This is a genomic window from Rhizobium sp. 05N430 (assembly GCF_056396985.1).
On the sequence record NZ_JBFTMO010000009.1, the window covers coordinates 113,314 to 170,984 of the forward strand.

Below are 57,671 nucleotides of genomic sequence, written 5' to 3' on the forward strand. Positions count from 1 at the left end.
CGACTTCGCGTTTCGGCATGCCTGAGATCATCGAGCGCAGCTTGCGGAAGAGAAGCCAGCCGCCGAAGGCAATCACCATGACGAAGCTGGCGATCTCCATGGCGTGCGTTGCCTGCGTCAGCGTGATCCCGCTACCGCGCAACACCAGCCACGCGCCGCCGACGAGGGCAACGGCGACGATGCCCTGGATGAAGGCCGAGATGAAGGAGATCACGACGCCGCGGCGAAGCTCGACTTCGTTGGCGATCATATAGGACGAGATGACCGCCTTGCCGTGACCGGGGCCGGCGGCGTGAAAGACGCCATAGGCAAAGGACAGGCCTATCAGCGATGTCAGCTGCCAGGGATCCTGACGCATCGCCTTCAGGGCGCCGGTCAGCGCCCGGTAGAAGGCCTGCTGTTCATAGTTCACATAGGCAAGAAGAGGTGCAAGCGGGCCGCCGATAGGCTGGAAGCTCGGCTCTGCGGTTCCAATCCCGAGTGGAGACTGCGCGTGCGCGGCGCTGACGGCCACGGCCATCATCAGGGCCGCCGCGGGCATGAGGAACGGGATGGATCGTTTCAGCATGAGATCTCAAGCCTGGTGGCAAAGAGTTTCGACATGTTGGTGCCGGTCGGGTCGTTAAAGAAGGCGTCGGTCAGGGATTGCTTGTTTTCTGAAATGACCTGGTCGGGGTCGGGGCGCAGAACGTCATGCTTGCAGCCCTTGAAGCCATCGCCGACCAGCACGAGTTCGTTGTCGGACGGAAAGTCGATCGAGGTGTAGAGCGTTGGATCGTAGACGCCGAAGGTCAACTTGCTTTTCAGCGGCATTGGCTGCGAAGGCTTGACTGCAAAGAACATCAGCAGCTGGCCCTCCTTGTAATCGACATGGATGATGTCGGGCTTCTCGACCGTGACGTTTTTCCCATCGACGGTCATGTTCATGTAGTAGTCGTAGTCGGCCAGCGAATCCCGCACCGTCTTGCCGACTTCGGCAAGTTCGTTTGGCTCAAGCTTCAGGTCGGTGTTCTTGTCGAAATCCATGACGACGGACGATGAGAAGACCTCGTCGAAGCGCCAGATGTTTCTCAGCTCCTGGATCGTGCCATCCGGTGCCGCCACCACTTCGAGCCGGGCCTCCACGAAGATGTGCGGATGCGCCATGGCTGCGACGGGCGCGAGTGCCAGCAGGCCGGCGATCGGAAGCGTGGATTTTTTCATGCGTCGGCTTATCGCTCTGCCCAAATCGGTTGCAGTTTTCTTGCCTGACAATGGGACGGAATTGGGACCGGTCTCAAGGTGGCAAAGTGAATCAGCCGTGGCTCAGCTATGCTTCTTGAACCAGCCGTGCAGGTAATCCACGAAGATGCGGACCTTGGCCGGCAGATAGCGCCGGTGCGGATAGACGGCGTAAATGCCGCGATCGGTGGGGATATAGTCGTTGAACAGCGTCACCAGACGGCCGTCCTCGATCGGCTTGCGGGCGATGAAATCAGGGATCAGCGCGATGCCGAGGCCTGACAGCGCTGCGCGTAATGTCGCATGCGGGCTGTTCACCTCCATCGGCCCGGAAACGGCGACGGTAAACGTCGTGCTGTCCGGATTGTAGAAGTGGATGCTCGCCTGCGTGCGTGAGTTCCGGTCGACGATGAAGGGCACATTGGCGAGATCCGACGGATGCTCGATATCAGGATAGCGCTCCAGAAATTCCGGCGTCGCGCAGATATGGACGCGGAAATCCGAAATCTTGCGGGCGATCATGCCGGAGTCTTCAAGCTTGGTGACGCGGATCGCCAGGTCGAAGCCCTCCTCGATCAGATCGACGAAGCGGTCGTCAGCGGCGATCTCCAGCTGCAGGTCCGGATTTTCCTTGGCGAAATCGATGAGGCACTGGCCGACATCGGCATCGACGAAGGTGCGCGGAACCGAGATCTTCAGGCGGCCCTTCAGCTGTGCATTATTCTCGCGGACGAGATCGGCGAGATTGTCGATCTCCTTCAGGATGTCTGATGCCGTCCGGTAATAGGTATGACCGGCCTCGGTCATCGAGAACTGGCGGGTGGTGCGGTTCAGTAGCAGAGCGCCGAGCTCGTCTTCCAGTTCCCGGACATATTTGGAAAGCAGCGCCTTGGAGCGGCCAGTGCGGCGCGCAGCGGCGGAAAAGCCCTCGGCTTCGACGACATCGATGAAAGCGCGTATGCGGGTGAGCGTGTCCATATGTCTTTTTATCCAGGTTCTAGGAGGTCAATCTACGAGACCGAGAAGGAATGCAAGCGCGGCATCGAGCTGGCGAAGTTCGGTTTCGGTCATGTGTCCGATGATCTTTCCGACTTTCTCTCGCGGCACGCCGATAATCTTGTCGGTCATGATCTGAGAACGAATTCGCAAACCCGTTCCTTCGGCGGCATCCAGAATCGGCCGAAAATCAGATTCCACGATTGTTGAACTGATCGGACAGACGACGACAGAGGCATGTTCCTGGGAAATGGCGTTGGTTTGTACAACGACCGCGGGCCTAGGCTTTCCATAATCGCCGGATATCGCGATCGTGACGATGTCGCCACGTTTCATTCCGGCCATGTCCAGCCACGGAGGTCGGCAGCTGCCTCAATCCACTCCAGAACTTCCCGCTCATCATCCTTGTTAAGAGCGGCGACCTGCTTTGCAATGCGCCTTCTCACTTCGGGAGAGCGGGCATCGAGCGCAACGATGCGCACTTCGCGAAGGTGGTTGGCCTTCCGCCGCTCTCTCATCGCCTTCATGCGCTCTGCGGCGGCCGACATTGGCACTTCCTCCGATTTTTCCAAGGATAAGTGTAACGCGTGACGCCTCGGCACGCAATTCGGCGCATTTTTCGCGGCTTTGATTTTTTGCGGCAGGGGTCAAAAAAATTCTTGATTATGACGACGAATATTCTTATCTCGTCCTCAGCCCAAAGTCGCACGTGCCCATGGGTGTCCGCCGAACCCTCGAATTGGTGAGGAAATCGGTAAGGTACCTGGAATTAACCCCTCCAGTCGCTATTCCGGCCAACCGGAAAATGCGAGGACGCCTGAAGCAACGACGGTGCGGGCCTTTTTGTTCTCTCCCTGCTTTCCATCAGCGGGGGTTACTGAAGAGGCACACCTTCATTGCCGGAAGTGCGGTAGGGAACCCCCTCCAATCCATGGCAGACAAAGCCGAATCCATGTCGCGTATGCGGCGGCGATTCATCATTTGCGCATCGAGCGCTTGCTATGGTTCCGGGGTCTCCACCGGCTGGTTCCAATGCGAGTTCCCGTATGCCCTTTGTCCTCCGGTTTTTGCCGGAGCTCTGGAATTGAAAAGGGATTGACATGACCACTCAGCGCATCCGCGACTTTCTCGCAACCCGACGTCCCGACGGTCCCTGCCTCGTGGTCGACCTCGACGTCGTGCGCGACAACTTCTCCGCTTTCCGTCACGCCATGCCGGACAGCGCCATCTACTACGCCGTCAAGGCAAACCCGGCTCCGGAAGTCCTGAAGCTGCTCGCCGACATGGGCTCCAACTTCGATTGCGCGTCCGTCGCTGAAATCGAAATGGCGCTGAACGCCGGTGCGACCGCTGCCCGTATTTCCTACGGCAACACGATCAAGAAGGAACGTGACGTTGCCCGCGCGCATGCGCTCGGCGTCAGCCTCTTCGCCGTCGACAGCCACGAGGAAGTCGAGAAGATCTCGCGCGCGGCTCCCGGCGCCCGCGTATTCTGCCGCGTTCTGACGGATGGCGAAGGCGCCGAATGGCCGCTGTCGCGCAAGTTCGGCTGCGTTCCGCAGATGGCCGTCGACGTTCTCGTCTACGCTCACCAGCTCGGTCTCGAATCCTATGGCGTTTCGTTCCACGTCGGCTCGCAGATGACCAAGGTCGATGCCTGGGATTCGGCTCTCGCCGATGCCAAGCGCGTCTTCGTTCAGCTGGCCAAGCAGGGTATCCACCTGCAGATGGTCAACATGGGCGGCGGCTTCCCGACCAAGTACCTGCGTGACGTTCCGACGGCGGAAGCCTATGGACGTGCCATCTACCAGAGCCTTCGTGACCACTTCGGCAACAACCTGCCGAAGACGATCATCGAGCCGGGCCGCGGCATGGTCGGCAATGCCGGCGTCATCAAAACGGAAGTCGTGCTGATCTCGAAGAAGTCGGACAACGACGCTGCCCGCTGGGTGTTCCTCGACATCGGCAAGTTCGGCGGTCTGGCCGAAACGATGGACGAAGCCATTCGCTACCCGATCCGCACCGAGCGCGACGGCGACGAAATGGAGCCTTGCGTGATCGCCGGCCCGACCTGCGATTCCGCTGACGTGCTGTACGAAAAGAATCTCTACCCGCTGCCGCTCACTCTTTCGATCGGCGACGAGATCCTGATCGAAGGCACCGGCGCCTACACGACGACCTACTCGGCGGTCGCGTTCAACGGCTTCGAGCCGCTGAAGGCCTATATTATCTGATCTAGCTCGCCCCGTAGCCAGCCGGGGCGGCAAACTCACAATTCCTTTTCATCGCCGCTAACTACGGTATTGGGTACGGGAGGCCACGATGGCCGCTGTTCTTGATTCTGTCCGCGCATTCTTTGCGCCCTCTGTTTTCACCATCGACGCCGAAAATCCCTCGGATGTCGTAGCCCGCGAGAATTTGCTCGACCGCGCCATGGGTCCGAACCGCCGCAAGAAGTCGTCGGAAAAGATCCGCCGCGGCCGTATTCCGGCCGAAGGTCTGGCTTTGGTCGCCCGCGATGGCGACGGCCATGTCATCGGCACTGTCCGTCTCTGGAATGTCGAAGCCGGCGTCAACAGCGAAGGCACGCCGATCAATGCGCTGCTGCTCGGCCCGCTCGCCGTCGATGCCGCCTATGAAGGCAAGGGCATTGGTGCGGCGCTGATGCGCGCTGCAATTCTCGAAGCCAAGAACCGTCAGCACGGCGCGATCCTGCTGGTCGGCGATGCGGCCTATTACGAGCGCTTCGGCTTCTTTGCCGAGGGCGCCCGCCATCTCGTCATGCCCGGCCCGTTCGAACGTTCGCGCTTTCTGGCGCTTGAACTCGTCGAAGGCTGGCTTGACGGCGCAGCCGGCATGATCGTTCCCACGGGGCGCATGCTGACGAGCGCGCCGGTCCGGAAGGCGGCCTGACCGGTAACAAGCCTCTCTCCCGAAAGGAGAGGGGCTTCTTTTGTTTCAGCCCTTGATCTTGCCCTTGTCGATCAGCCAACCGACTGACTCCTGGACGGCTTCAAGCGAGCTGTAGCGCGGCCGGAAATCCAGAGTATGCCGGGCCTTTGCCATCGAGCAGTTCGGGCTGCGGGCGATATGTTCCCATGTCGCCTTGGCATCCTCGGGCGTCTCATCTGCCTTCCACGCATCATACGGTTTGTAGGCCAGGTTCGGCTCATGGCCGAACCAGCGATACATCGCTTCGGCATAGCCGCGCAGTGTCAGCGCCTGTTCGGAAACGGCATGGAAAGCCTCGCCGGTCGAAGCGCGCCAATTGCCGATCGCCGCCATGAAGAGTGCCGCGATGTCATCGGCGTGAACATGGTGCACCGTTTCCAGGCCGAAATTGGCGAGCGTCAGCTGCTCGCCGCGGGCGATGGTCTGGAAGGCTGCGAGGTTGAAATGCCCGGCCGGATTAAGTGGCGCCCAGCCGCGGCCGACGATATGGCCGGGATGGATGAGCGTCACCGGTAGACCGCGGAGCTTCGCGGCTTCCAACAGATAGTCTTCGATCGCCTTCTTCTGGATGCCGTATTCGCCGAAGGGAGCTTTCGGCGCGTCTTCGCGTGTCGGCACGGCAAGCGAATGGCCATGCGTCCAGATCGTGCCGGTGTGCAGCAGGTGGCCGATATGGCCATTCAGCGCTTCGCCGAGTTCGCGGGCGCTATCAAGGGTGAAGCAAATCTTGTCGATGACGATATCCGCCTTCAGCGCACGGATTGCCCGGCCGAAGCTGCCGTCGCGCTCAAGAGCGGCGCGGTCCATCTGCCTGGTCTCTACACTCTTCCAGGCCGCGTGCGGCAGATAGGGCTCTGAAGTGCCGCGGCTGACGGCGATGACCTCGTGGCCCGCCTCGACAAGCCGCGGCACCAGATAGGTACCGACGTGACCTGTTGCTCCGATAACGACGACTCGTGCCATGACCTTCTCCTCCATCCATCCGGCCGGGACTATGTCGCGCCGGACATGCCAGGGGCAAGGGGCTTCATAACGTTTCACGTCCACGTGAGACGGCCCGGCTCGGTGGTGATTTTCTATCCTGATGGCCCTAGGTGAGGGGCATGCTCAAAATTCTCGCCGCCGTGCTCATTGTCATCGCCATTCCACTTGCCGCTTTAGCGGAGGACAAGCCGCTCGCGGGACTGCTCGATAATCTCGGTAACAGACAGGAACTGGCACCGCTGAAGACGGTCATGATTGCCAGGAATGGTGAGATCGTTGCCGAGCAGGGGTATCGTGGCCACACGACCTCTGAGTCCGCGAATATCAAATCGGCTTCGAAGTCGATCATCTCGGCTCTGGTGGGTATCGCCATTTCGAAGGGCCTGCTGGAAGGACCCGATCAGAAGATCGCGCCGATCCTCAAGACTGATCTCCCTGATAATCCCGATCCGCGACTCAATGACATCACCATCGGCAATCTCCTCTCGATGCAGGCGGGGCTCGGGCGGATGTCGGGGCCGAACTATGGGCGCTGGGTCTCCAGCCGCAACTGGGTTCGCTTCGCGCTGGCCCAGCCTTTCGATGACGAGCCGGGCGGCCAGATGCTCTATTCAACGGCATCGACGCACCTGCTCTCGGCAATCCTCACGAAAGTCGGCGGCAAGTCCACTTTGGCATTGGCGCGCGAATGGCTGGAGCCCGTTCAAGGTTTCCGCATCGGCGCATGGGAGCGGGATCCGCAGGGCATCTATCTCGGCGGCAATCAGATGGCGATGAGTGCCCTATCGCTGCTGGCCTTCGGCGACCTGTACCGCAATGGCGGCAAGACGGCTGATGGTGTGCAGGTCGTGCCCGCAGACTGGATCGTCCAGTCTTGGCAGCATCGAACCAATTCGCGCTTCTCGGGAGACGGTTACGGCTATGGCTGGTTCGAGCGGCAGATCGGCGGCGAAACCGTGCATTTCGCCTGGGGCTATGGCGGCCAGATGCTTTACATTGTTCCGTCGTTAAACCTGACGGTCGCCATGACTTCGGCGGAAAGCGGCCCTTCAGCGCGTAACGGCTATCGTGACGCGCTACATGACCTGCTGGCGGACATCATCGAGGCGGCAAAGACGTCGTGAAGGCGGCTGACGCCGCCGTCAACTCACGCCGAGATGTCGACCACGCCGCAATCGCCGGCTTCGGATGCAAAGGCCAGCAGCTTGCCGTTCTTGCTCCAGCTCATGGCGGTGATCGCACCCTTGCCGGGGCGGCGGATCAGGGCTTCCTTGTTGTCGGCGAGGCGAACGGCCAGGATCATGCCGTCGATGAAGCCGATCGCCAGGATATCCTCGGCCGGGTGAAACTTGACTGCAGTCGCCATGATGTTGGCGCGCGTGCCGAGTTCCAGCGGCGACTTGCCCATCGGGCCGTCCTTACCCTGGAAGGGCCAGACGATGGCAGCGGGGGCGCCAGATGAGGCGAGCCACTTGCCCTTGGCGGACCAAGACAGCGACTTCACCTTGGCCGGATAGCCGGTCATGCGCATGTGGCGTGCCTCGGTGCCCGGCTTGATATCCAGCTTCCAGCCGTGCAGGGCGTTTTCCTGCATGGAGGTGACAAGGAAGTTGCCATCGGGCGAGAAGGTGACGCCTGTGTGGGCACCCTTCCATTCGAGATCAACAGGCTTGGCTACTGTCGAAACCCAGTGCATCGACACGCCGTTGTATCGGGCAGCGGCAATGCGCAGACCTTTCGGCGCGAAGGCCAGGCCTTCGACGGTGCGCTCTTCGGTGAATTCCTTGGTCTCGCCATTGGCGAGGCGCACGAATGCACTCTTGCCATAGGAATAGGCGATTGCGCCCTGGGGGCCTGCGGCAAGCTGCGAAATCCACTTGCGCGGCGCGCTGGCAATTTCGGTCACGGAGGCATCGGCGCCGATGCGTAGTACCTTGCCGTCTTCGCCGCCCGAAATCAGGCTTTCGCTATAGGGATCGCGGATGCAGGTGAGCATGCCCTGGTGGGCTTCGGAAACCTTCTCGGCGCCATCCAGCCGGTGGAACGTCCCGTTGGCATTGGCGAAGAAGGGGGTGTCACCTAAAAATTCGACGGCCAGGATATGGCCGTCGAGATCAAGCGGAGCAACTGTTGGCATCAGGCCGCAGCCTCGCATGCCTTGAAGGAGGCTTCGAGCTTTTCGCGGTCGAGTTCGCGACCGATGAAGACGAGACGGGTCTCGTGCTTCTCGCCATCCTTCCACGGACGCTGGTGGTCGCCTTCGACGATCATGTGCACGCCCTGAACGACATAGCGCTCGGCATCGTCCTTGAAGGCGATGATGCCCTTCAAGCGCAGGATATTCGGGCCCTGCGTCTGGGTGATTTTCTGGATCCACGGGAAGAAGCGCTCTGCAATCATCTCGCCGCCGCGCAGCGACACCGACTGGACCGTCACGTCATGGATCGGCGATACGGCGCCATGGTGATGATGGTCGCGTCCGTGATCGTGGTGGTGATGATCGTGGTCATGGTCATGACCATGCGTGTGGTGGTGGTGATCGTGATCGCAGTCCGGGCCGCAGACGTGGTCGTCATGGCCGTGCTCGAGGAAATGCGGGTCGTTTTCCAGCGCACGCTCGAGATTGAAGGCGCCCTGATCGAGCACGCGGGCAAGATCGACGCCGGAGCGGTTGGTCTTGTAGACGCGGGCCGACGGGTTGATGGCGCGAACGATATCCTCGATCTGCGCCAGTTCCTCGGCGGTCACGAGGTCTGTCTTGTTGATGAGGACCACGTCGGCGAAAGCAATCTGGTCTTCGGCTTCGCGGCTGTCCTTCAGGCGCAGCGGCAGATGCTTGGCATCGACGAGGGCGACCACGGCATCGAGTTCGGTCTTGGCGCGGACGTCGTCATCCATGAAGAAGGTCTGGGCGACGGGAACCGGATCGGCGAGGCCGGTGGTTTCGACGATGATGCCGTCGAAGCGGCCGGGACGGCGCATCAGGCCCTCGACGACGCGGATCAGGTCACCGCGCACCGTGCAACAGACACAGCCGTTGTTCATCTCGTAGATCTCTTCGTCGGACTCGACGATCAGGTCATTGTCGATGCCGATCTCGCCGAATTCATTGACGATGACAGCATATTTCTTGCCATGATTTTCGGACAGGATGCGGTTCAGCAGCGTCGTCTTGCCGGCACCGAGATAACCGGTGAGCACGGTAACGGGAATGGGCTTCTGCTGGGTGGAGATTGCGTCGGTCATGAGAACCTCGAAGAAATGGGCGTGCGGCCGCAGGGGCTAAAAACGGTCGGTTTCATATAAGGAGTTGGGAGCGGCAGTTCAAAGGGTTTTATAATGTTATAAGATCACATTCTGCCGCTGCTGCGCCTCAGCCGAGTTCGGATGCGTCGAAGGCATCGATATCCTGCAGCAGATCGATCAGGCCTTCGACGGAATGGGCGATCAGCGCCTCGCCTTTTTCTGCCGTCGCGGCCGAAGCATTGCCCGCCACGCCTGCTGCGCTGAGATCGGACATCTTCCAGCCGAAAGCGTGCGGGCCATAGGCGCGCAGATGCTTGAAGCGCTCTGCGAATTCGCTTTGGCGCGACGGGAAATCGGCGGCTTTCTGCATTTTCACCTTGCCTGGGTGCAGAGCCAGCATCACCGATGTCTCGATATCGCCGCCATGGATGTCGATTGCCTTCGCCTCCGGCGCAATCACGCCATCGGGCACGCCGAAGCGTGTCCAGCTGGTTGCCACCGCCAACATGTTGAAGTGGACACGGGCCTCGGTCGAAACGATTGCCGTCAGCGGCGAGTTGCCGCCATGGGCGTTGAGCAGAACCAGCTTGCGGATGCCGAGATCATGCAGCATCCCCGATATGCCCAGCCAGCGATGGATCGCCTCGCCATAGGTCAGTGTCTTGGTGCCCTCGACATCCATATGCTCGATCGAATAGCCGATCAGCTCGGCGGGAAGGAAGGTCACCGGCAGGCCCGCCGGCAGCGCCGCTTTCACGCGTTCGACAATGCCTTCGGCGATCAGGGTATCGGTGTCGAAAGGCAGATGCGGCCCGTGCTGCTCATGGGCGCCGAGCGGCAGCACGGCAATCCAGCCCTTTCTTTCGTCAGGCGTGAGCGACGGATCGTTTTCCGCGAAGTTTAGAGAGGGGACTGTCATGCGGTTTCAATGCCCCTTGTTTATGACGTGAAGCTGCGCAATGTCATAATGCAGAAGATCAAAGGGATGGCGATGGGCAAGAAGCACAAAGACGGTAAGAAAAACAAGTCCAAGAAGAAGGACCAGACCGAATATACGCTTGCCGATCTCTCGCCCGCCCTGACACAGGCGGCGCGCTCGATGCGCACCGTGCTGTCCCGCAATCTGCTGGAGAGCGGTCTCTATGCCGGGCAGGACGGCGTCATTCTTTCGCTTTCGGAAACGGATGGCATGACCGCCGGCGGGCTCGCCCAGCGCCTCGGCGTCAAGGCGCCGACGATGACGCGGACGATCGGACGCATGGAGGCGCAGGGTTTCGTCGAGCGCAAGCCGGATGCTGAGGACGCGCGTCTGACCAAGGTTTATCTGACGGAGCTCGGCCGCGGCAGCGTCCAGTCGATCGAGACCGCCGCATCGCGTTGCGATGGGATGGCGACACAGGCCTTTTCCGACAAGGAGATCCGCAATCTCGTACGGCTGCTGAAGGCGATCGACAGTAATCTGCAGGCCGAAGCCGCGCATTTCGAAGAGCCGGACGAAAACTGAGATCCATTGAAATTTAGGTTTGCCTCCCTGCGTTTAATCTTTTAATTAAATATTTTAAGGAGCGCGCCTACCCGTTCGCACAAGCGCTCCATATCTAGCGCGTTGCCTGGGGAGGATGCGTGGCTCAGAAGATCAAGCTTTCGACGATTGCCGAGACACTCGGTATTTCAACGGCAACCGTCTCTCTCGCCTTACGCGATAGCCCGCTTGTTGCGGGCAGCACCCGGGACAAGATCAAGGAACAGGCGCGAGCGCTCGGCTATATCTACAACCGCCGCGCCGCCAGCCTTCGCACCTCGCGATCGGGCATCATCGGTGTTGTCGTCCACGACATCATGAACCCGTTCTACGGGGAAATCCTGAAGGCGATCGAAAGCGAGCTCGACCGCAGCCGCCACACCTTCATTCTCTCCAATCACTATGACTCGGTAGAGAAGCAGCGCACCTTCATCGAGACGCTGCTGCAGCTTGGCGGCGATGGCGTCATCATGTCGCCGGCGATCGGCACGCCGCCCGAAGACCTGCAACTGACCGAGGACAACGGCATGCCGGCGATCCTCGTCGCCCGTTCGATGGACGTGATGGATCTGCCGACCTATCGCGGCGACGACAGCTACGGCATCTCGCTTGCCACCAACCATCTGATCGGCCTTGGCCATCGTTCGATCGCGATGATCGGCGGCACGGACCAGACCTCGACTGGCCGCGACCGCTACCAGGGCTATGTCAACGCGCTGCGCAAGGCTGGCATCGAGGTCGATCCAAACCTGCGCATTCCAGGTCCGCGTTCGAAGCAGGGCGGTTTCGAGGCTGCCGTTCACTTCCTGTCGCTGCCGCAGAAGCCGACGGCTGCCGTCTGCTGGAACGACCTCGTCGCCATCGGCCTGATGAACGGCATCGCCCGCGCCGGACTCGTCCCCGGCGGCGATATCTCGGTGACCGGCTATGACGACCTCGAGGAAGCATCGATCGCAACGCCGGCGCTGACCACCGTCTGGAACGGCCAGGCCGAAGTCGGCCGGCTTGCGGCGCGCGCGCTGCTTGACCGTCTTGCCGGCAGCCACGAACCCGATGGCATCCATCTCATCAAGCCTGAGATGCGGATCCGCCAGTCGACCAGCCCCTACAGACCCCGCACGTAATCAAGAGGAAAAGCCATGTCCCGCATCGCCATTCTCGTTCCCGGGAAGATACACGAACGCGTTCCAGCCAGGCTGCGGGAGCATTTCGAGCTGATCACCGCTGAACGCGATGCGCATGGTGCGCTCGCGATCGATGCGGAGACGGCGGCGCGCACTCGCGGCGTGGCGGTATCGGGTTTGATCAAGGCTGAAGATATCGACCAGCTGCCTGCGGTCGAGGTGATCTCCAGCTTTGGCGTCGGCTATGATGGCGTCGATGTGAAGCACGCGGCCTCGAAGAACATCGTCGTGACCAACACGCCCGACGTGCTGAACGACGAAGTTGCCGATACGGCGCTGGCGCTGCTTCTCAACACCGCCCGCGAATTCCCGCGCGCCGAAAACTGGTTGCGCGACGGCAACTGGAAGCCCGGCGTGAACTATCCGCTGTCGCGCTTCTCGCTAAAGGGCCGGCATGTCGGCATGTTCGGCCTCGGCCGCATCGGCCAGGAGATTGCCGCGCGGCTGGAGCCGTTGAAGGTCAAGATCAGCTATCACACGCGTACGCGCAATCCTGACGTCGCCTATGACTATTACCCGTCGCTGAACGAGCTGGCGTCTGCCGTCGATACGCTGATCGCCATCGTTCCGAAGACGCCTTCGACGCACAAGATCATTGATGCCGACATCCTTTCAGCGCTTGGGGCGGACGGGATCTTCATCAATGTCGGCCGCGGCTGGAGTGTGGATGAGGACGCGCTGATTTCGGCGCTGAAGAGCGGCACGATCGGCGCAGCCGGTCTCGACGTCTTCTATGACGAGCCGAATGTGCCGGCAGGACTGATCGCGCTGCCGAACACCGTGCTGCTGCCGCATTTGGCCTCCGGCTCTGTGCCGACGCGCAACGCGATGGCCGATCTGGTTGCCGACAACCTGATCAACTGGTTCCAGAAGGGTGCGCCGCTGACGCCGGTGCCGGAAACGCCCGTTAAATCTTAGGCGATGGCCTTCGATGCGGTCCGCGCGGCGACATAGTCGCGCACCGCATCACCGAAGGCCGCGAAGATCTGGTTCGAGGGCTTGTCGGTTTCGGCCCAATACTCCGGATGCCACTGAACGCCGACGGCGAAGGCCTTGGCATCGATGACGGAGACGGCTTCGACCGTGCCGTCTTCGGCCAATGCCTCGACCTGCAGCCGCGGCGCCGTCTTGGCGATCGCCTGGCGGTGCAATGAATTCACCTGAACCTCGCCGGAACCGATGATCCCCGCGATGCAGGAACCCTCCTTGACGAAGACGCTCTGCCGGATCGCATACATGCCGTCGCGGTCGACGCCGTCGGGCTTGCGGTGATCCCAGATGCGCGGCTGTTCCTGGATTTCTCTGGCGAGAGAGCCGCCGAGCGCGACGTTCAGTTCCTGGATACCGCGGCAGATGGCCAGCAGCGGGATGCCGCGGTCGATGGCGCGGCGGATCAGCGGCAGGCTGGTGGCATCGCGCGCCGGGTCGAACGGACCGTCGCTGTCTTTCGCCTCGGCGCCATAGAGCGAGGGGTGGACGTTGCTCGCCGAGCCGGAAACCAGCACGCCATCGACACGGTCGAGCACGGCGTCGATATCATAGCCCTTCTCGAAGGCCGGAACGATCAGCGACATCACGCCGGCTGCGTTCAGTGCGGCGCGGACATATTGATGCTGGGCGGCGTGCCAGACGGCGCCATCGAGAGTTCGGATGTCGGCGGGAACGGCAACGATCGGCTTGGTCATGGTCTGTCCGGAAAATCTCTTGGTTATGCCTATTTGAGAGCCGAGAACGGCTTCAAAGTCAACTTCTCGGCGCAATGGCTGGCCAAATTGGGGCAGTGGCCGATATCGGCCGCGAAGAATAGGCTAAACTGCTGATTTTGATGGAAAGGCCGGTCACGCCGCATTGCTGCCGTGATGCCAAAGTCTCATAGACTAAAGCTTGAAACGCGAACGGCTGCATGCTTAGCTCGGCGCCATTGCGACGGGTAGGGAAGAGTTTAGCCGCGCATTGCCATCTATACGGGAGGTTTTTGATGGATCGTCGTTCATTTATCAAGAAGGCGGGTGCTACGGGGGCAGGCGCCGTCGCAGCTGGCGCATTGGCAGCACCGGCGATCGCGCAGGAAAATCCGAAAATCTCCTGGCGCATGACGTCTTCGTTTCCGAAGAGCCTCGATACGATCTTCGGCGGCGCCGATGACGTCGCCAAGCATGTTGCCGCTGCAACGGACGGCAATTTCCAGATCCAGACCTTTGCCGCGGCCGAAATCGTCCCGGCGCTCGAAGCGGCCGATGCCGTCAGCTCCGGAACGGTCGAAGCGGCGCACACCTGCTCCTACTATTTCGTCGGCAAGGATCCGACCTACGCCATCGGCACGGCGATCCCCTTCGGTCTCAACGGCCGCCTGACCAATGCCTGGTATTATGAAGGCAACGGCAACACGCTGATGAACGAGTTCTACGCGACGCAGGGCATCTATGCGCTGCCCGCCGGCAATACCGGTGCCCAGATGGGCGGCTGGTTCCGCAAGGAAATCAACACGCTCGACGATCTCAAGGGTATCAAGATGCGTATCGCCGGCATTGCCGGTCAGGTGATGTCGAAGGTTGGCGTCATCCCGCAGCAGATCGGCGGCGGCGACATCTATCCGGCGCTGGAAAAGGGCACGATCGATGCGGCCGAATTCGTCGGCCCCTATGACGACCTGAAGCTCGGCCTGCACAAGGTTGCCAAGTACTACTACTACCCGGGTTGGTGGGAAGGTGGCCCGACGGTCCATGCCTTCTTCAACCTCGAAAAGTGGAACAGCCTGCCGAAGCACTATCAGGCAGCACTGACCGATGCCTGCGCTTACGCCAACACCAACATGATGGCGAAGTACGACATGAAGAACCCGGGCTCGCTGAAACAGCTCGTCGCCGAAGGCGCGACGCTGCGTCCGTTCAGCCAGGAAATCATGGAAGCCTGCTTCCAGGCGTCAATGGATCTCTACAAGGACCTGTCGTCGAAGAACCAGTATTTCAAGAAGATCTATGAGGATCAGGCCGCGTTCAAGCGCGACGCCTATCTCTGGATGCAGCTCTCGGAATACACCTTCGACACGTTCATGATGATCCAGCAGCGCGCCGGCAAGCTCTGAGCTTTCAGCCGAGACAAGGAATAAGAAAAGCCCCGGATTTCTCCGGGGCTTTTTGCTTACTTGATGACCGGCGGTTGGCTGAGGTCGGGCTGCGCCGGTGCTGCCGGGGCAGGGACTGCTGGCGGTTGGCCGGGGGTGCCCAATGGCGGCAGGGTGAGGCCCGGAATTTGCGGCGATGCGCCACCGGGAGCGCCCATCGGCGGCAGGCCGAGCTGGCCGCCGAAGCCGGGCACTTCGATCTTGATGGTGTTCGGGTCGACCTGCGGACCCTTGTCCAGCCAGTAGGTGACCGACTGTGGCCAGAAGATAATGATCGCCACCAGGATCAGCTGCATGCCGACCCAAGGGATCGCGCCTATGTAGATGTCTTTGGTCTTCACGTCTCTGCTGGCGATCGAGCGCAGATAGAAGAGCGCGAAGCCGAACGGCGGGTGCATGAAGCTCGTCTGCATGTTGACGCAGATCAAGACGCCGAACCAGATCAGATCGATGCCGAGGCTGTGGGCCACCGGCGCCAGCATCGGGATGACGATGAAGGCGATCTCGAAGAAATCGAGGAAGAAGGCGAGGATGAAGATGAAGATGTTGACGAAGATCAGGAAGCCGACAGGACCGCCCGGGATGCCTGACAACATGTGCTCGATCCAGCGCGAACCGTCCATGCCCTGGAAGACGAGGCTGAAGCATGTCGAACCGATCAGGATCATCACCACCATCGAGGTGATATGCATGGTCGATGTCATGGCTTCGCGGATCAGCGGCCAGGTGAGACGGCGGTGCAGGGCGGCAAGCGCGATGGCGCCGACAACGCCGAGAGCACCTGCTTCGGTCGGGGTCGCAAGGCCCATGAAGATGGTGCCGAGCACCAGGAAGATCAGCACGATCGACGGGATCATGCCCCAAAGAACGGTGGCCAGCAGCTTCCAGTCGAAGTCGCCGCGGACTTCCTTCGGCAGCGGCGGCATCGATTTCGGATTGATGATCGACAGGATCAGAATGTAGCCGACGAAGATCGCTACCTGCAGGATCGAGGGGCCGATGGCGCCGAGATACATGTCGCCGACGGAGCGGCCGAGCTGGTCGGCGAGGACGACGAGGACCAGTGAGGGCGGAATGACCTGGGTGATCGTGCCCGAGGCGGCGATGACGCCGGTCGCAAGCCGCGGGCTGTAGCCGTAGCGCAGCATGATCGGCAGCGAGATGACGCCCATGGTGATGACGGAAGCCGCCACCGTCCCGGTGATGGCGCCAAGCACGGCGCCGACCAGAATGACGGCATAGGCAAGACCGCCCGGGATGGCGCCGAACAGCTTGCCGGTGCCTTCGAGAAGGTCTTCCGCCAGCCCGCATCGTTCGAGCACGGCGCCCATCAGCGTGAAGAACGGGATGGCAAGCAGCAGGTCATTGGAGACGATGCCGAAAAAGCGTAGCGGCAGCGCCTGCAGAAACACTTCGCTGAAATGGCCTGTGATGATGCCGATGATGCCGAAGAACAGGCCGACAGCGGCCAGCGAGAAGGCGACCGGAAAGCCATAAAGCATGAAAATGATCATGCCGACGAACATGGCGGGCGGAATGATACCGTAATCGAACACGTGCTTTCTCCCCCGGATGTCTTACTGCAGCGGCTTTTCGTATTTCGTGTCGATCTGGATGTTGCCGGCGAGTGCCGCGATCCTCTTGATCAGCTCCGAAATGCCCTGAAGGCTGAGAAGCGTGAAGCCGGCAAACAGCATGAACTTCACCGGCCAGCGGATCAGGCCGCCCGCATTGGCGGAGACTTCGCCCTGTTGGAAGGAATGCATGAAATAGGGCCAGCAGAGAATGGAAAGGAAGATGCAGGCCGGGATCAGGAAGACGATGAGGCCGATGATATCGATCCAGAGCCGCGCGCGATCCGAGACAGAGCCGTAGATCAGATCGACGCGCACATGCTCATTGTTCCGCAGCGTGTGGGCGGCGCCGAGCACGACGACATAGGCGAAGAGATACCATTGGATCTCCAGCCAGCCATTCGAGCTGTAATTGAATGTGTAGCGGACGATGGCATTGCCTGCGCTGATCAGGCAGCAGAAGAGCACCATGTAGTCTGCAATCTTGCCGATGACTTGGCTGAATCGATCGATCAGCCGGCTGACACTCAACAGAGCCGCCATCTCTTCTCCCCGTATTGCCTTTGCGGCAAGTTCTCCTCGTTGGAATTTGTGTAAACGAGGGTTCCCTAAAATGAAAGATGAAATGGCCCGTCTAGGAGTTTAGTCGTAGGCGCCATGGTTGTGGCCACTGAGGGCTCGCCGGTATGCGGCCGATGCCGACCCTAATATAAGTCAAGAATAATGCATCTCCCGGATGTGTATTCGCACTCCGTTTTTGAAATACTCCCCGGAGTTTTAGAAAAACCAGCCAAATACATAGGGTTCATGCAATCAAATTTTAAAGGGTTCTGAGTATCGTGCCCGCGCACAGGGAAAATATGGATGAAGCCACATAACCCGAACCGGGTCCCGAAGGATGTGTACCTGTCGTTCGTGAGTTCCCTCTTCGGGAACCGCATGACGCTTGTGGCCGGTGTCGTGGTTCATGCTGTCGCTTTCGCCGCAGTGGCGGCAAAAGCCGATACCCCGCTCTATTATCTGCTGGCGCTCGCATTTCTCATCATTTTCGCCGGACGCATGTTCAGCTTCCGCCAGTTCGACAAGCTGGACAAGCAATCGCTGAGCCGTGCCGATATCGAGCGCTGGGAGACGATCTACGTCGCCGGAGCGACCTCGACCGCCGCCATTCTCGGCATCGGCAGCGGTTATGCCATCTTCATCCTCAAGGAGCCCTTCGCCGAACTCGCCTGTATCGCTGTGACGATGGCGTCGATGGTATCGGTGGTTGGGCGCAACTATGGTTCGCAGCGGGCGATCGACCTGCAAACGCTTGCCTGTTGCCTGCCGATGATCGTCTGCAGCCTGATGGCGCTGGATTTCTATCGCGCTATCCTGTCGGCCTTTCTCATTCCTTTCGGCCTGACGACGCGGGCGATGGCAAACGGTGTGCGCGAGTTTCTCTACGAAAATGTCATCGCCCACCGGCAGATCTCGCTGATTGCCGACCGGTTCGATACGGCGCTCAATAACATGCCGCATGGCCTTGTGATGGTCGATCCCGGCAACCGGATCCAGGTGATCAACCGCAAGGCCTGTGAGCTCCTGAAGATCGGCGACCCTGACAGACTGAAGGATCGGGATCTCGGTGCGGTGCTGCGCTATGGCGCCCGCTACAGTTTCATGGATTCCTCGCAGCCCGATCTCATTCTGCGCCAGCTGTCGCAGGTGGCGGAAGGCAGCATGTCGCGAGTGCTGATCCACTTGCCCGAGGACCTGTCGCTGGAGTTCTCTGCCAAGCGCCGGGTCGATGGCGGCGCGGTGCTGATCTTCGAGGATGTGTCGAGCAGAGTGAAGGCGGAGCAGAAGATCCTGCACATGGTCCGCTTCGATGCGTTGAGTGGCCTGCCGAACCGCGAATATTTCGGCCAACTCGTCCAGGATTATCTTGGCCGCCATCCGCGCCGCAAAGGCCCGCTCGGCTTCATGGTCATCGATATCGACGAGTTCAAGCATGTCAACGACATGCGCGGCCACATCACTGGCGACAAGCTGCTCTGTGCCATCGCCGAACGGGTGAAGGAGAAGGCCGGGAGCGCGATCGTCGGGCGCCTGATGGGCGACCAGTTCGTGATCTTCTTCCCGCATGCCAAGAGCCGGGACGCGCTCGAAGGCGAAATGCGGGGCGTGCATGCCGCGATCCAGGGGCACTACGAGGCCGACGAGGTGACTTTCCTCATCTCGCTCAGCGCCGGCTATGCGGTGCTGGAAGGTAACGCGTTCGCAATGGATGAGTGGAGCATCAAGGCCGATCTGGCACTGTTCGAGAGCAAGTCGCGTGGACGCGGCGGTATCGCCGGCTTCGAGCACGAGATGGATGGCCGCTATGTCGAGCAGCAGAAGCTGAAGGCTGATCTTCGCGATGCCGTCGCGGCGGGCGCGTTGAACGCCGTCTACCAGCCGATGTACAAGACCGACGGAACGCGGATCGAATGCGCCGAGGCGCTGGCGCGCTGGGTGCATCCCGAACGGGGTTCGATCCCGCCCGATGTCTTCATCCGGCTTGCCGAGGAGATGGGCATCATCTCCGATATCACCCGCTTCATCCTGCTGCGCGCCTGCGCCGACTGCATGACCTGGCCGGAGCATATCGCCGTCTCCGTCAACCTTTCGGCGCGTGACCTGCGTGACAACGATATTCTCTCGCTGGTCTCCGAGGCGCTGTCGCGAACCGGTCTGCCACCCGCGCGCCTGCATCTGGAAGTGACCGAAAGCTGCCTGATCGACGAGCCGGCGGCGGTGCGCGCCATCCTTGCGGAACTGCGCTCGCGCGGCATCACCATCGCCATCGACGATTTCGGCACCGGATTCTCCAGCCTCAGCTATCTCGACACGCTGCCGCTCGATATCGTCAAGATCGACCGTTCCTTCGTGCGCAACATCGTGCAGGATACCCGCAGGCTGAAGCTGCTGCGTGGCACGGTCAATCTGGCGCGCGAGCTTGGTTTGAAGATCGTTGTCGAGGGTGTCGAGACGGCAGATCAGCTTGCCATCCTCAACAAGCAGCGCAGCGCCGATCTGATCCAGGGCTACGTCTTCTCGCAGCCTGTTCCATCGCAGAACATCGGCATTCTTTCCGCGAATCTGCGCCCCGCGTCCCGCCGCAAGACCGGCGCCGCCTGATTTCCCCTCAGAATTCAGGGGTATAGCGACCATAACCGCGGCGGCCGTTAACCTTAACGATTCAAATGTGATTAACATTGTCTGCAATCATTGCGCGAGAACGGGCGGTATGCTTAATGATCCGTTAACAAGCGGTGAGCACGATGGCAGACGGTTTTTCGACGACCAGCGATTTCAGCAGGAAGCTGATGGAAATACTCGACCATGTCGAATACCGGCGCATTGAAAGCACCGAGGACATGGAAGATGTGGAGCGCCTGCGCTTCCGGGCCTATAAGGCGCGCGAAGTGCTGCCGGTCGCGGCCACCACGCTGATCGATGACGTCGATTTCGACCGTCAGGCCTATGTCTTCGGGCTGTACTATTATGAAGAACTGGTCAGCACGATCCGCATTCATCACGTGACGCCCGATCATCGCGTGTCGCAGTCGGGCGGCATCTTTCCCGGCGAAATGGATGCCTTTCTTGATGCCGGAATGACGCTGATCGATCCGGCCCGGTTCGCGGCCGATCCCGAAGCGGCCGCGGAGCTTCCCTGGCTGCCTTATCTGACGCTGCGCCCGAACATCGTTGCGGCTGCGCATTTCCGCGCCGACCGCGTATTGCAGCATGTACGCCCGGCCCATGCTGCCTTCTACAAGCGGGTTTTCTACGCCGATACCGTCGTCGCGTCGCGGATGGCCGATATCTACGGCTTCGACCTGACGCTGATGGCAACCAATGTGCTCGAAGTCGGACGCAAGCTGCTGACGCGCTATCCGTTCTTCATGTCGAGCGCCAGCGAGCAGCGAATGATGTTCGGCCGGGTCGCGGATCAGGGGCCGCCGGCGCTGACCATCATCCCAACGGCGCGCTTCGTGCCCGAGGGCGAGCTTGGCACTGATCTGCCGCTCTGAGGCTATGGCGCAAGAAAGCCGTTTCCGCGTACTGCATGCGGCATTGTCATGCATTGCGCTTTCCCGAAGCTTTGTGTAAGCCCTGAACAGGGATTGATCCGCTGCAAGCGCTGCTGATCATGGCATTCAGGCGGTCTGCCGCACTGTGCGGACCGGGCATTTGAGGGAGACGATATTCATGGCCGAACATCACACCGGACCCGTCGAAGTTGGCGCGCCGATGGACTACAAGGAACATGAGGCCACTTACAATACGTTCATCGCTGCCGCAAAGTACGGCACGATGTTCCTCGTCGCCCTGCTGCTCGGTATGACGGCTGGTTTCTTCACCGGTGGCGGCCTGCTCGGCGGCATCCTGGTTTTCCTTATCATTCTCGTCGCCGGTCTGGTCCTGCTGCGTTGATCGCGGCAGGGAGGGGCGATTTTCCAAAGATTTTCTGACGCTTGGCCATAAGCGGGGAGACCCGCGGCGGTCTGGCTGACCCGGAGGAGGGGGCAGTTGGGCACTATCGTATTCGTCGCGCGTGAAGCGGCGGACTTGGAGACGCGCGTATCGGCGTCACCCGAGACCGTCAAGAAGATGAAGGGCCTCGGCTTCGACGTGATCGTCGAGACGGGGGCGGGTGGCCTGTCGCGTATCCCGGACGGGGAATTCGAGGCTGCCGGTGCCAGGATCGGCACGGCTGCCGATGCCGCTTCGGCCGACGTTGTCCTGAAGGTGCGCCGCCCGGCTGCTGCCGAGATTGCCGGATACAAGAGCGGTGCTGTCGTCATCGCCATCATGGATCCCTACGGCAATGACGAAGCGATTGCCGGGATGGCAAGTGCCGGTCTCTCCGCCTTCGCCATGGAACTGATGCCGCGCATCACCCGCGCCCAGTCGATGGACGTGCTCTCCTCTCAGGCCAATCTCGCCGGTTACCAGGCGGTCATCGAGGCGGCTGCGGTCTATGACCGGGCGATGCCGATGATGATGACGGCTGCCGGCACGGTGCCGGCCGCCAAGGTCTTCGTCATGGGCGCCGGTGTTGCCGGTCTGCAGGCGATTGCCACGGCACGCCGTCTCGGCGCTGCGGTTTCGGCCACCGACGTTCGCCCGGCTGCAAAGGAACAGGTCGCCTCGCTCGGCGCCAAGTTCATCGCCGTCGAGGACGACGAGTTCAAGGCCGCCGAAACGGCTGGCGGTTACGCCAAGGAAATGTCGAAAGAATACCAGGCGAAGCAGGCAGCGCTGGTTGCCGAACATATCGCCAAGCAGGACATCGTCATCACCACGGCGCTGATCCCGGGCCGTCCGGCACCGCGCCTCGTGACGCGCGAGATGCTGAAGGCGATGAAGCCCGGCGCCATCGCCGTCGATCTCGCGGTCGAGCGCGGCGGCAATATCGAGGGTGCGGTGGCCGATCAGGTGGCCGAGGTCGAAGGCGTCAAGGTCATCGGCTATGCCAACATGGCGGGCCGTGTCGCGGCCAGCGCCTCGGCGCTCTATGCCAAGAACCTCCTGACGTTCCTGGAGACCATGGTCAACAAGGAGACGAAGACGGTGGTCATCAATCTCGACGACGAGCTGATCAAGGCGACGATGCTGACTTATGCCGGCGATGTCGTGCATCCGGCATTCGGCGGCGCCAAGAAGGGGGATAACTGATGGCCAGTGAAGCAATGGACAAGGCCCTCGAGCAGCTCGACCAGGCCGTCACCGCGGTGGCAACGGCTGCGGCGCATGCGCCTGAAGTCGCCAGTGCTGCGACAGGCGGGGCGATCGATCCCTTCGTCTTCCAGCTGGCGATCTTCGTGCTGGCGATATTCGTCGGCTACTATGTGGTCTGGTCGGTAACACCGGCGCTGCACACGCCGCTGATGGCGGTGACCAACGCCATCTCCTCGGTCATTGTCGTCGGCGCTCTGCTTGCAGTCGGCATCTCGGCCAGCGGTCTGGCAACCGGCTTCGGCTTTGTCGCGCTGGTTCTCGTCTCGGTCAATATCTTCGGCGGCTTCCTCGTCACGCAGCGCATGCTGGCGATGTACCGCAAGAAGGACAAGTGAGGCCGGACGCATGACCAATATTGCAGCTTTCCTCTACCTCGTCTCCGGCGTGCTGTTCATCCTGGCGCTCCGCGGTCTTTCCCATCCGGCCACCAGCCGCAAGGGCAATCTCTATGGCATGATCGGCATGGGGATCGCTATCCTCACGACGCTGGTGCTGGCAACGCCGTCCTTCATCGGCTTCGTCCTGATCGTGCTCGGCCTGGCGATCGGCGGCGGTGCCGGCGCCTATATCGCCCGCGTCATTCCGATGACCTCGATGCCGCAGCTGGTTGCCGGCTTCCACTCGCTGGTCGGCCTCGCCGCCGTGCTCGTTGCAGCATCGGCGCTCTATACGCCGCTCTCCTTCGGCATCGGCGATATCGGCTCGATCCATGCCGAAGCGCGTGTCGAGATGGCGATCGGTGCGGCCATCGGCGCGCTGACCTTCACCGGCTCGATCATCGCCTTCCTGAAGCTCGACGGGCGGATGTCCGGCAAGCCGATCATGCTGCCGTTCCGCCACCTTATCAACGCCGCGCTGCTGGTGCTGATTGTCTTCTTCATCATCGGCCTTGCCGTCACCGAAAGCCATTTCGATTTCTGGGCGATCATCGTGCTGGCACTGGCGCTCGGCGTGCTGCTGATCGTGCCGATCGGCGGCGCCGACATGCCCGTCGTCGTCTCGATGCTCAATTCCTATTCGGGCTGGGCGGCTGCCGGCATCGGCTTCACGCTCGGCAATCTGGCGCTGATCATCACAGGCGCGCTGGTCGGCTCGTCGGGTGCGATCCTCTCCTACATCATGTGCAAGGGCATGAACCGCTCCTTTATCTCGGTCATTCTCGGCGGCTTCGGCGGCGAGACCTCAGGCGGTGCGGCCGACAATTCCGACAAGACGGTCAAGCTCGGCTCAGCCGAGGATGCCGCCTATCTGATGGCCAATGCCTCGAAGGTGATCATCGTGCCGGGCTACGGCATGGCGGTGGCACAGGCGCAGCATGCGCTGCGCGAGCTTGCCGATAATCTCAAGAAGGCCGGTGTCGAGGTGAAGTACGCAATCCATCCGGTGGCGGGCCGCATGCCCGGCCATATGAACGTGCTGCTGGCCGAAGCCAATGTTCCCTATGACGAGGTCTTCGAGCTCGAGGACATCAATTCGGAATTCGCCCAGGCCGACGTTGCCTATGTCATCGGCGCCAACGACGTCACCAATCCGGCGGCACGCGACGACAAGACCTCGCCGATCTACGGCATGCCGATCCTCGACGTCGACAAGGCCAAGACCTGCATCTTCGTCAAGCGGTCGCTCGGCTCCGGCTATGCCGGTATCGACAACACGCTGTTCTACAAGGACGGCACCATGATGCTGCTCGGCGATGCCAAGAAGGTCACCGAAGAGATCAACAAGTCCATCGGGCATTGATTGGTTTGAACGCTACTGTGCGGAAAGAGCCCGGTTTCGCCGGGCTCTTTGCTTTTGTGGCCGTGGCACAGAAAAGGCCTGCCGCGGCAGGCCTTTTCCTCGCCGCTGAACCCTTGATCAGGTCGCAGCGGGCGCCAGCGTCATTTTCTCCACACCGACAGCGAGGTTCAGGCCTTCCTGGGCCTGGACATTGAGCGGCTGCAGCATGAAGGATTGGTTGGTGCCGCCGGCAATCACCTTGGCGCCGGCCCCAGCGCCGAAGCTGGCATCGGCACCGACGCCGTAATATTCGCCGGCGAGCGCGAATTGCGGGAAGTCTGTGCCTGTCTTGGCCAGCACCTGCCAGATCATCACGCTCTTGCCGGTCTGGCCTATATCGATGCCGTATTTCTCGATCTTGCCTGCGTAGACGGCCTTCGCCCCGCCGCCTGCCGGCGTGTAGGTGCAGATCAGGTTCTTCTCGGACTTGATGATGAGACCCTGACCGCCGTCCGAGCCGCAGACGAGGCGCCCGAGGCTGACATAATCGGCAGCTGCCGCCGGTGTGGCGCAGGCTGCAGCGGTCAGCGCGGCGGCTGCGATCATCGTTTGCTTGAACATGGTCCTTCTCCTTTGAATGACCTGTTCGAAACGGGTGGTGCTTTTGATTGTTCCCGTCGGCTCTAATCGCGGGCTAGTGTGCTGCGCGTTGCCGTCAGTACCCAGAGCAGGCCTTCCGCCAGGTAATCGACCTGAACGGTGCCGCGGAAAGCAGCTGCCGCATGCATCTTGATGACCGTCGTACCGAATCCGGAGCGCTCCGGCACTTTCACCGCAGGTCCACTCAATTCCCGCCAGATGAACCGGAGCATCGGTTCCGTCTGGTTTTCCACTTCGACTTCCTCCCAGGAGAAGGTCACGCGTCCCTCGGGGATCGACAATGCGCCGTATTTCACCGAGTTGGTCGCCAGTTCATGCAGCGTCAGTCCGAGATTCTGGACGGCCTCGGGCTTGAGCATGAAGTCCTTGCCAATAATCTCGATCTGCTCGACTGCCTGGGGGAAGGCGTCGAGATGGATATCCACAACCCGCCGCAGCGAGGCGCCCGCCCATTGTTCGCTGGTCAGGAGCTCGATCGACCGCACAAGGCCATCAAGCCGCTCGGCAACCGCTGCCTGAAAACCCTCGACGCTGTCGGCTTGCTTCGCAAGCTGGCGCATCATCGCCTGGGCGAGCGTCAACAGGTTCTTGGTGCGATGAACCAGTTCGTTCATGACGAAATGCAGCCGGTCCTCGGTCTGGCTGCGATCGAAGGAGGCGTTGGACAGCGCGACGGCCACCTGGTTGGCCTCGACGACGCTGGTATCGATCGGCGCGACGATGTGGCCCTCGCCCATCCGGTTTGCCATCTCGGCGATATCGCGGATTGTCGTGCGCACCTGGCGGGCCACGGCATAGGCGGCGAAAACGGCGACGGCGAGGAGGGCAATGCCGCCAATGATCAGGAAGCGCCAAGTCGTCAGGATCGAAGCTTGTGCCGTCGAAATCGGCCCCCAGATTACCGTCTTCCACGACCAGCCGGGGATCTGCGCGTAGCCGAGCAACTGGTCGGGCAGGATCTTGCGGTCCTCGAAGACGCCGCGGGACGCGATGAGCGAAGGCAGGATACGCGGGTCGAAGGCGGTGCCGGGTTCAATGGCGAAGGGCCCGCCCGAGGCGACGACGTGCCCGGACTGGTCGATGACGGCTGCCGACCATCCGGCCGCAAGGCCTTCCGGCTGTAGCATCTTCGCCAGGTCCTTGGCGTTCTGGGTGATGATCAGCGCCGCTGCGTTGCCGGTCTGGACCGGCATGGTGACGTTATAGACCCACTCGCCGCTGGTGCTGCCCTGGAAAACGTTGGAGGCCTCGATCCGGCCGCTATCCATGGCGTATTTGAGCGCCGTGAGATTGCTCATCTTGCCGAGCTGCGTGCCAAAATCGCGGCGGGTATTCAGCAGCTGCTGGCCGTCCTTGTCAGTGGCGATGACATAAAGCGTATCGCCGCGCAGCGCCGTTTCGGTGCGCTGGTGGAAGGATGCGTAGTCATTGTGCTCAAGCTCCGGCGAGGTGGCGAGCAGGCGGAGCGTGGTGGCCATATCCTGCAATTGCCGGTCGACGGAGCGGGAGAGGGCGAGTGCATCCTGCGCCGTCTCGCGGCGCAGCGTGTCGCGCTGGTTGTCCTCCAGCTGCAGCAGCAGAAGCGTCACGAAGGCAAAGATCGGCACGGCGATGGCGACGGCCATCGCAACCAGGTAGGTGCCGATCGTGGCCTTTGGAAACATGCGGGAACGCAGGCTCATCGGCAGGCTCTTCCACCTAGCCGGCACACACGGAATCCGGAACTTTTTCCAACAGATAGGAAAGCAGAAAACTGCATTGCCGCCATCGCCCTGAACGCGTTCTGATTCCCGATAGCCTGCTATCGATGCAGGGTCATGTTAGGGGGTGGGGGATGGGGTTGCAACCTCCTAAATGAAGGTGACGGCTTTGTGTTGTGAGCCGCAAAGCTTGCTCAGGCAAAGCGCGCCAGACGGAAAGGTTCCAGCTCGCTTTCGGTCTCGCCGGAGAGGATCTCACCCGCAGCCAGCAGCCCGGCGAGAGGTGCCAAGGTCACGGCCGAATGCATGATGGCCACATAGAGCCCCGGGCAACCGCCGTTGCCGATGATTGGAAAACCGTCCTTCGGCGTCGGGCGGTAGCCGACAGTGAAGAATTCCATTGTCAGGTCTTCGCTGCCGGCGAGATTGGCTTTCACCTTGGCGAACAATGCGGCGGCGGTCGACTTGTGGTCTGCGCCGGGATCGCTGCCACCGAAGTCGCTGCCTGCGATGATGCGGCCGTCGGCGGTCTGGCGCATGTGAAGTTCGGGTGCGATAACCAAGCCGTTCAGGCGCTTTTCGAACGGCCGTGAATGAACGATCAATCCTGCCGGCGCATCGATCGGCAGCGTGATCCCCGCCGAAGCCGCAATCGGGACAGCGCCTGCTCCGGCGGCCAGAACCACGTGGTCGGCCTCAACGATGCCTGTCGACGTGACGACGCCGGCAATGCCTTCACCACGCCGCAGAAGACCGCGCACGGCGGCGGTGACGAATTTTGCGCCGCGCGCCCCGGCATCAGCCAGCATCAGGCGGGCGGCCGCGACCGGCTCGACGGCGCCTTCTTCGGCAATATGGAGCGCGGTCTCGGGCAGCTGTGTCAGGAAGGGTTCGCGCGCGGCGATCCCGGCTTTGCCGATTCGTTCGATGCCATAGCCCCACTGCGCATGCTGGGTCTCATAGGCGAGCAGCTCGTCTTCAGGCAGATCCCAGCAGATGCCGCCACACCAGGAGAGCGGCAGGCCGGGTAGTTCGGTGGCCAGACGCTTCCACTCTGTCATAGAGCGGCGGCGGAAGCGGAAATAGAATTCGGGATTGCCCCAGCTGGCATTGATCCAGGCGAAAGAATTGGGAGTCGCAACACCGCCGGTATCTTCGGCGATCACGGTGACGTCGGCGCCGTCGCGGGTCAGATGCCAGGCGATGGACGCGCCGATAATGCCGGCACCGGCGACGATCACATGCTGTTTCGCCGCCATGGTGCCGTCTCCAATACTTCAGGATCAGCCGTTGCTGCTGGGAGCGCCGAGCCGGGCCATGCCGTCTCGCGCCGGCTGGTATTTCGGGTCGAGGCCGACAGCATGGCGATAGCTGCGCATCGCCTTGTCCTTGTCGCCGCGGCGTTCGTAGACCAAGGCCTGGTTGGCCCAGGATTCGGCCACGTTGCCGTTGAGTTCGATCGCGTGATTGAAATCGGCAAACGCGTTGTCGTCGTCGTTCAGCGCGATATAGGAGATGCCGCGGCCGTTATATGGCTCGGGCGAATTCGGCGAAAGCGAGATCGCCTTCGAGAAGTCGTCGATCGCCTTGTCCTGCTGATTGCGCTTCTGGAAGATCAGGCCGCGGTTGTGATAGGCGCGCCCGTCGGTGGTGCCGAGCTGGATCGCCTTGGAGAAGTCGTTGAAAGCCGGATCGTCCTGGCCTGCCTGGCGGTAGACATTGCCGCGGCCGATATAGGCGACGTCGTAATTCGGGTTGATCTGCAGGGCGGCATTGTAGTCGCCGATCGCCTGCTGCTGCTGGCCCATGTTGCGATAGACAAGCGCGCGGTTGGCATAGGCCTGGAAGAAGCGCGGGTTGATCTGCAGGGCCGTGTTGAAGTCGTTCAGCGCAGCCTTGAACTGGCCGGCGCGGCCATAGGCCGAACCACGGACGTTGTAGCCTTCCGGATCGCGCGGATTGGCGTTGATGACCGAAGTCAACGAGGCGATGTTCCCTTCCGAGCCCTGGGCCTTGTCGATGCGGATAACGGCATCGGAGGTGTTTTCGGTCTGGCAGCCGGCAAGGCCGACCGCGGCAAGAACCGCCAACATCGGCAGAAGCGGCACCTTGGGCGCGCGCAAGGACCGGGACGAAGAGAACAAGAAATCAGCCATTCGTGCGCTTTCCCCATGCGTCATGTCCGAGGGCGAACGGACATGCGATCTTCAGCGGCAAATTAAAAAGGCGGCGGCGACACCAATCGCCCCCGCCAACATGCATCTGAAAACGTCGAAATAACGACGGGCACGCCTTAGCGTGCAACCAGACCTTCGCGCTGTGCCCGCTTGCGAGCCAGCTTGCGAACGCGGCGAACAGCTTCTGCCTTTTCGCGAGCGCGCTTCTGCGACGGCTTTTCGTAGTAATCGCGCATCTTCATTTCGCGGAAAATACCTTCGCGCTGCATCTTCTTCTTGAGAGCGCGGAGAGCCTGGTCAACATTGTTATCGCGGACGAGTACCTGCACGAGAATCACGTTCCTTTGGTTTTGGTTGCGCCATGAGGCGACGCAGCGCCAGAGGCAAAAACATAACGTTCGCGCGGCGAGAGCCTTGCGATTGGTGATGCGGGATATCAGATCGCTTTCTGGAAGTCCAGCCGGGATGTGGACTGGTGTGGAAAAAATGGCGGATAGAGCCGCCAGCCGCACCACCTACCCATCCATAAGGGCGAGTGGCCATTGATGCGAAAGCGTCGTAAATTCGCTGCCGCCGCGTGGCTCCATCTCAAGAGCGCTGCATGTTCATGACGCGTACGCAGCAAATCGGCGTTCTCATCGGTCTGTTGATCGTTGCGGCGCTGACGGCCCTTCGGGCGGGCGACCCTTCGCTGCTGCGGCAGGCGCGGGATGTCACTTTCGATGAGTATCAGCGGATCGCGCCGCGGCCATTCGAGCCGGTGCCTGTGCACGTGATCGATATCGACGAGGCGTCGCTCAAGGAGTTCGGGCAATGGCCCTGGCCGCGCGACCGGCTCGCGCATCTGGTCGAGCGTCTTTCCGAAATGGGTGCCGCCGCGATCGCTTTCGACATGCTGTTTGCCGAGCCGGACCGGCTTTCACCGCGGGCGATCGCCGCGGACGCCGAAGGCATCGACCCGGCCGTTATCGCGAAATTGCCCGACAACGACCAGATCTTCGCCGCTTCGATCGCTTCCAGGCCCGTCGTGCTCGGCTTCGGTCTTTCCAACGAAGGTGACTACCGTCCGCCGGTAACGGCTGGTTTTGCCTTTACCGGTGAAGATCCGGCGGCGGCACTTCCGCATCTTGCGGCGGCAACGCCGCTTCGGCCGGGGCTGGAGAAGAATGCCGCCGGGATCGGGCACATCAGCCTCAATCCCGGCAATCCTTCGCCGGTGGTAAGGGCCGTCCCGCTGTTCCTCAGTGATGGTAGCCAGTTCTATCCCAATCTCGCCATGGAAGCGTTGCGGGTGGCTCAGGGCGCATCGACCTATGTGCTGGCCGGCGCTCCAGGGGTTGCCGGGGTGATGACCTCGGCGAAGATCGGTGATTTCGTCGTACCGGTGACGGCCGCAGGCGAACTCTGGCTTTACGTCACGCCCGACCGGGCGGAACGCTATATCTCTGCGCGGCTGATCCTCGATGGCACCGGTCCGCCGCCCGCCGTCGCCGAGGCGATCAACGGCAGCATTCTCTTCATCGGCACATCTGCTGCCGGCCTGCAGGATATCCGCACCACGGCACTCGGCGAAAATGTGCCCGGCGTGTCGCTGCATGCGCAGACGGTGGAGCAGATCCTCTCGGGTCACTTCCTGTCGCGGCCGGATTGGGCTGACGGGTTGGAGATCCTGGCGATCGCCGTACTCGGGACGCTGCTGGTATTCATAACCACCTTGGTCAGCCCGGCCGTCGCGCTCGCCTGCGGGCTGGCGATCACCGCGCTGGCGCTGGTCGCGTCCTGGTTCTGCTTCTCGGCGCTCGGTCTGCTGCTTGATCCGCTGGCGCCGATTCTCGGCGGCTCGATCACGCATTTCGCGGCGACATCGTTCCGTATTCTCGTCATCGACCGGGAGAGGCGGGAGGTGCGCCGCGCCTTCGGTCATTATCTCTCGCCGTCGCTGCTTTATAGAATAGAGCACACGCGTGATGCGCTGCGCCTCGGTGGCGACGACCGGGAGTTGACCGTGATGTTCGTGGATGTCCGCGACTTCACCGAGATCAGCGAGCGGCTTCCACCAACCGCTGTCGTCCACTTTCTGAATACGCTGCTCGATGCCTTGAGCCACCACGTGATCGCAAACGAAGGCACGCTCGACAAGTTCATTGGCGATTCGATCATGGCCTTCTGGAATGCGCCCGTCGATGTGGCCGATCACGAGGCGAAGGCGGTGCGTGCAGCGCTGGCGATGCGCGAGACGCTCGCCCGGCTGAACGCCGACGATGCCTTCGGTTTCGGCCCGGATCAGAAAGTCGGGATAGGCATCGGCATCCACACCGGTGTCGCCTGCGTCGGCAACATGGGGGCGGAAACGCGTTTCAACTATTCGGCAGTCGGCGATGCGGTCAATGTCGCGGCGCGTATCGAATCCTCCTGCAAGGAGGTCGGTTTCGACATTCTGATTTCGGAGGAAACCGCCAAGCGCCAGCGCGAGATGGCGCTGCTGGAGGCTGGCGCGGTGGGGCTTAAGGGGAAAAGCACGCGGACCGAACTCTTCGCCGTCGTCGGCGGCCCGACGCTTGCCGGGTCGGCCGAATTCACCGAATTGCGTCTGCTGCATGCGGAACTGCTCTCGGCGTTGCGGAGCCGCTCGCCAGCGCTCCGGCGGATTGCTGGTGCCATCAGGCTGAAAGCCAGAGCCGTGTCGCCGCACCTGCCGGATTTTTATCGCAAGCTCGCCCGCCGTGCGGATCATTTCCGTGATGCGCCACCGGCTTCGCATAAACGGCAGATCATCCAATCCTAACGGCCGCGGCTCCAGTTGCCGCGATCCCTTCCGTCCCGGTTGCCGCCCCTGTCACCGCGATCGCCATCATGGTCGCGGGTACCGTGTCCGCGGCCATGGCCGTGATCATCGCCGCCGTGATCGTGACCACCCGGGCTATCCGGTCGATCCGGCCTATCAGGTCTGTCTGGCCGATCTGGCCGATCTGGTCTGTCGGGCCTGTCCGGCCGGTGCGGTTTGTCAGGCTTGTCCGGTTTGTGGGGCCTATCCGGCTTGTCCGGCTTATGGGGCTTGTGAGGCTTATCCGGTTTTGACGGTTTCTCCGGTGGAACCGGCGGAGGCGGTGGCGGCGGCGCCAGGCGGGGAGCGGGGGCCACCGGGTCGCGCCGGTCCTGCAATGCGGCGCTCATGCCGCAGCTGGTGCCCAGCATGCCCGAGAGACGCTGACTGCCGGACAGAAACGGAAGGGCGCGATTGGTGCCGAGCGTCTGCAGCACGCTGCGATCGACATGCTTGACGTCGGTCATGCCGCCGCTGCGATCGGCGATCACGCGGTCGCAGCGCCGCGTCAGCTGCCGGCAGCCGCCAGCTCCGCAGAATTGCGCTGCGCCGTTCAGAAGCACGACGGCCGTCGTGCCATCCGGACCGACGAAGAAATCGAAGGCGGTGCCCCTGACGCCGATCGTTCCGGCAGGGGTGAGGATCTGGTAGGCCGAGGACTTGGAGCTGCCGCTGATCCAGCGGAACGTGCCCTTTGCAGCCTTGATACTAAGACGCTTCACGGAATCGCTGTCATCGAATACATAGCGGTCGATGACGACGGATGAGCCCCAGCCGACAGCAAGCTTGGTTCCATCGCGGAAGACGAACTGCCCCAGGCCCGATTGCGAGGTGCGGATGCGATCGTCGCGATAGACGGCGGAGTTGACTTCGAGTGGCCCCTGTTCGCCGGTCACTGCGGTCTTTATCTCCACAGCTTCGCCCACGGCTTCTGCCGCCGCGGCCGTTACCGGGATCAATGACGCCAAACCGAGTACCGCAATTGCAGCACATCGCGAAAACCACATGAAATATCCCTCACATATATGGATATTAGCATGTGCTTCGCCGCGCGGTCTGCCTGCCCTCTTGGGCTAACCCCAGGCAGCGACTGCATTTACGCGCAACCGGACGGTCTCAGGCGCGCGGTACGATCTCGCGCATGTCAAACAAAAGCCGCTCCGCGTCGCAAAAGAAACGTTGTGCCGCTTTTGGATTTGCGATTTGTATGGCCACGAAGAAGAATGCCTGTCCCTAAGGAGATGATGGCGGATGCGGAAATACTCGGTCTTTGCCGTTGCGAGAGAAGCCCTCCGAGCCCACAAGGGCTGGGAAAAGCAGTGGACTTCTCCGGAGCCGCGGTCGGAATACGACGTCATCATCATCGGCGGCGGCGGTCATGGTCTGGGTGCCGCCTACTATCTCGCCAAGGAGCACGGCATCACCAATGTTGCGGTGCTCGAGAAGGGCTGGCTCGGCGGCGGCAATACCGGCCGCAACACGACCATCATCCGCTCGAACTATCTCTATGAAGAGAGCATGCACATCTACGAGCATTCGATGAAGCTCTGGGAGAACCTCTCCCAGGACCTCAACTACAATGTGATGTATTCGCCGCGCGGCGTGATGATGCTCTCTCACAATGTTCACGACCAGCAGTCCTTCAAGCGGCACATCCATGCGAACCGTCTTTATGGCATCGACAATGAATGGCTGACGCCGGAGCAGGCCAAGGCCTATTGCCCGCCGCTCGACATTTCCGCGAGCGCCCGCTACCCGATCAACGGTGCCGCCCTGCAGCGCCGCGGCGGTACGGCCCGTCACGATGCGGTTGCCTGGGGCTATGCGCGCGCCGCCTCGGACCGCGGCGTCCACATCATCCAGAATTGCGAAGTCACCGGCATCCGCCGCGGCCCCGATGGCCGTGTCACCGGTGTCGAGACGAACCGTGGCTACATCGGCGCGAAGAAAATCGGCGTTTCTGCCGCCGGTCACTCCACCGTCGTGATGAACATGGCCGACGTGCGCGTGCCGCTGCAATCGAGCCCGCTTCAGGCCTTGGTGTCCGAGCCGCTGAAGCCGATCTTCCCCTGCGTCGTCATGTCGAACACCGTGCATGCCTATATTTCGCAGTCGGACAAGGGCGAGCTGGTCATCGGCGCCGGTACGGACCAATACAATTCGTACTCGCAGACCGGTGGCCTGCAGATCATCACCCATACGTTGGACGCCATCTGCGAACTCTTCCCGATGTTCCGCCGCGTCAAGATGATGCGCCAGTGGGGCGGTATCGTCGACAACACGCCGGATCGTTCGGCGATCCAGTCGAAGACGCCGGTACCGGGCCTCTACGTCAACTGCGGCTGGGGTACGGGCGGCTTCAAGGCAACGCCGGGTTCGGCGAACCTGTTTGCGCATCTCATCGCCCGCGACGAGGCGCACAAGTTCAATGCCGGGCTGACGCTTGACCGCTTCCGGACCGGCCGCCTCATCGACGAGGCAGCGGCTGCCGCCGTGGCGCACTGATGATTGCGGAAGTCCTCCTTTCGGCGGGACTTGTCATGGGGGCGGTGCCCACTGGCAATGTCGTGCCGGAAACCGGGGATTTCCGGCTTCAGAAGATAGAACGGGCAGGGGGCGAGAAGGACTGGCCCTTTGTGGCGGATAGCGGAATGCTGGCCTGCGCCTTCGTTTTCCACCAGCCGGCAGTCTATTTCCTGCCGTCGGAGGGCGGTTCGAAAGACAGGGCCTACGTGATCGATACGGACTTATACGGAATGGCTTTCGCGAATATCGGCATAACGGATGTGTTGAAGCCCTATGAGAATTTCGAGCAGCTGCTCAAACGGATCGGCCCCTATGTCGCGCTTGGCAGGCGGCTTTGCAATCAACCTCCCGGAACCATCGTTTCCGGATCGGAACTCTAAGACAGGTATCACATGCTACTGATCTACTGCCCTTACTGTCAGGAAGAGCGCTCCGAGCTCGAATTCCGCGGCGCCGGCGATGCGCATATCGCCCGCCCAACCGACATCGCGTCGATCTCCGACGAGGCGTTCGAAGAGTATTTCTTCCTGCGCAACAATCCGAAGGGACTGATCTTCGAGCGCTGGCGGCACATGAACGGCTGTGGCCGCTTCTTCAATGCGGCGCGCGACACGATCAGCGACAAATTCATCAAGACGTACAAGGCAGGCGAGCCGAAGCCTGAGATCGGCGCTGCCGCCGTTCCGCACGCCCCCGTCGAAACCTATGAAGCCGTGGTTGTCGAAGACAACCGAGAGGGAGACGCGAAATGAGCGGCGCGAACCGTATTGCAGGCAAGGGGCGTCTGACGCCTGCCAGGACCGCCCGCTTCACCTTCGACGGCAAAAGCTACACGGCGCTTGAGGGCGACACCGTCGCTTCGGCGCTGATTGCCAATGGCGTGCATCTGGTCGGCCGTTCCTTCAAGTACCACCGTCCGCGCGGCATCCTATCTGCCGGTGCGGAAGAGCCGAATGCGCTGATCGACGTTGCGCGCGACAGCGCCCGCAAGCAGCCGAACGTGCGCGCCACGGTTCAGGAAGTCTTCGACGGCATGATCGTCAAGTCGCAGAACCGCTTCCCGTCGCTCGCCTTCGATATCGGCGGCGTCAACAACCTGATGTCGCCGTTCTTCGCGGCCGGTTTCTACTACAAGACCTTCATGTGGCCGAAGGCTGCCTGGAAGCATGTCTACGAGCCGATGATCCGCCGGGCTGCCGGTCTGGGTGTCGCGCCGGCCGAAGCCGATCCCGATCACTATGCCAGCCGCTACGCGCATTGCGACGTGCTGGTCGCCGGTGCCGGCGTTGCCGGTCTTTCGGCGGCTCTTGCTGCGGCCGAAGCCGGCGCAAGCGTCATCCTCTGCGACGAGCAGGCGGATGTCGGCGGCGCGCTGCGTTATGACAGCGGCGTCAGGATCGATGGCGTCGATGGCTATGCCTGGGCGCAGCAGACGGCTGCCAAGCTCCGGGCGATGGACAATGTCCAGGTGCTGACCCGCACGACGGCCTTCGGCTACTACAACCACAATTTCGTGGCGCTCGCCGAGCGCGTTACCGATCACGTTTCCAACCCCGGCCGCGAATTGCCGCGCGAGCGACTCTGGCAGGTGCGTGCGAAGCGGGTTATCCTCGCCAATGGTGCGATCGAGCGCCACATGGTGTTCCCGAACAACGACCGCCCGGGCATCATGCTGGCATCTGCCGCGCGCATGTATCTCAACCAGTACGGCGTGGCCGTCGGTGCGAAGGTCGGCGTCTATACCGCGCATGACTCGGCCTATGAGGCTGCCTTCGATCTGAAGCGCGCCGGTGTTGCGATCGCGGCGATCGTTGATTGCCGCCCGCAGCCGGGTGCCGCGGTTCTGGTCGAAGCCCGTTCGCTCGGCATCGAGGTGCTGGCAGGCCATGCGGTGCTTGATACCGCCGGCAAGCTGCGCGTCTCCTCGATGACCGTTGCCCGCAATGGCGGCAGCTCGCCGCGCAAGATCGCCATCGACGCGCTGCTGGTGTCCGCCGGCTGGACGCCGTCGGTGCATCTGTTCTCGCAGTCTCGCGGCAAGGTGAAATTCGACGTGGAAACCGAGCGATTCCTGCCGGGCACCTATGCGCAGGAATGCCTTTCGGTCGGCGCCTGCAACGGCACCGACGATCTGCAGCAGACGATCGAAGAATCGCTCGCTGCCGGTGAACTGATGGCACAGGCATCTGGCAGGCAGGGCAGCGGCAAGATCAGCATCGCTGCCGAGCAGGCCTTCCAGTGGACCGGCGGAATGATCGGCGCCGCTGAAGGTGCCGGCCCCGATACCAGTGCCAAGGCCTTCATTGATTTCCAGCACGACGTTTGCGCCAAGGACATCCGCCTTGCCGTTCGCGAAGGCATGCATTCGATCGAGCATATCAAGCGCTTCACGACGAATGGCATGGCATCCGACCAGGGCAAGCTGTCCAACATGCACGGCCTGGCGATCGCCGCCGAAATGCTGGGCAAGGATATCCCGCAGGTCGGTCTCACGACCTTCCGCGCGCCCTATACGCCTGTCACTTATGGTACGCTGATCGCGCATTCGCGTGGCGAACTGTTTGACCCTACGCGCAAGACGCCGCTTCACCAGTGGGAAGAGGCGCAGGGTGCGGTGTTCGAGGATGTCGGGAACTGGAAACGCGCCTGGTTCTATCCGCGTGCGGGCGAAACCATGCATCAGGCCGTTTCGCGCGAGTGCAGGACGGCACGTGAAGTCGCGGGCGTATTCGATGCTTCGACCCTCGGCAAGATCGAGGTTGTCGGCCCGGATGCCGCCCAGTTCATGAATCTGATGTATACCAACGCCTGGGATACGCTGAAGCCCGGCAAGTGCCGCTATGGCATCATGACCCGCGAAGACGGCTTCGTTTACGACGACGGCGTCGTCGGCCGCCTGAGCGAGGATCGCTTCCATGTGACGACGACGACGGGCGGTGCGCCGCGCGTTCTCAACCATATGGAAGACTACCTGCAGACGGAATTCCCGCATCTGAACGTCTGGCTGACGTCGGTGACGGAACAGTGGGCGGTCATTGCGGTTCAGGGCCCGAAGGCACGCGAGATCATCGCGCCGCTCGTCGAGGGCGTCGATATCTCCAACGAAGCCTTCCCGCATATGAGCGTTGCCGAGTGCAAGGTCATGGGTGTTCCGGCACGTCTGTTCCGCGTTTCGTTCACCGGTGAGGCCGGTTTCGAAATCAACGTTCCTGCCGATTACGGTCAGGCCGTGCTCGAAGCCGTCTGGGCCAATGCAGAGCCGCTCGGCGCCTGCGCCTACGGTACGGAAACCATGCATGTGCTGCGCGCCGAAAAGGGCTACATCATCGTCGGCCAGGATACCGACGGCACTGTTACCCCTGATGACGCCGGTCTTTCCTGGGCGGTTTCCAAGAAGAAGACCGATTTCGTCGGCATCCGCGGCCTGAAGCGCATCGACCTGACGAAGGAAGGCCGCAAGCAGCTGGTCGGTCTCGTGACCAAGGATCCGAACGTTGTTCTCGAGGAAGGTGCGCAGGTCGTTGCCAACCCGAACGAACCGAAACCGATGACCATGCTCGGGCATGTCACCTCGTCCTACTGGTCGGAAAATTGCGGCCGCTCGATCGCCTTCGCGCTCGTTGCCGGCGGCAGGGCGCGGATGGGCGAGACGCTCTACATACCGATGCCCGACAAGACCATTGCCGTCGAGGTGACGGATATGGTGTTCTTTGACAAGGAAGGAGGCCGGATCAATGGCTGAGACCGCAATTCGTAGATCCGTTCTCTCCGGCCGTCATGGCGGCTCCTCGGCCGTCCGGCTGACCTCGGCGGCACCCGCAACGCGGGTGGCGCTGCGCGCGCCGCAGGCTTCGTTGCAGGCGCTGTCGGCAGCGCTTGGCGTGACCGTCCCGAACGTGCCGAAGACATCCGGCCGGTCCGGTGGACGCTCGGTGCTTTGGATCGGCCCGGACGAATGGCTGGTCATCGACGAAACTGGCGCCGACCTGATGGCTGCGCTGTCCGGCGTCTCTGAGATGCACTCGGCAACCGACGTCTCGCACCGCAATGTCGGTATCATCGTCTCGGGTCCGGGTGCGGAACTGGCTCTGGCCTCCGGCTGCCCTCAGGACCCGTCGCTCGCAACATTCCCTGTCGGAGCCTGCTCGCGCACGATCTTCGGCAAGGCCGAAATCATCCTCTTCCGCACGGAAGACGATACGTTCCGTGTCGAATGCTGGCGCTCCTTCGCAACCTTCGTTTTCGGTCTGCTTGCCGACGGGGCGGAAGACGCGGGGCACTGATATCGGACGGACTGCCGGAGTGATCCGGCGGCCCGGATTCAAACCTCAGGTCGGTCCTTCGGATCGAATTGCGCTATCGTAATCCATGTTGCGGTCAGTGCCGGCTTTTTCTCGTTCTCGATTTCGACCGACACGTCATAGGTGGTCATCATCATCGCCGCGCCGCGCAGGCGCGCGTCGGCGAGGGTGAAATGGCCGCGTATGCGCGCGCCTGTCTTCACCGGCGACATGAAGCGGATCTTGTCGAAGCCGTAGTTGATGCCCATCGTCTGTTCGCGGATCTTCGGCAGAGCGTCGAAATTCATCGCCGAGAGCAGAGACAGCGTCAGGAAGCCATGAGCGATCGTTCCGCCGTACGGGCTTTCGGCGGCCGCGCGTTCCGGATCGGTATGGATGAACTGGTGGTCGTTGGTGGCGCCGGCAAAGGCATCGATCATCGTCTGGTCGACCGTGATCCAATCGGAGATCCCGGTCTTGGTGCCGACGAGACCCTTCACGTCGGCGAGCGCAATTTCCTTACCCATACAATCCTCGTCAAAACAGCCGCAAGCATGAAGCCTTATCGCGCCTTTGTGACGGTTGCGACAAGGATTCGCGCCTGATGGCCGGAAGGCTCAATTTTCCAGATAGAACATAGCGCTACGGGCCGGAAGCGATACCGTCTGATCGACCTTTTTACTGCCGGAACGCGTCAGTTCGCGCCACGCGGCACCGGCCGGAAGCGTGAACGATACGGGTGCGTTCGAACGGTTGAACAGCACGGAAAGCCGGACGATCTTTCGCGCCGTGCCGTCGCGGGTCGCCAGCATCATGCCGAAAGACGAGAGGTTGGGCGTCTCCCATTCGCCAGTGGTCATCGGCTGGCCTGACGGAGACAGCCAGGTGACGTCGCCATCGCCGGTGAAGAAGCCTCTTTCAAAGAAGACGGCGAAGCGCTTTCTGAGCGCCGAGACGAAGGCGGTGTGGGCGATCAGCTCGTCATCGAGCGTCTTCCAATCCATCCAGGTGATCTCGTTGTCCTGGCAATAGGCGTTGTTGTTGCCGCGCTGGCTGCGGCCGCCCTCGTCGCCGGCGGTCAGCATGACGCTGCCGCGGCTGGCAAACAGCGTCGCAATTAGCGCCATCAGATCGGCGCGGCGCCTTGCGATAATGTCAGGATATCTCGTCTCGCCTTCGACGCCGTTGTTCCAGGAATGGTTCTCGTTGTGGCCGTCGCGATTGTCCTCGCCGTTCGCCTCGTTGTGTTTGCCGTTATAGGAGACGAGGTCCTTGAGCGTGAAACCGTCATGGGCCGCGAGGAAGTTGACGCTGCGGGTCAGAGCGGCGCCGTTGCGCGAGAAGATATCGGAGGAGCCGGCAAGTGCGGTTGCCAGCGGCCCGGTCTTCCAGTCGTCACCACGCCAGTAGCAGCGGATATCGTCGCGGACGCGGTCGTTCCATTCGAGGAAGGCGCCGGGGAAATTGCCCAGCTGATAGCCGCCCGGGCCGATATCCCAGGGCTCGGCGATCATGATGCGATCAGCAAGCACGTCGTCGGCGAGGATCGCCGACAGTGTCTCACCGTGACCTTCGAAGCCGGAGGCAGTGCGGCCGAGCACGGGGGCCAGATCGAAGCGGAAGCCATCGATCGCGGCGCCGAGAACGAAATGCCTGAGGCTGTCGATGATCAGCTGGCGGATATAGGGGTGATCGCAGGCGACTGTGTTGCCGGTTCCGGTATCGTTGACGAGCTGGCCCGGGCGGCCCGGCAGGTGGCGGTAGAAGGAGAGGTTGTCGAGCCCGCGCATTGACAGCGTCGTGCCGTAGCGGTCGCTTTCGCCGGTGTGATTGAAAACGAGATCGAGGATGACGGCGATGCCTTCGGCATGCAGCTTGGCGACAGTATCGCGCAGCTCGGCCATGCCGCCGGGGCAGAGGCGGGGATCGAGCGCCATGAAGGCGACGGGATTGTAGCCCCAGCCGTTGGTCAGTCCGAGCGGCGGCAGGTGGCGTTCGTCGATCCAGGCGGTGATCGGCATTAGTTCGACCGCATCGACGCGGATCCGCTTGAGATGCGCGATGACCGAAGGGTGCGCTAGCGCGGCGACAGTGCCGCGCTGCTTCTCGGGCACATCCGGATGCAGCATGGTGAAGGGCTTGACCGCGACCTCATAGATGAAGCCGCCGGGACGGAACAGCGGTTTTCCAAGCTTTGCCTTCTGATCGCGGGTGACGATCGCCTTGGGCATCAAGTCCTGGGTCTCTTCACCAAAGGTGCCGAGGCGCGGATCATGGCGGAACGGACGGTCGAGTTCCTTGGCGTAGGGATCGACGAGTAGCTTCGACGGGTCGAACCACAGGCCGTTATCAGGCGCATAGATACCGTCGGCCCGCAGGCCGTAGTGTGCGCCTTCCTTCAGGTTATCGACGAAGAGGCGGTGGATGTAGCCATCCTCGCGCACCATCGGTAGGCGCGCGACCTGCTTGTTGCCGCTCTTGTCGAAGAGGCAGAGCTGGATCTCTGCGGCATGTTGCGACCAGACTGTGAACTCGACGCCGGTCTCGAAAAGAACGGCGCCGCCTTTTGCCCTGTTGTCCGCCCGCATGTGCCCCCGGTCAGGTAATGACGGAAGGTGCGTCCCGGCCCGTGCGTTTGCGGATGTCTGCGATGGCTTCCGCGGCGGCGATCAGGTCGGCCAGCGCCTCCTGCGTTTCGATGTTGTGCCGGCTCGAATCCGGCTCGTAACGTTCGATATAGACGCGCAGGGTTGCGCCAGACGTACCAGTGCCGGAGAGACGGAACACGACGCGGGAGCCGCCCTTGAACAGGATACGGATGCCCTGATGCTCGCTGACCGACTTGTCGACCGGATCGTGATAGGCAAAATCGTCGGCCTTTTCGGCCGTCAGGCTGCCGAAGACCTTGCCGGGCAAGGTAGGAAGCTGGGCGCGCAGATTGTCGATCAGGCCATTTGCGGCATCGGTATCCACGGCTTCATAGTCGTGGCGCGAATAGTAGTTGCGGCCGTATGTCTGCCAATGCTGGGTGACGACGTCCTGAACGCTTTCGCCGCGCACGGCGAGGATGTTCAGCCAGAGCAGCACGGCCCACAGGCCGTCCTTTTCGCGAACATGGTTCGAACCGGTACCAGCGCTCTCTTCGCCGCAGATCGTCGCCATGCCTGCGTCGAGCAGGTTGCCGAAGAACTTCCAGCCGGTCGGCGTTTCATACATGCCGATGCCGCGCTTTTCGGCAACGCGGTCTGCCGCGCCCGACGTCGGCATCGAGCGGGCGATACCGGCGAGGCCGCCGGAGTAACCGGGCGCCAGATGCGCGTTGGCCGCGAGGATCGCCAGGCTGTCTGATGGGGTCACGAAGATACCGCGGCCGACAATGAGGTTGCGGTCGCCGTCACCGTCGGATGCCGCGCCGAAATCGGGCGCATCGTCGCCCATCATCTCGTCGTAGAGTTCCTTGCAGTGAACCGGGTTCGGGTCCGGATGGTGGCCGCCGAAATCAGGAAGCGGCATGAAATTGCGGACCGAGCCCAACGGCGCGCCGAGACGGTTTTCGAAGATTTCCTTGGCGTAGGGGCCGGTGACAGCGCTCATCGCATCGAAAGCGATCCGAAAACCGAGGCTGATCAGATTGCGGATGGCGCCGAAATCGAACAGCTCTTCCATCATCGCCGCATAGTCTTCGACCGAATCGATGACCGAGAGAATCATGCCACCCGGAAGCTCTTCCTTGCCGATGCGGTCGATATTGACGTCGCCGAAGTCGGCGATCTTGTAGCTGTCGATCACCTTGGTGCGGGCATAGATCGCGTCGGTGATCTTTTCGGGCGCCGGGCCACCATTGTTGACGTTGTATTTGATGCCGAAGTCTTCGGTCGGACCGCCGGGATTGTGGCTGGCGGAGAGAATGATGCCGCCGAAAGCCTTGTATTTGCGGATGATGTGGGACGCTGCAGGTGTCGAGAGAATGCCGCCCTTGCCGACGATCACTTTGCCGAAGCCATTGGCAGCAGCGAGCTTGATCGCCTTCTGGATGACTTCGCGATTGTAGTAACGTCCGTCACCACCGATGACGAGGCTCTTGCCCTGGTATCCCTCCAGCGAATCGAAGATCGACTGGATGAAGTTCTCAGCATAGTTCGGCTGCTGGAAGACCGGGACCTTCTTGCGGAGACCCGAGGTGCCGGGTTTCTGATCCTGGAAGGGCGTTGTGGATACGGACTTGTTCATTTTCTGTCACTTGCCTTTCGGGGCGAGGCTTGAATACAGGGCAGCGTAGCGTTCGGCGCTCTTCTCCCACGAGACATCCGATTTCATGCCCTGCTTTTGCAGTTGGGTCCAGACTTTTTGATCCGCATAGAGTGTCATCGCGCGGCGGATGGCCTGTAGCATACCCTCAGCCGTGACGGGAGAAAACTGTATTCCTGTCGCAGCTTTAGCCGCAAGCGCGGCATGGTTAGCATCGATTACCGTGTCGTTGAGGCCGCCTGTGCGCGCAACGATCGGCACGCAGCCGTAGCGCAGGCCGTAGAGCTGCGTCAGGCCGCAAGGCTCGAATCGCGACGGAATGATGATGGCGTCGCAGCCGGCCTGCATGAGATGCGACATTGGCTCATTATAGCCGATCGAGATGCCGATGCGGCCGGGATGGCGGGCGGCGGCGGCCAGAAGCGAGCCTTCAAGCGCCGGATCGCCGGAACCGAGAATCGCGAGCTTGCCGCCGAGTGCGACGATTTCGTCGGCCGTTGCGGCGATGAGATCCATGCCCTTTTGCCAGGTGAGGCGGCTGATGATGCAGAAGATCGGCGCGCCGTCGTCATGCAGCCGGAAGAATTCGGCGATCGACTTGCGGTTCTCGTCGCGGTTCTTCAGCGTCGTCGGGCCATAGTGGGTGTGGACGACGGGATCGGTGGCGGGGTTCCAGATATCGGCGTCGATGCCGTTGACAATACCGTGCAGCGCATCGCGGCGGCTGGCGATGACGCCCTCGAGCCCCATGCCGAATTCCGGCGTCAGGATTTCGTCGGCATAGGACGGGCTCACCGTGGTGATCGCCCAGGCGGTCTGCAGCCCGCCCTTCAGGTAGCCGAGATGACCGTAATACTCGATGCTCTCGGTCGAGAACGCATGCGGCGGCAGGCGGAGGCCGGGGAAGACTTCTGCGCCGAACTGGCCCTGGAAGGCGATATTGTGAACGGTCAGGACACTCGGCAGTTCGGGCGTCGGATGGTAGCGCATGTAGACGGGCGTCAGCGCCGCCTGCCAGTCGTGGGCGTGGACGAGATCGGGACGCCAGTCCGGCATCAGGCCGGCGGCGATCTCGGCGCCGGCCAGAGACAGGGCGGCGAAGCGCCGCCAGTTGTCGGTGTAGTCTTTGCCGGTCTGGTCCAGATAAGGGCCACCCGGGCGATCGTAATAAGCCGGGGCATCGAGCACGAGGATATCGAGACCCTCGTGCTGCACTTCCAGAACCGTCGCGGGCTCTCCCAGGAGATCATCGAACTGCAGGCGGACGACGGGATCGCGAATGGCCTTCATGACGGCGGGGTAGCCGGGCATGAGGGTTTTCGTTTCGACGCCGTACCGCTTGAGAGCGATGGGCAGGGCGCCCGCCACATCGGCGAGCCCCCCTGTCTTGATCAAAGGGAAGACTTCGGACGAAACCGAAAGGACTTTCATATGTTTAAAGATCCAACTTATCGATCATAGGCTGCGTAATCAGGCAAATGCCGCTCTCGGTGCGCCGGAAGCGCTTGGCATCCAGGATCGGATCCTCACCGACGATGAGGCCTTCCGGAATGACGACGCCATGGTCGATCACGACATTCTTCAGCTGGGCGCGACGGCCGATCTTGACGCTCGGCAGAACGACGGCACCTTCGAGTTTCGAATAGGAATTAGCGCGCACGCCTGTGAAGAGAAGGCTCTTGTTGAGGCTGGCACCGGAGATGATGCAGTCGCCCGCAACCACCGAGGAGGTTGCCGAGCCGCGGCGGTTTTCGTCGTCATGGACGAACTTCGCCGGCGGGGTGATTTCCGCATAGGTCCAGATCGGCCAGGACTTGTCGTAGATGTCTAGATCGGGAACGATCGCCGTCAGGTCGATATTGGCCTGCCAGTAGGCTTCGATCGTTCCGACATCACGCCAGTAGGGCTCGTTCTCGAAGTCTGAGCGGACGCAGGAATTGGCGAAGCGATGGGCGACGGCCTTACCGTTCTTGACGATGTAGGGGATGATGTCCTTGCCGAAATCCTTGCTGGAATTCGGATCGGCCGCATCGCGCTTGAGAGCATCGATCAGGAACTTCGTGTGGAAGACATAGATGCCCATCGAGGCAAACGAGCTATCCGGCTTGCCGGGAATGGCTGGCGGATCGGCCGGCTTTTCGACGAAGTCGATGATCCGGTCGGTCTCGTCGACATGCACGACGCCAAAGCCGGTGGCTTCCATGCGCGGCACTTCGAGGCAGCCGATGGTAACGTCGGCGCCGCTGTCGACATGCTGCTGCAGCATGTATTCATAGTCCATCTTGTAGATATGGTCGCCGGCGAGGATGACCATGTACTCGACGCCGTAATCCTGGATGATGTCGATGTTCTGGTAGACGGCGTCGGCCGTGCCTTCATACCACTGCGTCTCGGAAACGCGCTGGGAAGCCGGCAGGATGTCGAAGCTCTCGTTGCGTTCCGGGCGGAAGAAGTTCCAGCCGCGCTGCATGTGGCGGATCAGGGAGTGCGCCTTGTACTGCGTCGCGACGCCGATGCGGCGGATACCTGAATTCAGCGCATTGGACAGCGCGAAGTCGATAATACGGGCCTTGCCGCCGAAATAAACCGCGGGCTTGGCGCGGCGGTCGGTGAGTTCCTTCAGACGGCTTCCTCTACCGCCTGCCAGAACGTAAGCCATTGCATCGCGGGCAAGTGGCTGAATGCGCTTCTCTACCATAGTCTACTCCTCCCACCAGTCTTCAAGTCTCGGGTTCAAGCATGATCGTCGCCAGCGGCGGCAAGGTAATCGTGGCGGCGATGGTGCCGCCGGCATTGACGGCTTGCACGCGGCCGCCATTGCCCTTGCCGCTGCCGCCGTAGATGTCGGCATCGGTGTTCAGAACTTCCCGCCAGCGCCCCTCAAGCGGCAGGCGGATAGCGTAGTTCTCGCGATAAACGGGTGTGAAGTTGGTGATCACAGCAACAGGCTTCTGTCCCGGCGCCTTTCGCAGCCAGGCGAAGACCGAATTTTCCTGGTCGTCGGCAATCAGCCACTCGAAACCTTCGCCCTCGCAATCGCGGGCATGCAGCGCCGGCTTGGAGCGGTAGGTGAAGTTGAGATCGCGGACGAGGCGGCGCATGCCTTCGTGCATGCGGTATTGCAGGAGATTCCAGTCGAGCGACGTCGCCTCGCTCCATTCGCTCCACTGCGCGAATTCCTGGCCCATGAACAACAGCTTCTTGCCGGGATACCCCCACATGAAAGCGTAATAGGCGCGCAGGTTCGCAAATTTCTGCCAGTCGTCGCCCGGCATCTTGGCGATCAGTGAGCCTTTGCCGTGTACCACTTCGTCGTGCGATAGGGGCAACACGAAGTTTTCGGAATAGGCATAGAGCAGGCCGAAGGTCAGCTCGTTGTGGTGGAACTGGCGATGAACTGGCTCGCGCTTCATGTAGCTCAGCGTGTCGTGCATGAAGCCCATGTTCCACTTGAACCCGAAGCCGAGGCCGCCTTCATGGACGGGCTGGGAGACTTTCGGCCAAGAGGTGGATTCCTCGGCGATGGTCATGACGCCTGGATGTTCGGCATAAATGCGGGTGTTCATATCCTGAAGGAAGCGAACTGCCTCGAGGTTTTCGTTGCCGCCATATTCGTTGGGAATCCATTCGCCGTGCTTGCGCGAATAGTCGAGGTAGAGCATAGACGCGACCGCATCGACGCGCAGGCCGTCGAGATGGAACTTCTCGGCCCAATAAAGTGCATTGTTGACGAGATAAGACAGGACTTCGGTGCGGCCGAAATTGTAGATCGCGGTGTTCCAGTCCGGATGGAAACCCTTGCGCGGATCCTCATGCTCGTAGAGCGCCGTGCCGTCGAACCAGCCAAGGCCGTGTTCATCCGTCGGGAAATGGGCCGGGACCCAATCCAGAATGACGCCGATGCCGACCTTGTGGCAGCCGTTGACGAAGCGGGCAAAGCCTTCGGGCTCGCCGAAGCGGGCGCTGGGCGCATAGAGGCCGGTCGTCTGGTAGCCCCACGAGGGGTCATAGGGATGTTCGGTGATCGGCAGGAATTCGATATGGGTGAAGCCCATATCAACGACATAGGGGATCAGGGTGTTGGCAAGCTCGTCCCAGGACAGGAACGTGCCGTCCTGGCGAAGCTGCCATGAACCGGCATGAACCTCGTAAATGGAGATCGGCTGGCGGCGCTTGTCGGTTTCGCGCCAATGCTTGAGATGGGCTTCATCATCCCAATCCTGGAGCAGCTCAGGGGCTGTGACGGAAGCCGTCTTCGGACGCAGCTCGCTGCGGCGTGCGAAGGGGTCAGCTTTCAGCGGCAGCAATACGCCGTCGTTGCCGCGGATTTCGAATTTGTAGGGAACGCCTGTCGGTACGTCAGGCGCAAAGATTTCCCAGATACCGGCGCCTGAGCGGAAGCGCATGACGTGGCGCCTGCCGTCCCAGTTGTTGAAATCGCCGACGACCGAGACGCGCTGCGCATTCGGCGCCCAGACGGCGAAGTGGATGCCCTGCGCGCCCTCATGCTTGATCCAATGCGCGCCCATCTTGTCGAAAAGTCTCAGATGCGAGCCTTCGCGGACATAATAATCGTCCATCGGCCCGAGCACGGGACCGAAGCTGTAAGGATCGGTCACCGCCCATTCGGCATCGCCGCGTCGGGCGCGGTAGCGGACGGGTTGCTGCTTGGTGAGCTTCACCGGTCCGGCGAAGAAGCCGTCCGGATGAAGCAGCTTGAGATCGCCGACGGCGGTGCCGTCGAGCGTCATCGCCGTCACCTCTTCCGCACCGGGAATGAAGCAACGGGCCGCGAAACCATCGCCGGCCTGATGGACGCCGAGCGCGGCGAATGGATTTGCGTGCGAACCAGCGAGGATCGCCGCGATTTCGTCTGCCGAAATTTCCCAGGGACGCTTTACCTCAGGGGCAGCTTTCGGCGTTTTCATCCAGCTCTCCAGATTTCCTCGGCATATTGCCGAATCGTGCGGTCAGATGAGAACCAACCCATCCGCGCCGTATTGTTGATCGTGTTGGTGTACCAGGAGGACTTGTTGTTCCAGATCTGGTCCACCTCGCGCTGAGCGGCGGCATAGGCATCAAAATCGGCAGCGACCATGAACCAGTCGTGCGAATAGATGCCGTCGATCAACTGGGCATATCGGTTGCGATCGTCCGGCGAGAACACGCCGCCGGCAATCGAGGCAAGCGCCTGCGATAGCTCGCGCGAGCTTTCGATGATTGCGCGCGGATTGTGGCCGTCGCTGCGCACCTTCGCCACTTCGTCGGCCTGCAGGCCGAAGATCACGATGTTGTCTTCGCCGACATTGTCGCGCATCTCGACATTGGCGCCGTCAAGCGTGCCGATCGTCAGCGCACCGTTGAGGCCGAACTTCATGTTGCCGGTGCCGGAGGCTTCCATGCCGGCGGTGGAGATCTGCTCGGAAAGGTCGGCTGCGGGAACCATGACTTCGGCGAGCGAGACGTTGTAGTTTGGCACGAACACCACCTTCAGCAGGCCGCGAACGGCCGGGTCGTTGTTGATGGTGCGGGCGACGTCGTTGATCAGCTTGATGATCAGTTTGGCGTTGTGATAGCTCGGCGCCGCCTTGCCGGCGAAGAGCTTGACGCGTGGGGTCCAGTCCATCTCGGGATGCGATCGGATCTGGTCGTAGAGTGCCACGGCTTCTATGACGTTGAGCAGCTGGCGCTTGTACTCGTGGATGCGCTTGATCTGGATGTCGAACATCGCAGACGGATCGAGCTTCACGCCCATGCGGCTGGCAACGAGGTTGGACAGAGCCACCTTGTTGGCGCGCTTGACGGCCGCGAACTTCTGCTGGAATGCCGGATCGGTGGCAAACTTCTCGAGCGGTTTCAGCTTTTCGGCATCATCGAGGAACTCGTCGCCGATTGCTTCGCGGATCAGGCCTGTCAGACCCGGATTGCACTGCTGCAGCCAGCGGCGCGGCGTGATGCCGTTCGTCTTGTTGTTGATACGGTCAGGGTAGAGCTTGTGCAGGTCTGCGAAGACCGTGACCTTCATGAGATCCGTATGCAGGGCCGAAACGCCGTTGATCGAGTGCGAGCCGACGAAGGCAAGGTTGCCCATGCGCACCCGGCGGTCGCCGCTTTCGTCGATCAGCGAGATCGAGCGGATTTCCGTGTCGGAGAAGTTCTTCTCGCGGCGGGCCTCGCGAAGAACCTTGGCATTGATCGCGTAGATCAGCTGCATGTGGCGCGGCAGAAGGCGCTCGAAGAGCGGGATCGGCCAGGTTTCCAGCGCTTCTGGCAGCAGCGTGTGGTTGGTGTAGGAAATCGTGCCGCGGACGATCTCGAAAGCCTGTTCGAAATCGAGGCCATGCACATCGCAAAGCAGACGCGTCAGCTCCGCAACCGAGACGGCAGGGTGCGTGTCGTTCAGCTGGATCGCCACCTTGTCCGGCAGCGATGTGAAATCGTCATACTGCTGAAGATGGCGGCGCAGGATGTCCTGCAGCGAAGCGGAGGAGAAGAAGAACTCCTGGCGCAGGCGCAGCTCCTGCCCTGCCGGCGTGCCATCGGCCGGGTAGAGAACACGGGTCAGGCTTTCAGCCTTGTTGCTTTCGCGGAGCGCGCCGATGTGATCGCCGGCATTGAAGGCATCGAGCAGGATCGGGTCGATCGGCTGGGCCGACCAGAGGCGCAGCGTGTTGACGCGCTTGCCGCGCCAGCCGACGACCGGGGTGTCGAAGGCGGCGGCGATGACACGCTCTGCCGGCTTCCAGACATAACGCGGCTCGCCGTCATGATCGCCGACGACGTCAACGGTGCCGCCGAAGCCGATTTCGTAAGCGCTTTCGCGGCGCTCGAATTCCCACGGATTGCCGTGGGCGAGCCAGCTTTCCGGAAGCTCGACCTGCCAGCCGTCTGCAAGCTGCTGGCGGAACAGGCCGTGGACATAGCGAATACCGTAGCCGTAAGCAGGGACATCGACCGTTGCCATGCTTTCCATGAAACATGCGGCGAGACGGCCGAGGCCGCCGTTGCCGAGTGCGGCATCCGGTTCCAGTCCTGCAATGACGTTGACATCGACGCCGAGCGAGGTCAGCGCGTCGCTGACTTCCTCCATCAATCCCATGTTGGAAATGGCATCGCGCATCAGGCGACCGATCAGGAATTCCAGGGATAGGTAGTAAACGCGCTTGTCGCCGGTGGAATAGACCTTGCGCGTGGATTCCATCCACTTGTCGATGATCCGGTCACGGACGACGAGGATCGTGGCGGTCAGCCAGTCGTGCGGCTTGGCAACTTTGGCATCCTTGCCGATGCGGTAGGTGAGGCGCTCAATAATTTCTTCCGCAAGAATTTCAGGCCGGGAGCTGCGAGGAGCGGGGGAGGGGATGGTCGGCTTGGAAGCTGTTGTCATCGTCAGGTCTCGCCAATTTTGATTTGATTTCAGTATGTTATGCCTGAGGTAATCGCTTTGTCGCACACACGAATACTGTCAGTTTATGCACCGTTACCAAGCACTTGCAACAAAGGATTTAACCAAAGCAAAAATTTGCGGAACCTTCACCTTCGCCCTCACCCCGGGACTTGATTTCAATCGATTTTCCCGATTTGATACAGGGGATTAGCACACAACGAAAAGCCGCCCCGGTTTGTTCCGGAGCGGCTTTTGTAATTTCGGACAACAGCAATATCTAGTTGATCAACCGGGTGGTCGTCTTCATTGCGGTCTGAGCGATATTTTGGAAGTCTTTCACGAGTTTTTCCATCGTGTTTGGCTCATAGTAGCTGCCAGCCGACGATGCGCAGTACTGTAGCAACTTCTTGCCCTTATCGGGCGCCATGAATGCAACAGTGAAAATGGTGATGCCATCAGACTTGGCAGCGTCGCACTTGTCGCGAACTTTCTGATCAAGGGACGAGTTCCAAGTGTTGCTATAGCCTGTCATCTCGCCATCGCTCATTAGAACCAGATATCTGTCTGACGTCATATTCTTTTTGGCGGCATGCGCCTTGGTTTCGGCATCGCTTCCATCAGTCGGCTTTCTGACGGCGTTGTCGGCAATCACCATCGCGCCGTTGGCATCCGTGCCGCCTGCGGGCACGGAGGGCATGCCTGCTACATATTTACGTGCAGCTGCCGTGCCCCAGGACATGATCGGTGACGTTTGGCCCATGACAATGTGGGTGTATGAGACGGCGCCCGTTCGGACCAGATCTCCGTCCTTGTCCGCCCCGTCGAGTGCGTCAAAAAGCGCCCCTGCGGCAGATTTGAGAGCCGCTATCTTGGATACATAGGTCGTCGTGTACTCCTTGCATTCGCCCTTTTTGTTGGTGCGCGTGCAGGTCTTGCTTTCCACGGTGTCGGTGTCCTGCGCCATGGAGCCAGACTCGTCGAGCGCCAAAACCATGGAGAGCGCATTGCGAGCATTCTGGTCCGGACCGGAGCCGCTTTGTGCGGCGCTGGCGGCCCCGATGTTGGTGGATTTTACGCCGAAGAAGTTGGCGAGGCCACTCAGGGGTTGATTGTATGTTGTGGTGATGTTGACGTTATAGGTCGTCGATTTGCCGGAGGTTGCCTGATCGACTGTAACCTTGACGCTGTCCTTGATGCCGGTCGCCGCGACGTTGTTGTTCAACAAGTAGTTCGACATCTGCCCGGCCACGAAATCCTTGGCAAATGCGCTCGCGCCAGTGATCGCAAGCGTTCCATCAGCAAGGGCTGCGGCGGTCGCCAGGGCAGCGGAATCGGCAGCTTCCTGAAGCTGACGCTGAGAATTGACGGTGTTGGATACATCGACCGCGACGCCTGCGGCACCAAGAGCTACCGGGACAAGTATGGCGGTCATCATGCCGAAATTGCCGGACCGGTCGCGTAGCATGCGTTTTACGCGCGCATGCACTAATGAAATGGGAGACATCATGTCACCTAGAAGCAAGAGGAAAATTATGCTGACCTCATGCTTATCGCCGAATTATTACCACAGTCCCTAAGATGATCGTTAGAATTCTAACGATCTCAAGATTTCGATACATTCGCTACTTCATGAAACGTCTGTTCTTCGCGAAATTGCGGCAGATTGGACTTTGCGGCGTTAATATTTATGGCAGCCTTTATTGCGTCAGCCGTACATAGTCTCCGTCGGCGGCCTTGCACTCGGATGAAACGGTATAAAAGAAATCCTGACGTTCCCAGCCGCCGCCGTCCTCCCATGCATGGCTCTGCGGTTTTGAGCAGCCGAAATAGGACTCAAGCGGTTGAGTAATTCCCTGTGGGAGCTGTTTACCATCGACGAAAAGGTAGTTGGTCGTTTGCGGATTGTCGGTGCGCATGGTGGCATCGTACTTGTTGTAGGTCTGGGCGCTGTCGCTTTCGCATTTGACGTCATTGCCATTGACGACCGCGCGCTTCTTTAGTGGGCAGCCGTCTTTCTTGATATCCATCTGAAGTACCAGCTTGGTGTATTTTCCAAGGTCGATTTGAGAGGACGGCTTAACAACCATTGTGCCACTGCCACTATTTGCATGGGTCGTCGTGGTATATTCGACCGTAGCGAGAACGGTTTCTGCGGTACTGCCCTCGCGGACGACGCGCACCGATACCTGCTTATACCAATAGCCTTGGGCCTTTGTCGGTGTGAACGTCACCTTTTCGGGTTTCAATGGACTGATCGCTGCCGAGGTTACGCCAACGGCGGTCGAATTAAAGCCGCCGAATTTCATGAAGGAAGTTGCTGCCGTCCCGGTCATCGCGACCTGCAGCGTTCGTCCGTTGGCTGTGATGTTAAAGGCAACGTCCTTCGGCAGTTTGTCGGCATAGGACGTAATGAAAGATTTCGCCGCAGCCTGGGCATCGGAGAGGTTGGTACCATCGAAAATCTTGCCGCCGGCCAGTGCCGCTCCATCGGCGATCTGTTGCAGATTTGTTCGTTCCATAGCGGCCATGGAATAATCGACAGCCACACCGGCCGCGAGTATAAGCGGGACGGCGAGAAGACCGGTCATCATCGCGAAGTTCCCACCCCGGTCGTGGAGCAATTCGTCGATCTTCGAATGCTTGAAATATGATGACGGCTTCATGGTTGCTACCTTGCCAAAAGGTTGTGGTAGCAAATCTCTGCATCAATTAAGTTGTTAATTGCCTTACGAACTCGGTAAAAATAGAGCAAAGCGTTCTATTTTGTGCGCATCTCATTGCTTCAACGGCACCACATCGACCGCCTGAACCGCCCGCTGCCCGCCATAGCTCTTCAGCACGCCGATCACGGGGGCCACGTCACTGTAATCCCGGCCGTAGGCGACGACGATGTGGTCGGTGCTGGCGGGGATGTTGTTGGTGGGGTCGAGTTCGACCCAGCCGAGCGTTTCGCCGCACCAGACGCGCACCCATGCATGCATGGCGTCTGCGCCTTCTAACCTCTCCTTGCCTGCTGGCGGAATTGTGCGCAGGAAGCCGGAGACGTAGCCTGCGGGGATGCCGAGGCTGCGGAGCGCCAGGATCATCACATGGGAGAAATCCTGGCAGACGCCGCGTTTCAGCTTGAAGGCGTCGAGCGGCGTCGAATCCACCGTGGTGGCTTCGGTGTCGTAGGTGAAATCCTTGTTGATGCGGGCGCAGAGCGCGGTGGCTATCTGCAGCACGGTGCGCTCTGGCGCTGCACTCTCGCGGGCATAGTCGGAGATCGCGCGGGTTGCCGTCAGACGCGAGCTGTCGCCCAGGAAATGATGGGGGGATTCCGGTTCGAGCGACCAGATGCCTGCCACTTCTTCCGGCAGGCCTGACAGCGTCGGCGAGAAATCCGCCGAGATCGAATGGCTTTCCACCTGCACGCGGGCCTGCATGCGGATATCCAGCGTCTCATGCGGCGAGCGCAGCAGGAAGGAGGTCGACGGATGGCGGAAGAAATCGGTGAAATGCGATTGCTCGTCCGGCGACGGCGAGATGGTGATCGAGCCGGCGATCAGGCGCTGCCGGTCGGGCAGCGACAGGGGCATCAGGCGCATGATGTGGCGGGCGCCGGAGGCCGGGCTGTCGTAGCTGTAACCCATGTGAAGCGTGAGGTCGTAAAGCACGGCGTCACCCCAGATAGGTTTGTGCGAGAAGATCGGAGAGCGCTTCGAGCTCGCGCTCGAGCTTCTTGTAGACGTCGCCGCTCATTGTCTCCGGCGTCATCACCGCAAGGCCGGAATGGAGGCGCATCGCTTCTCGGTAGAAGGGCGACATCTGGCCGTTGATGAAGGCATTCGGTAGCTGCTCCACTTCACGGTGGATCTCGTTCACCTGGAAGAGGATCGAGCGTGGGTTGAGCGGATCGAGCGCCAGAAGGTCGGTGACGGTCAGACGGGCGGTGTTGACGTTGTAGCGGCGGCGGTGGGTCATGACGCTGTCGCCGATCTCCAGCAGCATGTCGAGCGCGCCGTCGGGCGCTTCGGGGCCGGACATGTGGCCGAGCAGCCGGGTCAGATGAAGGCCGCGCTCGATGTAGCGGCCGAGCGACAGGAAGCGCCAGCCGGTAAAGCGGTACATGTTTTCGTGCACCAGACCGGCAAAGCCCGCGAGCTTGCGCAGCAGGATGGTCATCGCGTGGCTGGCATCGTCGCCGGCGGCAACGGTCATGCGGAAACGTCGGGCAGTCTTGGCGAGGTCGTTCAGCGCCAGCCAGCCGTCCGGCGAGAAACGGTCGCGGATGTTGCTGGCGGAATAGACGGCGCTGTCGATGTTGCGCAGCAGCGTTTCCGGCACCGGTTCCTCGGTGTCGATGTCCAGCGCCGCCAGATATTCCGAGACGTCGGCCAGCAGCGGCTGGTCCGGGTCGGCAGCTTCGGCGTAGCGGGCGTGCCAGGCGCGCAGGATGCGCAGCGCCCCTTCGGCGCGCTCGATATAGCGCCCCAGCCAGAAGAGATTGTCGGCGGCGCGGCTCGGCAGGCTGCCCGGCATGTTGCGTGTGAAGCTGCCTTCGGCGGGCAGCAGCGTGTGGCGCTCGACCGGCTTGTCGCTGACGATCCAGACGTCGGCGGCGGCACCACCGGACTGCATGGCAATCGCCGCGACATCGTCGCTGGCGCCGATGCGGGCGAAGCCGCCGGGCATGATCTGCCAGCCATTTGCTGTCCGCGCCGCAAAGACGCGCAGCGACATAGGCCGCGGCGTCAGCTTGCCTCCGACCCAGGCCGGCGTGGTGGAGAGCGTGACGACTTCCTGGCCGACGAGCTTCGGGCCATCGGTGCTCAGCCAGTCGGAGATCGAATCCTTCGCCGTTGCGCGCAGGGACGATCCCAGCACGGATTCGCCGTCGTCGTCGAAGAAGGGTGCGCGCGAGAAGGCCGGGCCGATGACCATCTTTTCGAGATGCTTGGCCACATGCTCCTGCTCGCTCTTCTGTCCACACCACCAAGTGGCGATCGACGGCAGCTGCAGGTCTTCGCCAAGGATCCGGCGACAGATGGTGGGCATGAAGGCCAGCAGCGCGCGGGTTTCGAGAATGCCTGTGCCGAGGCCGTTGACGATCGTCACCGTTTCGGCGCGCAGGGCATCGAGCAGACCGGGTGTGCCGATATGCGAATTCTGGTTCAGTTCGAGCGGGTCGGCATAGGCGCTGTCGAGGCGGCGCCAGAGCACGCCGATCGGCTTCAGCCCGGCAACGGTGCGCACCATGATGCGGCCGTTGACGACGGTCAGGTCCTCGCCCTCAAGCAGCATGAAGCCGAGATAGCGGGCGATATAGGCGTGCTCGTAGTAGGTCTCGTTTGCCGGGCCAGGCGTCAGGACCGCGATGCGGTCGTCGCCGGAATGTTTCATCGTCTGCAGCGTGTCGCGGAAGGCGCCGAAGAACGAGGCCAGGCGGTGCACCGGCGTTTCGGCATAGACGTCGGAGAAGGCGCGGGTCGTCGCAACACGGTTTTCCAGCGCAAAGCCGGCGCCTGACGGCGCCTGCGTGCGGTCTGCCAGCACCCACCAGTTTCCATCCGGGCCGCGGCCGATCTCGAAGGCGCAGAAATGCAGGTAGTGGCCCGTCGCCGGCTTCACGCCTGCCAGCGGCCGCTGGAATTCGGGGTTCGAGGCAATCAGGCCGGGCGGCAGGAAGCCTTCCTGCACCAGCGTGTTTTTGCCGTAGATATCCGCGACGATCGCTTCCAGCAGATCGGCGCGCTGGACGAGGCCTGCGGATAGTTGCTGCCACTCGCGCTCGTCGATAAGAACCGGAATATGCGACAGCGGCCAGGAGCGTTCGCCGGTGCCCTTGCTGCCATAGGCCCGGTAGAAGACGCCGGCATCGCGCAGATAGCGGTCGGCACGGGCGAAGCGTTCGGCGAGTTCGGGCTTGGGCACGCGCCCGAAGGCGGAGAGGAAGCGCTGCCAGACGGGGCGGATCGCACCTGTGTTGTCGACCATCTCGTCGGCAACGCCAGGCAAGGGCGCGTAGTCGAGAGCCGCATCGCTGGCGCTGCGGGTATCGATTGCCTTGCGTTCCGTTGCCGGTTTCTTGCCCATTAAAACCTAGCCTAAAGCCCTGCCGGACGCCGGAGATCCAGCGTCAGAGGGAATTCTTGCGAACCCGTTTCGGCACGCGGAATGAAGCCGCCTGCGGTATGTCCCCACGGCTCGAAGCGGGCAAGCCGCCGTGCTTCCGCTTCGTTGCCGTTGACTGGGAAGGTGTCATAGTTGCGGCCGCCCGGATGGGCAACATGGTAGATACAGCCGCCGATCGAACGCTTCGACCATGTATCATAAATGTCGAAGGTCAGCGGCGTGTTGACCGGCAATACCGGATGCAGGCCCGACGACGGCTGCCAGGCCTTGTAGCGGACGCCGGCGACGGAAACACCCGACGTGCCGGTTGGCGTCAGCGGCAGGGTGCGGCCGTTGCAGGTCACGGTGTAGCGCGCGCTGTTGCTGGTTTCGAGACGAACCTGCAGACGCTCGACGGAGCTGTCGACATAGCGGACCGTGCCGCCGATCGCGCCTTCTTCACCCATCACGTGCCAAGGCTCCAGCGCCTGGCGGACTTCGAGCTTCGAGCCTTCGTATTCCACCTCGCCGCAGAAGGGGAAGCGGAACTCGAGCTGCGCCTTGAACCATTCGGGGCTGAGATCGAAGCCGTTTTCTCTCAGATCCGCCAGCACATCCATGAAGTCGGCCCAGACGAAATGCGGCAGCATGAAACGATCGTGCAGCGAGGTGCCCCAGCGTACGAAGCTGCCATCGGCCGGGTTCTTCCAGAAGCGGGCGATCAGGGCGCGGACCAGCAGCTGCTGGGCGAGCGACATGCGGGCGTTCGGCGGCATCTCGAAGCCTCGGAACTCGACGAGGCCGAGCCGCCCCGTGGGACCGTCGGGCGAAAACATCTTGTCGATACAGATTTCGGCACGATGGGTGTTGCCGGTGACGTCGATCAGCAGGTTGCGGAAGAGGCGATCGACCAGCCATGGGAGCGGCGTGACGCCGTGGCCCGGCATCGGCACCTGCGCCATGGCGATTTCGAGCTCGTAGAGGCTGTCGTGGCGGGCCTCGTCGATGCGTGGCGCCTGGCTGGTCGGGCCGATGAACATGCCGGAGAAGAGGTAGGACAGCGACGGATGCCGCTGCCAGTGCAGGACCAGGCTTTTCAGCAGATCGGGACGGCGCAGGAACGGGCTGTCGCCGGGGTTCGCGCCGCCGACCACGACATGGTTGCCGCCGCCGGTGCCGGTGTGGCGGCCGTCGATCATAAACTTGTCGGCGCCAAGTCTTGTGGTGCGCGCTTCCTCGTAGACGGCAGTGGTGATTTCGACGCAATCCTGCCAGTTCGCGGCCGGATGAATGTTGACCTCGATGACGCCGGGGTCGGGGGCGACGCGGATGACGTTGATGCGTTCGTCCTGCGGTGGGGAATAGCCCTCGATATGAACAGGCAGGTTCAGGTCGCGGGCGGCATTTTCCGCCGCGGCGATCAGTTCGAGATAGTCCTCGATGCGCTCGACCGGCGGCATGAAGACGCAGAGCCTGCCGTCGCGC

At 61.5% G+C, this 57,671-nt stretch carries 49 protein-coding genes (2 of these 49 only partly in view); 19 read left to right on the plus strand and 30 right to left on the minus strand.

Annotated features, from left to right (window positions below):
• The 5 genes from AC1DJO_RS19230 to AC1DJO_RS19250 form a co-directional block, all read right to left on the minus strand.
• A protein-coding gene (locus AC1DJO_RS19230) for a nickel/cobalt transporter (RefSeq protein ID WP_477972551.1) crosses the window boundary here: on the minus strand, window positions 1–541 show its 5' portion. It extends 506 nt beyond the left edge of the window; only the first 541 of its 1,047 coding nucleotides appear in the window; its start codon is at window positions 539–541; its stop codon lies off the left edge, out of view.
• Window positions 542–561: 20 nt separating this feature from the next.
• Complete coding sequence (locus AC1DJO_RS19235) at window positions 562–1,203, minus strand: DUF1007 family protein (protein ID WP_112385601.1); 642 nt, start codon at window positions 1,201–1,203, stop codon at window positions 562–564.
• Window positions 1,204–1,305: 102 nt separating this feature from the next.
• A complete protein-coding gene (locus AC1DJO_RS19240; protein WP_112385600.1) occupies window positions 1,306–2,199 on the minus strand; it encodes a LysR family transcriptional regulator in 894 nt (297 codons plus the stop codon).
• Window positions 2,200–2,226: 27 nt separating this feature from the next.
• Window positions 2,227–2,553, minus strand: a complete 327-nt coding sequence (locus AC1DJO_RS19245) for a type II toxin-antitoxin system PemK/MazF family toxin (protein WP_477972476.1) — start codon at window positions 2,551–2,553, stop codon at window positions 2,227–2,229.
• Window positions 2,550–2,765 carry an antitoxin MazE-like protein gene (locus AC1DJO_RS19250; RefSeq protein ID WP_310296888.1) on the minus strand — a complete coding sequence of 72 codons (216 nt, stop codon included), beginning with the start codon at window positions 2,763–2,765 and terminating at the stop codon, window positions 2,550–2,552. The genes AC1DJO_RS19245 and AC1DJO_RS19250 overlap by 4 nt, the downstream gene beginning before the upstream one ends.
• 552 nt (window positions 2,766–3,317) lie before the next feature.
• Here AC1DJO_RS19250 and odc2 point away from each other — a divergent pair.
• Complete coding sequence (gene odc2, locus AC1DJO_RS19255) at window positions 3,318–4,451, plus strand: ornithine/lysine decarboxylase (protein WP_112385599.1); 1,134 nt, start codon at window positions 3,318–3,320, stop codon at window positions 4,449–4,451.
• A gap of 88 nt (window positions 4,452–4,539) precedes the next feature.
• Window positions 4,540–5,130 carry a GNAT family N-acetyltransferase gene (locus AC1DJO_RS19260; protein WP_477972478.1) on the plus strand — a complete coding sequence of 197 codons (591 nt, stop codon included), beginning with the start codon at window positions 4,540–4,542 and terminating at the stop codon, window positions 5,128–5,130.
• Between the two features lie 45 nt (window positions 5,131–5,175).
• Here AC1DJO_RS19260 and AC1DJO_RS19265 read toward each other — a convergent pair whose 3' ends face one another.
• Window positions 5,176–6,132, minus strand: a complete 957-nt coding sequence (locus tag AC1DJO_RS19265) for an NAD-dependent epimerase/dehydratase family protein (RefSeq protein ID WP_477940745.1) — start codon at window positions 6,130–6,132, stop codon at window positions 5,176–5,178.
• 140 nt (window positions 6,133–6,272) lie between these two features.
• Here AC1DJO_RS19265 and AC1DJO_RS19270 point away from each other — a divergent pair, with 140 nt between their 5' ends.
• Entirely contained in the window at window positions 6,273–7,277 is a 1,005-nt protein-coding gene (locus AC1DJO_RS19270; protein WP_477972480.1) for a serine hydrolase domain-containing protein, read from the plus strand.
• A gap of 23 nt (window positions 7,278–7,300) precedes the next feature.
• Here the strand turns inward: AC1DJO_RS19270 and AC1DJO_RS19275 are convergent, their stop codons facing one another.
• The 3 genes from AC1DJO_RS19275 to AC1DJO_RS19285 all read right to left on the minus strand — a co-directional run bounded on the left by AC1DJO_RS19275 (window position 7,301) and on the right by AC1DJO_RS19285 (window position 10,318).
• Window positions 7,301–8,290: a WD40 repeat domain-containing protein gene (locus AC1DJO_RS19275; protein WP_477972482.1), complete on the minus strand. Its 990-nt coding sequence runs from the start codon at window positions 8,288–8,290 to the stop codon at window positions 7,301–7,303.
• Window positions 8,290–9,399 (minus strand): CobW family GTP-binding protein, encoded by a 1,110-nt coding sequence (locus tag AC1DJO_RS19280; protein WP_477972484.1) that lies wholly within the window; start codon window positions 9,397–9,399, stop codon window positions 8,290–8,292. Before AC1DJO_RS19280 ends, AC1DJO_RS19275 begins: the two co-directional genes overlap by 1 nt.
• Window positions 9,400–9,526: 127 nt before the next feature.
• Window positions 9,527–10,318, minus strand: a complete 792-nt coding sequence (locus tag AC1DJO_RS19285; RefSeq protein ID WP_477972486.1) for a creatininase family protein — start codon at window positions 10,316–10,318, stop codon at window positions 9,527–9,529.
• 72 nt (window positions 10,319–10,390) lie between these two features.
• Between AC1DJO_RS19285 and AC1DJO_RS19290 the strand changes: the two genes are divergently transcribed.
• The 3 genes from AC1DJO_RS19290 (at window position 10,391) to AC1DJO_RS19300 (ending at window position 13,023) form a co-directional block, all read left to right on the plus strand.
• Window positions 10,391–10,903 (plus strand): MarR family winged helix-turn-helix transcriptional regulator, encoded by a 513-nt coding sequence (locus tag AC1DJO_RS19290; RefSeq protein ID WP_112385721.1) that lies wholly within the window; start codon window positions 10,391–10,393, stop codon window positions 10,901–10,903.
• Between the two features lie 119 nt (window positions 10,904–11,022).
• Complete coding sequence (locus AC1DJO_RS19295) at window positions 11,023–12,045, plus strand: LacI family DNA-binding transcriptional regulator (RefSeq protein WP_112385593.1); 1,023 nt, start codon at window positions 11,023–11,025, stop codon at window positions 12,043–12,045.
• Between the two features lie 15 nt (window positions 12,046–12,060).
• Entirely contained in the window at window positions 12,061–13,023 is a 963-nt protein-coding gene (locus AC1DJO_RS19300; protein ID WP_477972488.1) for a 2-hydroxyacid dehydrogenase, read from the plus strand.
• Here the strand turns inward: AC1DJO_RS19300 and AC1DJO_RS19305 are convergent.
• Complete coding sequence (locus tag AC1DJO_RS19305; RefSeq protein WP_477972490.1) at window positions 13,020–13,790, minus strand: gamma-glutamyl-gamma-aminobutyrate hydrolase family protein; 771 nt, start codon at window positions 13,788–13,790, stop codon at window positions 13,020–13,022. The two genes, AC1DJO_RS19300 and AC1DJO_RS19305, sit on opposite strands and share 4 nt — an antisense overlap.
• Window positions 13,791–14,083: 293 nt before the next feature.
• On the opposite strand from AC1DJO_RS19305, the gene AC1DJO_RS19310 reads away from it, so the two are divergent.
• Window positions 14,084–15,190 (plus strand): TRAP transporter substrate-binding protein, encoded by a 1,107-nt coding sequence (locus tag AC1DJO_RS19310; protein WP_112385590.1) that lies wholly within the window; start codon window positions 14,084–14,086, stop codon window positions 15,188–15,190.
• 56 nt (window positions 15,191–15,246) lie between these two features.
• Here AC1DJO_RS19310 and AC1DJO_RS19315 read toward each other — a convergent pair whose 3' ends face one another.
• Together AC1DJO_RS19315 and AC1DJO_RS19320 are read right to left on the minus strand one after the other, a co-directional pair.
• Complete coding sequence (locus AC1DJO_RS19315) at window positions 15,247–16,785, minus strand: TRAP transporter large permease (RefSeq protein ID WP_477972492.1); 1,539 nt, start codon at window positions 16,783–16,785, stop codon at window positions 15,247–15,249.
• Window positions 16,786–16,806: 21 nt separating this feature from the next.
• Window positions 16,807–17,346 carry a TRAP transporter small permease subunit gene (locus AC1DJO_RS19320; protein ID WP_477972494.1) on the minus strand — a complete coding sequence of 180 codons (540 nt, stop codon included), beginning with the start codon at window positions 17,344–17,346 and terminating at the stop codon, window positions 16,807–16,809.
• 321 nt (window positions 17,347–17,667) lie between these two features.
• Here AC1DJO_RS19320 and AC1DJO_RS19325 point away from each other — a divergent pair, with 321 nt between their 5' ends.
• The 6 genes from AC1DJO_RS19325 to AC1DJO_RS19350 all read left to right on the plus strand — a co-directional run bounded on the left by AC1DJO_RS19325 (window position 17,668) and on the right by AC1DJO_RS19350 (window position 24,312).
• Window positions 17,668–19,965: a putative bifunctional diguanylate cyclase/phosphodiesterase gene (locus AC1DJO_RS19325; protein ID WP_477972496.1), complete on the plus strand. Its 2,298-nt coding sequence runs from the start codon at window positions 17,668–17,670 to the stop codon at window positions 19,963–19,965.
• 143 nt (window positions 19,966–20,108) lie between these two features.
• Window positions 20,109–20,861, plus strand: a complete 753-nt coding sequence (locus tag AC1DJO_RS19330; protein WP_112385586.1) for an N-acyl amino acid synthase FeeM domain-containing protein — start codon at window positions 20,109–20,111, stop codon at window positions 20,859–20,861.
• 178 nt (window positions 20,862–21,039) lie between these two features.
• Entirely contained in the window at window positions 21,040–21,264 is a 225-nt protein-coding gene (locus AC1DJO_RS19335) for an aa3-type cytochrome c oxidase subunit IV (protein WP_112385585.1), read from the plus strand.
• A 96-nt stretch (window positions 21,265–21,360) separates the two neighbouring features.
• Entirely contained in the window at window positions 21,361–22,509 is a 1,149-nt protein-coding gene (locus AC1DJO_RS19340) for a Re/Si-specific NAD(P)(+) transhydrogenase subunit alpha (RefSeq protein WP_477972498.1), read from the plus strand.
• Window positions 22,509–22,907: a proton-translocating transhydrogenase family protein gene (locus AC1DJO_RS19345; protein WP_112385583.1), complete on the plus strand. Its 399-nt coding sequence runs from the start codon at window positions 22,509–22,511 to the stop codon at window positions 22,905–22,907. Before AC1DJO_RS19340 ends, AC1DJO_RS19345 begins: the two co-directional genes overlap by 1 nt.
• A 10-nt stretch (window positions 22,908–22,917) precedes the next feature.
• A complete protein-coding gene (locus tag AC1DJO_RS19350; protein WP_477972500.1) occupies window positions 22,918–24,312 on the plus strand; it encodes an NAD(P)(+) transhydrogenase (Re/Si-specific) subunit beta in 1,395 nt (464 codons plus the stop codon).
• Between the two features lie 117 nt (window positions 24,313–24,429).
• Here AC1DJO_RS19350 and AC1DJO_RS19355 read toward each other — a convergent pair whose 3' ends face one another.
• The 5 genes from AC1DJO_RS19355 to rpsU form a co-directional block, all read right to left on the minus strand.
• On the minus strand, window positions 24,430–24,912 hold the full coding sequence (locus AC1DJO_RS19355) for a DUF992 domain-containing protein (RefSeq protein ID WP_112385581.1): 483 nt from the start codon (window positions 24,910–24,912) through the stop codon (window positions 24,430–24,432).
• A 62-nt stretch (window positions 24,913–24,974) separates the two neighbouring features.
• On the minus strand, window positions 24,975–26,633 hold the full coding sequence (locus AC1DJO_RS19360) for a sensor histidine kinase (protein ID WP_477972502.1): 1,659 nt from the start codon (window positions 26,631–26,633) through the stop codon (window positions 24,975–24,977).
• 212 nt (window positions 26,634–26,845) lie between these two features.
• Complete coding sequence (locus AC1DJO_RS19365; RefSeq protein ID WP_477972504.1) at window positions 26,846–27,910, minus strand: NAD(P)/FAD-dependent oxidoreductase; 1,065 nt, start codon at window positions 27,908–27,910, stop codon at window positions 26,846–26,848.
• 24 nt (window positions 27,911–27,934) lie between these two features.
• Window positions 27,935–28,807, minus strand: a complete 873-nt coding sequence (locus tag AC1DJO_RS19370) for a tetratricopeptide repeat protein (protein WP_477972507.1) — start codon at window positions 28,805–28,807, stop codon at window positions 27,935–27,937.
• A gap of 137 nt (window positions 28,808–28,944) precedes the next feature.
• The gene (rpsU, locus tag AC1DJO_RS19375; protein WP_003585885.1) at window positions 28,945–29,157 is read right to left on the minus strand and encodes a 30S ribosomal protein S21; all 213 of its coding nucleotides are present in this window, start codon (window positions 29,155–29,157) and stop codon (window positions 28,945–28,947) included.
• A gap of 278 nt (window positions 29,158–29,435) precedes the next feature.
• Here rpsU and AC1DJO_RS19380 point away from each other — a divergent pair, with 278 nt between their 5' ends.
• Window positions 29,436–31,613 (plus strand): CHASE2 domain-containing protein, encoded by a 2,178-nt coding sequence (locus AC1DJO_RS19380; protein WP_477972553.1) that lies wholly within the window; start codon window positions 29,436–29,438, stop codon window positions 31,611–31,613.
• Here the strand turns inward: AC1DJO_RS19380 and AC1DJO_RS19385 are convergent.
• Entirely contained in the window at window positions 31,610–32,659 is a 1,050-nt protein-coding gene (locus tag AC1DJO_RS19385) for a FecR family protein (RefSeq protein WP_477972509.1), read from the minus strand. The two genes, AC1DJO_RS19380 and AC1DJO_RS19385, sit on opposite strands and share 4 nt — an antisense overlap.
• Window positions 32,660–32,903: 244 nt before the next feature.
• Here AC1DJO_RS19385 and AC1DJO_RS19390 point away from each other — a divergent pair, with 244 nt between their 5' ends.
• Genes AC1DJO_RS19390 through AC1DJO_RS19410 form a run of 5 tightly spaced genes read left to right on the plus strand, consistent with a single transcriptional unit; the run spans window position 32,904 to window position 38,461 of the window.
• On the plus strand, window positions 32,904–34,157 hold the full coding sequence (locus tag AC1DJO_RS19390) for a sarcosine oxidase subunit beta family protein (RefSeq protein ID WP_112516807.1): 1,254 nt from the start codon (window positions 32,904–32,906) through the stop codon (window positions 34,155–34,157).
• Entirely contained in the window at window positions 34,157–34,558 is a 402-nt protein-coding gene (locus tag AC1DJO_RS19395) for a hypothetical protein (protein ID WP_477972512.1), read from the plus strand. The genes AC1DJO_RS19390 and AC1DJO_RS19395 overlap by 1 nt, the downstream gene beginning before the upstream one ends.
• A gap of 12 nt (window positions 34,559–34,570) precedes the next feature.
• Window positions 34,571–34,930: a sarcosine oxidase subunit delta gene (locus AC1DJO_RS19400; RefSeq protein ID WP_112385574.1), complete on the plus strand. Its 360-nt coding sequence runs from the start codon at window positions 34,571–34,573 to the stop codon at window positions 34,928–34,930.
• On the plus strand, window positions 34,927–37,920 hold the full coding sequence (locus tag AC1DJO_RS19405; protein WP_477972514.1) for a sarcosine oxidase subunit alpha: 2,994 nt from the start codon (window positions 34,927–34,929) through the stop codon (window positions 37,918–37,920). The genes AC1DJO_RS19400 and AC1DJO_RS19405 overlap by 4 nt, the downstream gene beginning before the upstream one ends.
• Complete coding sequence (locus tag AC1DJO_RS19410; protein ID WP_477972516.1) at window positions 37,913–38,461, plus strand: sarcosine oxidase subunit gamma; 549 nt, start codon at window positions 37,913–37,915, stop codon at window positions 38,459–38,461. The genes AC1DJO_RS19405 and AC1DJO_RS19410 overlap by 8 nt, the downstream gene beginning before the upstream one ends.
• A gap of 38 nt (window positions 38,462–38,499) precedes the next feature.
• Here AC1DJO_RS19410 and AC1DJO_RS19415 read toward each other — a convergent pair whose 3' ends face one another.
• The 12 genes from AC1DJO_RS19415 to AC1DJO_RS19470 form a co-directional block, all read right to left on the minus strand.
• Window positions 38,500–38,985 (minus strand): MaoC family dehydratase, encoded by a 486-nt coding sequence (locus AC1DJO_RS19415; RefSeq protein ID WP_477972518.1) that lies wholly within the window; start codon window positions 38,983–38,985, stop codon window positions 38,500–38,502.
• Window positions 38,986–39,075: 90 nt separating this feature from the next.
• Window positions 39,076–41,046, minus strand: a complete 1,971-nt coding sequence (gene glgX, locus AC1DJO_RS19420) for a glycogen debranching protein GlgX (protein WP_477972520.1) — start codon at window positions 41,044–41,046, stop codon at window positions 39,076–39,078.
• A gap of 10 nt (window positions 41,047–41,056) precedes the next feature.
• Window positions 41,057–42,688, minus strand: a complete 1,632-nt coding sequence (locus tag AC1DJO_RS19425; RefSeq protein ID WP_112385568.1) for an alpha-D-glucose phosphate-specific phosphoglucomutase — start codon at window positions 42,686–42,688, stop codon at window positions 41,057–41,059.
• A gap of 6 nt (window positions 42,689–42,694) precedes the next feature.
• Entirely contained in the window at window positions 42,695–44,137 is a 1,443-nt protein-coding gene (glgA, locus tag AC1DJO_RS19430) for a glycogen synthase GlgA (RefSeq protein ID WP_477972522.1), read from the minus strand.
• A 4-nt stretch (window positions 44,138–44,141) separates the two neighbouring features.
• Window positions 44,142–45,404 (minus strand): glucose-1-phosphate adenylyltransferase, encoded by a 1,263-nt coding sequence (gene glgC / locus AC1DJO_RS19435; RefSeq protein WP_112385566.1) that lies wholly within the window; start codon window positions 45,402–45,404, stop codon window positions 44,142–44,144.
• 22 nt (window positions 45,405–45,426) lie between these two features.
• Window positions 45,427–47,634 (minus strand): 1,4-alpha-glucan branching protein GlgB, encoded by a 2,208-nt coding sequence (glgB, locus tag AC1DJO_RS19440; RefSeq protein ID WP_477972524.1) that lies wholly within the window; start codon window positions 47,632–47,634, stop codon window positions 45,427–45,429.
• Window positions 47,631–50,093 (minus strand): glycogen/starch/alpha-glucan phosphorylase, encoded by a 2,463-nt coding sequence (locus AC1DJO_RS19445; protein ID WP_477972526.1) that lies wholly within the window; start codon window positions 50,091–50,093, stop codon window positions 47,631–47,633. Before AC1DJO_RS19445 ends, glgB begins: the two co-directional genes overlap by 4 nt.
• A gap of 277 nt (window positions 50,094–50,370) precedes the next feature.
• Window positions 50,371–51,597 carry a TadE/TadG family type IV pilus assembly protein gene (locus AC1DJO_RS19450; RefSeq protein ID WP_477972528.1) on the minus strand — a complete coding sequence of 409 codons (1,227 nt, stop codon included), beginning with the start codon at window positions 51,595–51,597 and terminating at the stop codon, window positions 50,371–50,373.
• Window positions 51,598–51,790: 193 nt separating this feature from the next.
• Window positions 51,791–52,756: a Tad domain-containing protein gene (locus tag AC1DJO_RS19455; RefSeq protein WP_112538041.1), complete on the minus strand. Its 966-nt coding sequence runs from the start codon at window positions 52,754–52,756 to the stop codon at window positions 51,791–51,793.
• A 111-nt stretch (window positions 52,757–52,867) separates the two neighbouring features.
• Window positions 52,868–53,749, minus strand: coding sequence for a transglutaminase family protein (locus AC1DJO_RS19460; RefSeq protein WP_477972530.1), 882 nt, complete (start codon window positions 53,747–53,749; stop codon window positions 52,868–52,870).
• A gap of 4 nt (window positions 53,750–53,753) precedes the next feature.
• Window positions 53,754–56,168: a circularly permuted type 2 ATP-grasp protein gene (locus AC1DJO_RS19465; RefSeq protein ID WP_477972532.1), complete on the minus strand. Its 2,415-nt coding sequence runs from the start codon at window positions 56,166–56,168 to the stop codon at window positions 53,754–53,756.
• 11 nt (window positions 56,169–56,179) lie between these two features.
• Window positions 56,180–57,671, minus strand: the end of a protein-coding gene (locus AC1DJO_RS19470) for a transglutaminase family protein (RefSeq protein WP_477972533.1). It continues 1,832 nt past the right edge of the window; only the last 1,492 of its 3,324 coding nucleotides appear in the window; its start codon lies beyond the right edge, outside the window; the stop codon is at window positions 56,180–56,182.

Coding starts and splice junctions, on each gene's coding strand:
- AC1DJO_RS19370 (WP_477972507.1), bottom strand. CDS start 28,807: ATGGCTGATTTCTTGTTCTCTTCGTCCCGGTCCTTGCGCGCGCCCAAG.
- AC1DJO_RS19235 (WP_112385601.1), bottom strand. CDS start 1,203: ATGAAAAAATCCACGCTTCCGATCGCCGGCCTGCTGGCACTCGCGCCC.
- AC1DJO_RS19335 (WP_112385585.1), top strand. CDS start 21,040: ATGGCCGAACATCACACCGGACCCGTCGAAGTTGGCGCGCCGATGGAC.
- AC1DJO_RS19330 (WP_112385586.1), top strand. CDS start 20,109: ATGGCAGACGGTTTTTCGACGACCAGCGATTTCAGCAGGAAGCTGATG.
- AC1DJO_RS19320 (WP_477972494.1), bottom strand. CDS start 17,346: ATGGCGGCTCTGTTGAGTGTCAGCCGGCTGATCGATCGATTCAGCCAA.
- glgB (WP_477972524.1), bottom strand. CDS start 47,634: ATGAAAACGCCGAAAGCTGCCCCTGAGGTAAAGCGTCCCTGGGAAATT.
- AC1DJO_RS19450 (WP_477972528.1), bottom strand. CDS start 51,597: ATGTCTCCCATTTCATTAGTGCATGCGCGCGTAAAACGCATGCTACGC.
- AC1DJO_RS19300 (WP_477972488.1), top strand. CDS start 12,061: ATGTCCCGCATCGCCATTCTCGTTCCCGGGAAGATACACGAACGCGTT.
- AC1DJO_RS19240 (WP_112385600.1), bottom strand. CDS start 2,199: ATGGACACGCTCACCCGCATACGCGCTTTCATCGATGTCGTCGAAGCC.
- AC1DJO_RS19400 (WP_112385574.1), top strand. CDS start 34,571: ATGCTACTGATCTACTGCCCTTACTGTCAGGAAGAGCGCTCCGAGCTC.
- AC1DJO_RS19350 (WP_477972500.1), top strand. CDS start 22,918: ATGACCAATATTGCAGCTTTCCTCTACCTCGTCTCCGGCGTGCTGTTC.
- AC1DJO_RS19275 (WP_477972482.1), bottom strand. CDS start 8,290: ATGCCAACAGTTGCTCCGCTTGATCTCGACGGCCATATCCTGGCCGTC.
- AC1DJO_RS19285 (WP_477972486.1), bottom strand. CDS start 10,318: ATGACAGTCCCCTCTCTAAACTTCGCGGAAAACGATCCGTCGCTCACG.
- AC1DJO_RS19360 (WP_477972502.1), bottom strand. CDS start 26,633: ATGAGCCTGCGTTCCCGCATGTTTCCAAAGGCCACGATCGGCACCTAC.
- glgX (WP_477972520.1), bottom strand. CDS start 41,046: ATGCGGGCGGACAACAGGGCAAAAGGCGGCGCCGTTCTTTTCGAGACC.
- AC1DJO_RS19250 (WP_310296888.1), bottom strand. CDS start 2,765: ATGTCGGCCGCCGCAGAGCGCATGAAGGCGATGAGAGAGCGGCGGAAG.
- AC1DJO_RS19425 (WP_112385568.1), bottom strand. CDS start 42,688: ATGAACAAGTCCGTATCCACAACGCCCTTCCAGGATCAGAAACCCGGC.
- AC1DJO_RS19365 (WP_477972504.1), bottom strand. CDS start 27,910: ATGGCGGCGAAACAGCATGTGATCGTCGCCGGTGCCGGCATTATCGGC.
- AC1DJO_RS19395 (WP_477972512.1), top strand. CDS start 34,157: ATGATTGCGGAAGTCCTCCTTTCGGCGGGACTTGTCATGGGGGCGGTG.
- AC1DJO_RS19305 (WP_477972490.1), bottom strand. CDS start 13,790: ATGACCAAGCCGATCGTTGCCGTTCCCGCCGACATCCGAACTCTCGAT.
- AC1DJO_RS19405 (WP_477972514.1), top strand. CDS start 34,927: ATGAGCGGCGCGAACCGTATTGCAGGCAAGGGGCGTCTGACGCCTGCC.
- AC1DJO_RS19455 (WP_112538041.1), bottom strand. CDS start 52,756: ATGAAGCCGTCATCATATTTCAAGCATTCGAAGATCGACGAATTGCTC.
- odc2 (WP_112385599.1), top strand. CDS start 3,318: ATGACCACTCAGCGCATCCGCGACTTTCTCGCAACCCGACGTCCCGAC.
- AC1DJO_RS19260 (WP_477972478.1), top strand. CDS start 4,540: ATGGCCGCTGTTCTTGATTCTGTCCGCGCATTCTTTGCGCCCTCTGTT.
- AC1DJO_RS19265 (WP_477940745.1), bottom strand. CDS start 6,132: ATGGCACGAGTCGTCGTTATCGGAGCAACAGGTCACGTCGGTACCTAT.
- AC1DJO_RS19445 (WP_477972526.1), bottom strand. CDS start 50,093: ATGACAACAGCTTCCAAGCCGACCATCCCCTCCCCCGCTCCTCGCAGC.
- AC1DJO_RS19355 (WP_112385581.1), bottom strand. CDS start 24,912: ATGTTCAAGCAAACGATGATCGCAGCCGCCGCGCTGACCGCTGCAGCC.
- glgC (WP_112385566.1), bottom strand. CDS start 45,404: ATGGTAGAGAAGCGCATTCAGCCACTTGCCCGCGATGCAATGGCTTAC.
- AC1DJO_RS19465 (WP_477972532.1), bottom strand. CDS start 56,168: ATGGGCAAGAAACCGGCAACGGAACGCAAGGCAATCGATACCCGCAGC.
- glgA (WP_477972522.1), bottom strand. CDS start 44,137: ATGAAAGTCCTTTCGGTTTCGTCCGAAGTCTTCCCTTTGATCAAGACA.
- AC1DJO_RS19415 (WP_477972518.1), bottom strand. CDS start 38,985: ATGGGTAAGGAAATTGCGCTCGCCGACGTGAAGGGTCTCGTCGGCACC.
- AC1DJO_RS19325 (WP_477972496.1), top strand. CDS start 17,668: ATGAAGCCACATAACCCGAACCGGGTCCCGAAGGATGTGTACCTGTCG.
- AC1DJO_RS19345 (WP_112385583.1), top strand. CDS start 22,509: ATGGCCAGTGAAGCAATGGACAAGGCCCTCGAGCAGCTCGACCAGGCC.
- AC1DJO_RS19390 (WP_112516807.1), top strand. CDS start 32,904: ATGCGGAAATACTCGGTCTTTGCCGTTGCGAGAGAAGCCCTCCGAGCC.
- AC1DJO_RS19245 (WP_477972476.1), bottom strand. CDS start 2,553: ATGAAACGTGGCGACATCGTCACGATCGCGATATCCGGCGATTATGGA.
- AC1DJO_RS19270 (WP_477972480.1), top strand. CDS start 6,273: ATGCTCAAAATTCTCGCCGCCGTGCTCATTGTCATCGCCATTCCACTT.
- AC1DJO_RS19280 (WP_477972484.1), bottom strand. CDS start 9,399: ATGACCGACGCAATCTCCACCCAGCAGAAGCCCATTCCCGTTACCGTG.
- AC1DJO_RS19290 (WP_112385721.1), top strand. CDS start 10,391: ATGGGCAAGAAGCACAAAGACGGTAAGAAAAACAAGTCCAAGAAGAAG.
- AC1DJO_RS19385 (WP_477972509.1), bottom strand. CDS start 32,659: ATGTGGTTTTCGCGATGTGCTGCAATTGCGGTACTCGGTTTGGCGTCA.
- AC1DJO_RS19380 (WP_477972553.1), top strand. CDS start 29,436: ATGACGCGTACGCAGCAAATCGGCGTTCTCATCGGTCTGTTGATCGTT.
- AC1DJO_RS19410 (WP_477972516.1), top strand. CDS start 37,913: ATGGCTGAGACCGCAATTCGTAGATCCGTTCTCTCCGGCCGTCATGGC.
- AC1DJO_RS19310 (WP_112385590.1), top strand. CDS start 14,084: ATGGATCGTCGTTCATTTATCAAGAAGGCGGGTGCTACGGGGGCAGGC.